At 56.1% G+C, this 57,671-nt stretch carries 50 protein-coding genes and 1 pseudogene (2 of these 51 cut by a window edge); 30 read left to right on the top strand and 21 right to left on the bottom strand.

Features of this window, described 5'->3' with window-relative positions:
• The 5 genes from USH94_RS01565 to USH94_RS01585 form a co-directional block, all read right to left on the bottom strand.
• On the bottom strand, positions 1–1,518 hold the 5' portion of the coding sequence (locus USH94_RS01565; protein ID WP_111965304.1) for a cyclic di-GMP phosphodiesterase. 39 nt of this gene lie to the left of the window's left edge; 1,518 of the gene's 1,557 nt are visible here — the first part of the coding sequence; the start codon lies at positions 1,516–1,518; its stop codon lies off the left edge, out of view.
• Positions 1,519–1,645: 127 nt separating this feature from the next.
• Positions 1,646–2,215 (bottom strand): bifunctional murein DD-endopeptidase/murein LD-carboxypeptidase, encoded by a 570-nt coding sequence (gene mepS / locus USH94_RS01570; RefSeq protein ID WP_008500946.1) that lies wholly within the window; start codon positions 2,213–2,215, stop codon positions 1,646–1,648.
• A 415-nt stretch (positions 2,216–2,630) separates the two neighbouring features.
• On the bottom strand, positions 2,631–3,344 hold the full coding sequence (locus USH94_RS01575; protein WP_181574040.1) for a phosphatase PAP2 family protein: 714 nt from the start codon (positions 3,342–3,344) through the stop codon (positions 2,631–2,633).
• A 33-nt stretch (positions 3,345–3,377) separates the two neighbouring features.
• The gene (locus USH94_RS01580) at positions 3,378–4,364 is read right to left on the bottom strand and encodes a CobW family GTP-binding protein (RefSeq protein ID WP_111965306.1); all 987 of its coding nucleotides are present in this window, start codon (positions 4,362–4,364) and stop codon (positions 3,378–3,380) included.
• A gap of 124 nt (positions 4,365–4,488) precedes the next feature.
• A complete protein-coding gene (locus tag USH94_RS01585; protein ID WP_111965307.1) occupies positions 4,489–5,955 on the bottom strand; it encodes a mannitol dehydrogenase family protein in 1,467 nt (488 codons plus the stop codon).
• Positions 5,956–6,160: 205 nt separating this feature from the next.
• Here USH94_RS01585 and uxuA point away from each other — a divergent pair, with 205 nt between their 5' ends.
• The gene (gene uxuA / locus USH94_RS01590) at positions 6,161–7,351 is read left to right on the top strand and encodes a mannonate dehydratase (RefSeq protein WP_111965308.1); all 1,191 of its coding nucleotides are present in this window, start codon (positions 6,161–6,163) and stop codon (positions 7,349–7,351) included.
• Between the two features lie 117 nt (positions 7,352–7,468).
• Here the strand turns inward: uxuA and yeiP are convergent, their stop codons facing one another.
• Complete coding sequence (yeiP, locus tag USH94_RS01595) at positions 7,469–8,041, bottom strand: elongation factor P-like protein YeiP (protein ID WP_008500940.1); 573 nt, start codon at positions 8,039–8,041, stop codon at positions 7,469–7,471.
• Positions 8,042–8,204: 163 nt separating this feature from the next.
• On the opposite strand from yeiP, the gene USH94_RS01600 reads away from it, so the two are divergent.
• Entirely contained in the window at positions 8,205–8,459 is a 255-nt protein-coding gene (locus tag USH94_RS01600) for a YkgJ family cysteine cluster protein (RefSeq protein ID WP_111965309.1), read from the top strand.
• On the opposite strand, the gene setB is transcribed toward USH94_RS01600, so the two are convergent.
• Positions 8,456–9,637 carry a sugar efflux transporter SetB gene (setB, locus tag USH94_RS01605; protein ID WP_111965310.1) on the bottom strand — a complete coding sequence of 394 codons (1,182 nt, stop codon included), beginning with the start codon at positions 9,635–9,637 and terminating at the stop codon, positions 8,456–8,458. The two genes, USH94_RS01600 and setB, sit on opposite strands and share 4 nt — an antisense overlap.
• A 361-nt stretch (positions 9,638–9,998) precedes the next feature.
• On the opposite strand from setB, the gene fruB reads away from it, so the two are divergent.
• The 3 genes from fruB to fruA are packed head-to-tail and all read left to right on the top strand — an operon-like array spanning position 9,999 to position 13,769.
• Positions 9,999–11,129, top strand: a complete 1,131-nt coding sequence (gene fruB / locus USH94_RS01610; protein WP_111965334.1) for a fused PTS fructose transporter subunit IIA/HPr protein — start codon at positions 9,999–10,001, stop codon at positions 11,127–11,129.
• Positions 11,129–12,067 carry a 1-phosphofructokinase gene (gene fruK / locus USH94_RS01615; RefSeq protein ID WP_008500936.1) on the top strand — a complete coding sequence of 313 codons (939 nt, stop codon included), beginning with the start codon at positions 11,129–11,131 and terminating at the stop codon, positions 12,065–12,067. Before fruB ends, fruK begins: the two co-directional genes overlap by 1 nt.
• 16 nt (positions 12,068–12,083) lie before the next feature.
• Complete coding sequence (gene fruA / locus USH94_RS01620) at positions 12,084–13,769, top strand: PTS fructose transporter subunit IIBC (protein ID WP_111965311.1); 1,686 nt, start codon at positions 12,084–12,086, stop codon at positions 13,767–13,769.
• 44 nt (positions 13,770–13,813) lie between these two features.
• On the opposite strand, the gene nfo is transcribed toward fruA, so the two are convergent.
• The gene (gene nfo, locus USH94_RS01625; RefSeq protein WP_111965312.1) at positions 13,814–14,671 is read right to left on the bottom strand and encodes a deoxyribonuclease IV; all 858 of its coding nucleotides are present in this window, start codon (positions 14,669–14,671) and stop codon (positions 13,814–13,816) included.
• Between the two features lie 64 nt (positions 14,672–14,735).
• The gene (locus tag USH94_RS01630; protein ID WP_111965313.1) at positions 14,736–15,782 is read right to left on the bottom strand and encodes a YeiH family protein; all 1,047 of its coding nucleotides are present in this window, start codon (positions 15,780–15,782) and stop codon (positions 14,736–14,738) included.
• A 97-nt stretch (positions 15,783–15,879) separates the two neighbouring features.
• Between USH94_RS01630 and yieE the strand changes: the two genes are divergently transcribed.
• The 3 genes from yieE (at position 15,880) to cirA (ending at position 20,580) form a co-directional block, all read left to right on the top strand.
• On the top strand, positions 15,880–16,746 hold the full coding sequence (gene yieE / locus USH94_RS01635; RefSeq protein ID WP_047346566.1) for a DNA-binding transcriptional regulator YeiE: 867 nt from the start codon (positions 15,880–15,882) through the stop codon (positions 16,744–16,746).
• Positions 16,747–16,915: 169 nt separating this feature from the next.
• Entirely contained in the window at positions 16,916–18,385 is a 1,470-nt protein-coding gene (locus USH94_RS01640) for an amino acid permease (RefSeq protein ID WP_111965314.1), read from the top strand.
• A gap of 224 nt (positions 18,386–18,609) precedes the next feature.
• The gene (cirA, locus tag USH94_RS01645; protein ID WP_111965315.1) at positions 18,610–20,580 is read left to right on the top strand and encodes a catecholate siderophore receptor CirA; all 1,971 of its coding nucleotides are present in this window, start codon (positions 18,610–18,612) and stop codon (positions 20,578–20,580) included.
• Positions 20,581–20,679: 99 nt separating this feature from the next.
• On the opposite strand, the gene fghA is transcribed toward cirA, so the two are convergent.
• Positions 20,680–21,507, bottom strand: a complete 828-nt coding sequence (gene fghA / locus USH94_RS01650) for an S-formylglutathione hydrolase (protein WP_111965316.1) — start codon at positions 21,505–21,507, stop codon at positions 20,680–20,682.
• Positions 21,508–21,645: 138 nt separating this feature from the next.
• On the opposite strand from fghA, the gene USH94_RS01655 reads away from it, so the two are divergent.
• From USH94_RS01655 to mglC, 7 genes are all read left to right on the top strand, one after another.
• A complete protein-coding gene (locus tag USH94_RS01655; RefSeq protein WP_111965317.1) occupies positions 21,646–22,794 on the top strand; it encodes a YbfB/YjiJ family MFS transporter in 1,149 nt (382 codons plus the stop codon).
• 102 nt (positions 22,795–22,896) lie between these two features.
• Positions 22,897–23,565 carry a GTP cyclohydrolase I FolE gene (folE, locus tag USH94_RS01660; protein WP_023312471.1) on the top strand — a complete coding sequence of 223 codons (669 nt, stop codon included), beginning with the start codon at positions 22,897–22,899 and terminating at the stop codon, positions 23,563–23,565.
• 19 nt (positions 23,566–23,584) lie between these two features.
• A complete protein-coding gene (gene yeiB, locus USH94_RS01665; protein ID WP_111965318.1) occupies positions 23,585–24,742 on the top strand; it encodes a DUF418 domain-containing protein YeiB in 1,158 nt (385 codons plus the stop codon).
• A gap of 155 nt (positions 24,743–24,897) precedes the next feature.
• The gene (gene galS, locus USH94_RS01670; RefSeq protein WP_111965319.1) at positions 24,898–25,920 is read left to right on the top strand and encodes an HTH-type transcriptional regulator GalS; all 1,023 of its coding nucleotides are present in this window, start codon (positions 24,898–24,900) and stop codon (positions 25,918–25,920) included.
• Positions 25,921–26,214: 294 nt separating this feature from the next.
• Positions 26,215–27,213 (top strand): galactose/glucose ABC transporter substrate-binding protein MglB, encoded by a 999-nt coding sequence (mglB, locus tag USH94_RS01675; protein ID WP_008500923.1) that lies wholly within the window; start codon positions 26,215–26,217, stop codon positions 27,211–27,213.
• A gap of 79 nt (positions 27,214–27,292) precedes the next feature.
• Complete coding sequence (gene mglA / locus USH94_RS01680; RefSeq protein ID WP_047174129.1) at positions 27,293–28,813, top strand: galactose/methyl galactoside ABC transporter ATP-binding protein MglA; 1,521 nt, start codon at positions 27,293–27,295, stop codon at positions 28,811–28,813.
• 15 nt (positions 28,814–28,828) lie between these two features.
• Positions 28,829–29,839 carry a galactose/methyl galactoside ABC transporter permease MglC gene (mglC, locus tag USH94_RS01685; RefSeq protein ID WP_008500921.1) on the top strand — a complete coding sequence of 337 codons (1,011 nt, stop codon included), beginning with the start codon at positions 28,829–28,831 and terminating at the stop codon, positions 29,837–29,839.
• A gap of 50 nt (positions 29,840–29,889) precedes the next feature.
• On the opposite strand, the gene USH94_RS01690 is transcribed toward mglC, so the two are convergent.
• The 6 genes from USH94_RS01690 to USH94_RS01715 form a co-directional block, all read right to left on the bottom strand.
• Positions 29,890–31,278: a glutamine synthetase family protein gene (locus tag USH94_RS01690; RefSeq protein WP_111965320.1), complete on the bottom strand. Its 1,389-nt coding sequence runs from the start codon at positions 31,276–31,278 to the stop codon at positions 29,890–29,892.
• Between the two features lie 124 nt (positions 31,279–31,402).
• Entirely contained in the window at positions 31,403–32,119 is a 717-nt protein-coding gene (gene sanA / locus USH94_RS01695) for an outer membrane permeability protein SanA (protein ID WP_008500918.1), read from the bottom strand.
• 126 nt (positions 32,120–32,245) lie between these two features.
• Positions 32,246–33,130 carry a cytidine deaminase gene (cdd, locus tag USH94_RS01700; protein ID WP_111965321.1) on the bottom strand — a complete coding sequence of 295 codons (885 nt, stop codon included), beginning with the start codon at positions 33,128–33,130 and terminating at the stop codon, positions 32,246–32,248.
• Positions 33,131–33,259: 129 nt separating this feature from the next.
• Positions 33,260–33,955: a CidB/LrgB family autolysis modulator gene (locus USH94_RS01705; protein WP_111965322.1), complete on the bottom strand. Its 696-nt coding sequence runs from the start codon at positions 33,953–33,955 to the stop codon at positions 33,260–33,262.
• Complete coding sequence (locus USH94_RS01710) at positions 33,952–34,347, bottom strand: CidA/LrgA family protein (protein WP_111965323.1); 396 nt, start codon at positions 34,345–34,347, stop codon at positions 33,952–33,954. The genes USH94_RS01705 and USH94_RS01710 overlap by 4 nt, the downstream gene beginning before the upstream one ends.
• Before the next feature lie 189 nt (positions 34,348–34,536).
• A complete protein-coding gene (locus tag USH94_RS01715) occupies positions 34,537–35,241 on the bottom strand; it encodes a type 1 glutamine amidotransferase (protein WP_111965324.1) in 705 nt (234 codons plus the stop codon).
• A 59-nt stretch (positions 35,242–35,300) separates the two neighbouring features.
• Between USH94_RS01715 and USH94_RS01720 the strand changes: the two genes are divergently transcribed.
• The 8 genes and pseudogenes from USH94_RS01720 to USH94_RS01755 all read left to right on the top strand — a co-directional run bounded on the left by USH94_RS01720 (position 35,301) and on the right by USH94_RS01755 (position 45,678).
• Positions 35,301–36,098, top strand: coding sequence for an AraC family transcriptional regulator (locus tag USH94_RS01720; protein ID WP_111965325.1), 798 nt, complete (start codon positions 35,301–35,303; stop codon positions 36,096–36,098).
• Positions 36,099–36,139: 41 nt separating this feature from the next.
• Complete coding sequence (gene dusC / locus USH94_RS01725) at positions 36,140–37,072, top strand: tRNA dihydrouridine(16) synthase DusC (RefSeq protein WP_111965326.1); 933 nt, start codon at positions 36,140–36,142, stop codon at positions 37,070–37,072.
• 359 nt (positions 37,073–37,431) lie between these two features.
• Positions 37,432–38,721, top strand: coding sequence for a carbohydrate porin (locus USH94_RS01730; protein WP_414146653.1), 1,290 nt, complete (start codon positions 37,432–37,434; stop codon positions 38,719–38,721).
• Between the two features lie 166 nt (positions 38,722–38,887).
• Complete coding sequence (gene licT / locus USH94_RS01735; RefSeq protein ID WP_111965328.1) at positions 38,888–39,721, top strand: BglG family transcription antiterminator LicT; 834 nt, start codon at positions 38,888–38,890, stop codon at positions 39,719–39,721.
• Between the two features lie 24 nt (positions 39,722–39,745).
• A pseudogene (gene bglF, locus USH94_RS01740) lies at positions 39,746–41,711 on the top strand (PTS beta-glucoside transporter subunit IIABC).
• 12 nt (positions 41,712–41,723) lie between these two features.
• Complete coding sequence (locus tag USH94_RS01745) at positions 41,724–43,118, top strand: glycoside hydrolase family 1 protein (RefSeq protein ID WP_111965330.1); 1,395 nt, start codon at positions 41,724–41,726, stop codon at positions 43,116–43,118.
• 326 nt (positions 43,119–43,444) lie between these two features.
• A complete protein-coding gene (mdtQ, locus tag USH94_RS01750; protein ID WP_111965973.1) occupies positions 43,445–44,863 on the top strand; it encodes a multidrug resistance outer membrane protein MdtQ in 1,419 nt (472 codons plus the stop codon).
• A gap of 50 nt (positions 44,864–44,913) precedes the next feature.
• Positions 44,914–45,678, top strand: coding sequence for an SDR family oxidoreductase (locus tag USH94_RS01755; RefSeq protein WP_111965974.1), 765 nt, complete (start codon positions 44,914–44,916; stop codon positions 45,676–45,678).
• A 522-nt stretch (positions 45,679–46,200) separates the two neighbouring features.
• Here USH94_RS01755 and USH94_RS01760 read toward each other — a convergent pair.
• Positions 46,201–46,773 carry a DedA family protein gene (locus USH94_RS01760; protein ID WP_111965976.1) on the bottom strand — a complete coding sequence of 191 codons (573 nt, stop codon included), beginning with the start codon at positions 46,771–46,773 and terminating at the stop codon, positions 46,201–46,203.
• A gap of 157 nt (positions 46,774–46,930) precedes the next feature.
• Between USH94_RS01760 and USH94_RS01765 the strand changes: the two genes are divergently transcribed.
• Positions 46,931–47,518 carry a Yip1 family protein gene (locus USH94_RS01765; RefSeq protein ID WP_023312454.1) on the top strand — a complete coding sequence of 196 codons (588 nt, stop codon included), beginning with the start codon at positions 46,931–46,933 and terminating at the stop codon, positions 47,516–47,518.
• Between the two features lie 167 nt (positions 47,519–47,685).
• On the top strand, positions 47,686–48,609 hold the full coding sequence (gene pbpG, locus USH94_RS01770) for a D-alanyl-D-alanine endopeptidase (protein ID WP_111965977.1): 924 nt from the start codon (positions 47,686–47,688) through the stop codon (positions 48,607–48,609).
• 96 nt (positions 48,610–48,705) lie between these two features.
• Here pbpG and USH94_RS01775 read toward each other — a convergent pair whose 3' ends face one another.
• Both USH94_RS01775 and dld read right to left on the bottom strand, forming a co-directional pair.
• Complete coding sequence (locus tag USH94_RS01775) at positions 48,706–49,260, bottom strand: GNAT family N-acetyltransferase (RefSeq protein WP_111965978.1); 555 nt, start codon at positions 49,258–49,260, stop codon at positions 48,706–48,708.
• Positions 49,261–49,372: 112 nt separating this feature from the next.
• Positions 49,373–51,121, bottom strand: a complete 1,749-nt coding sequence (gene dld, locus USH94_RS01780; RefSeq protein ID WP_111965979.1) for a D-lactate dehydrogenase — start codon at positions 51,119–51,121, stop codon at positions 49,373–49,375.
• Positions 51,122–51,310: 189 nt separating this feature from the next.
• Here dld and bglX point away from each other — a divergent pair, with 189 nt between their 5' ends.
• The 5 genes from bglX (at position 51,311) to USH94_RS01805 (ending at position 57,498) form a co-directional block, all read left to right on the top strand.
• Positions 51,311–53,608 (top strand): beta-glucosidase BglX, encoded by a 2,298-nt coding sequence (bglX, locus tag USH94_RS01785; protein ID WP_111965980.1) that lies wholly within the window; start codon positions 51,311–51,313, stop codon positions 53,606–53,608.
• A 138-nt stretch (positions 53,609–53,746) separates the two neighbouring features.
• Complete coding sequence (locus tag USH94_RS01790; RefSeq protein WP_111965981.1) at positions 53,747–54,664, top strand: ABC transporter substrate-binding protein; 918 nt, start codon at positions 53,747–53,749, stop codon at positions 54,662–54,664.
• Between the two features lie 12 nt (positions 54,665–54,676).
• The gene (locus USH94_RS01795; RefSeq protein ID WP_111965982.1) at positions 54,677–55,834 is read left to right on the top strand and encodes an ABC transporter permease; all 1,158 of its coding nucleotides are present in this window, start codon (positions 54,677–54,679) and stop codon (positions 55,832–55,834) included.
• Positions 55,827–56,777, top strand: a complete 951-nt coding sequence (locus tag USH94_RS01800; protein ID WP_111965983.1) for an ABC transporter ATP-binding protein — start codon at positions 55,827–55,829, stop codon at positions 56,775–56,777. The genes USH94_RS01795 and USH94_RS01800 overlap by 8 nt, the downstream gene beginning before the upstream one ends.
• Complete coding sequence (locus USH94_RS01805) at positions 56,761–57,498, top strand: ABC transporter permease (RefSeq protein WP_111965984.1); 738 nt, start codon at positions 56,761–56,763, stop codon at positions 57,496–57,498. The genes USH94_RS01800 and USH94_RS01805 overlap by 17 nt, the downstream gene beginning before the upstream one ends.
• On the opposite strand, the gene USH94_RS01810 is transcribed toward USH94_RS01805, so the two are convergent.
• Together USH94_RS01810 and mlrA are read right to left on the bottom strand one after the other, a co-directional pair.
• Positions 57,473–57,586 carry a protein YohO gene (locus tag USH94_RS01810; RefSeq protein WP_008500895.1) on the bottom strand — a complete coding sequence of 38 codons (114 nt, stop codon included), beginning with the start codon at positions 57,584–57,586 and terminating at the stop codon, positions 57,473–57,475. The two genes, USH94_RS01805 and USH94_RS01810, sit on opposite strands and share 26 nt — an antisense overlap.
• Positions 57,587–57,655: 69 nt before the next feature.
• Positions 57,656–57,671, bottom strand: partial view of an HTH-type transcriptional regulator MlrA gene (gene mlrA, locus USH94_RS01815; protein WP_111965985.1) — the end only. Its footprint extends 725 nt past the window's final position; the window shows 16 of its 741 coding nt (coding positions 726–741); its start codon lies off the right edge, out of view — the gene reads right to left on this strand; it ends in the stop codon at positions 57,656–57,658.

The raw sequence follows: 57,671 nt of genomic DNA on the forward strand, positions 1-57,671 counted from the left end.
GAACTGCGCCAGCGGCATCGGGCGGCTAATCCAGTATCCCTGCAGGAAATTAACGCCGTGTTCGCGCAGCCAGGCGGCCTGTTCCGGTGTCTCTACCCCTTCGGCGACGGTCGACATATTCAGTCGTCTTGCCAGCGTCAGAACGGCATCCAGCACCGGCGACGTTACCGTCTCAGTCCCTATCGCATTAACAAATCCGCGGTCTATCTTGAGGTAGTCCATGGTGAAATGCTCAAGGTAAATCAGCGCGCTGTGGCCGGTACCAAAATCATCAATGGCGATTTCAAACCCTTCGTTATGCAGCCATTCGAAGAGGCTGTTGGCTTCCCGATGGTTAAGCATATCGCGCTCGGTAATTTCCAGCACGATCTGGAAGTAATCTGGCGGCAGTAACGCTTTGAAGGTGCGCATATCGTCCTTGAAGCTTTCCGCATGCAGATGCCCCGGCGCGATGTTGATGCCCACCTTTGCGCCCGGAGGTAACAGCGTTTGTAACACGGGAGCATCGTGAATGATAAGGTCAAAAAGATGCAGCGTCAGCGGGACAATGAGCTTCTGCGCTTCGGCAAAATTGATAAACGCGTCGGGCGGAATTTCCCCCATTGTCGGGTGTTTCCAGCGCATCAGTACTTCCAGCCCGGTCATCTGGAGCGATTTAGCATCGACGACGGGCTGATAGACTACATAAAACTGGCCGCGCTTAATCGCGCTCAAAATCTCTTTACCCGGGTTGAGGCGAATGCTGAGGATATAGTAGTTGAGCGAGCCGGCACAAATGCCGCATACCAGCCCGAAGAACAGGGCGTAAAGAATTTCATCGCTGGTCCAGGCGTCCGCATACAGATTTATGGTCAGGGGAACGTCTTTCAGCGTTGCGGTACGGGCCGGCGTTTCATGAAGATCGTGCGCGTTGACCAGCATGCTGGACCGCGTTGACAGCGCATGATCGCCAATGATGATGGCGATGCCGGCAAATTCGTCCTGGCGAGCCGTGTAGAGCAGGTAAGGCGTCAGGTTGAGATTCACTGAGGTAAATACGCCGCCGTCCTTCACTAGCGGGTTACGGTACCAGATGGCAATGGCGGGCTTGTTGGGCAACATCGGAGTGCCGGGAAGCAACGCCATATCAATCTGTTTGTCGATGTGCAGCTCAGGTATCAGCTCCTCCATCGGGGAATTCATCGGACCCGTAGCAGAAGAGCAGAACGCCATTTTGTCTCTGACCAGCAGGAATGCGCGAACGTTAACGCTAAAGGCAGCGCGCGAGGTGAGTTCCTGATTTACGTCGTGGCAATTGTTTAACGTGAGCGGCTGGAGCACATCGATAGAATTTTTTAACTCATCGAAATAGCTCTCCATATAGATGCTCACATCGTGGATCAGGGTGTCGAATTTGACTTCCCGCTTGTGGTAGCTCCAGAAAAATTGCAACGAACCCAGGAGCAGGGCGGCGATCAGGCCTGTGATGATGCTGAGGATCAGTATCTTGCGATTGCTGGAGAAATAGCGGGTGAACATAGACGTCGTAATTCCTGAAATGCCGCTGGATGTATTCAGTGTAACGGGCAAAAAAAAACACTGCCGAAGCAGTGCTTTTTTTCATCATATCGCCAGCCAAGGGATAACCAACGATACGATAGTCATATTAACTGCGGGTCAGTACGCGGCGTGCTTCGTTGTAGCGCTTTTTCCAGTACGGTTCATTCATGCTGGAAATGGTGACACCGCTGCTGGTTGAGGCATGTACGAACTGGTCATTACCAATGTAGATGCCAACATGTCGACCTGTAGAACCGGCACGGAACAGGACTAGATCACCGGTGCGCAGTTTGGTACGTGAAATCGACTTGCCCATCTCCTGCTGTTCATAGGTTGAACGCGGAAGATCTAACCCAAATTGCTCGCGGAATGTACGCTGTACAAAACCGGAACAATCAATACCTGTTTTTGTGCTGCCGCCAAGACGATAGCGCACGCCTTTCCAGTCAGCATACTGGTCCATAATGCGGGACTTCACGTCCAGATTACGTACCATATTTTCAAATTCATCCTGAGAGGCTTGCAGTGACGAGGAATCTTCCATTCCCACAACACGCGTCTCAGGATGCATATTCTTTGCGGTGTTCGATGTACTACATGCAGACAACAGTACCGCGACTGCTATCGCCGGGATCCCCCGTAAGATATATCTCAGAAACGGTTGAGATTTGACCATTTTGTTTATTTTCCCTTGAAGTCCTTAACGACAAATATCGTTATAAAAATGCCAAACGTGACGAGACTAATTATCTGTTCACATTGAGACAATTCTTTCTGGTCACATTTGTGGTACAGCGCACAAAATTATTCGCCAGCGAAATAATTATCTCTATGGGGCAAAACGAGTTCGAGATTAACCGATTGCCTGGGGTATTGCGAGAAAAAAAAGCCTTTTTTTTATAAGAAAATGTGATACAGAAAGTAAAAATCCGTAATTGCTTAAAATGCGGACAGATCCGAAGCTTTATCGCGCAATTGCTTCATTTTTATCATGAATGTGATGACAAGAATATGACGCTGGGAAAAGATCGTGGCGGAAAGGCTATCGGGGATCATGTCGATCCCTGATAGCTCACGTTAATTTAGGTTAGTTATTTGTTTAATTGTTGTTGCGCTCTGCCGGGAAGATAGCGATCGAACAGCGCTATTATCCTGTCGCTCAGTGGGGTCATCAAACACCACGGCAGCGCAATCAGCGCAACGGAGAGCGAACCGACGGCAATATCGGTGAACCAGTGAGCGCCAATCATTACGCGCGGGAAGGCAAAAACCACAAAAATAATCAGGGCTATGGCAAACGCTTTTCTGCCGAAATAGCGAAGCATAATTGCGGAAAAAATAAGCAGCATCATGCCGTGATCGCCAGGGAAACTGTCCTTCGACGCATCTTTTGTTGGAATATGCAGCAGCTCACTGACGCGATAAATATCGGTGAAAAAGAGCGTTGGGCTGGAACGCTTAACCGGAATAATCGCGGTGGCCAGCTGGTTAATGACGACAGCAAACAGCAGCATCACCAGACCGATAATCAGAATACGCCGACGCCCGGCTTTGTCCTTTTTCAGCCAGAAAGAGAGCATCAGGCAGCCCATCGCCAGCAGCGAGAAGCCGTCGAAGGCGCGGTTGTTGGTAATTGCCACCAGCCACAGGAACGCGTTGCTCTTCACCAGCTCCTGATTGAAGAAGTGAAAAATGGCAGAATCCAGCGGGAACCAGAAACCATGATCTGCCGGGATATACCAGGAGAAGAAAAGCGCCAGACCGGCGACATTAAGCAGTAATATCAGGGGAAAACGAGTTGTCATAACGTTATGCATAGAGTGAAAACTGGGGCAACGTTAGCCGCCCGAACTTAAACGAATCCTCAACAGACTGGACTGGAGGGCATTCCAGTCGGCGTTAACCGCACTAATTAACTCTATACGGCTGTCAGGCGGCGCCACGTTTTGCGTTTCAATAAAGAAATCGTCGCCCTGGCGGTTGATCCGCACCAGTCCGTCCGGGGTGCGCATGATCCCTTTCACGCGATCGACGGGCGCAAGACGGGCCCACTCCAGGATCCCGATGGTGTCAAAAACGGTTTCAGCATCAAAAATCCATCCGCAGGCCTGATATCCCTGGCCGCTATTCAGATTACGACGCCAGCGCTGGTGTTCCGGCAGACTCAGAGCTGCCAGACCCTGCTTAACCGGATGACTGTGCGAATGCTCCGCGCTGGCGGGCAGCGCGGTGAGGTTCAGACGTGGAAGGTCAAGCAGGGCGCTATTAATATTCCCCTGGGTAGTTTCCACCCGTGTGCGATTGCCGCCAAAATGTTGCCACCACGCATCCAGCGCGGCCTGGCTTTCAGCCGTGGCGCGATCTGCTTTATTCGCAACAATAACGTCAGCGGAGGCGAGCTGATCGCGGAAGTTCTCATTGGCCACCGCCCTGTCATCCAGAAGCTGACGCGGATCGAGCAGGCACAGGGTGGCGCGCAAATCGATCCAAGGCTCGTAAACCGGGGCGGTCAGTAAATCAAGGATTTGCTTAGGGTGACCCAGCCCGGTAGGTTCAATCAGCAGGCGGTCAGGTTTGCCCTGACGCAGCAGGGTATTGAGGCCGACCTGCATAGGCAGGCCATTGACGCAGCACATGCATCCGCCGGGGATCTCTTTAATCATCGCGCCGCTGGATGACAGCAACGCGCCGTCAATGCCCACCTCGCCAAATTCATTGACCAGCACGGCCCACTTCTCGGCCGGATCTTTATTCGCCAGCAGGTGGAGAATTGAGGTGGTTTTACCGCTGCCGAGAAAACCGGTGATGAGGTTGGTTTTGGTCACGTGCGCTCCAGATCAGAATTGTGATGCTATAACACTATTCTCTCTATCCTGGCGAAAAACGTGACCTGTGAGAAGGGGAAGGGCGAACGGAGGCCTCATCCGTTCGCGTTAAGCGCAATAATCGTTAAATATTTAACGTTTCGATAACAGCCTGACGTGCGCCGTTGCGGATAATGCGCTGGTATGCCTGGCGGACAGTCTCCACAAAGACGCTGTTTTGTGCGAGATCGTGACCAAAGACCTCACTCAGCCCCAGCAGCGCGTTAACGCGGTCGGCGTCGCTGCTGGCGTTGACGATGGCGCGGATTTTATCGCTGAGGGGATCGCGAACGTCAATCGCATTGCCACGGTCGTCGATACCGCTGACGTAGCGTATCCAGCCGGCCACGCCCAGAGCCATCAGCGGCCACGGCGTATTTCGCTCAAGATGAACGCGGATCCCGTCAAGCATTCTCTGGGGCAGCTTCTGGCTACCGTCCATCGCGATTTGCCAGGTCCGATGCTGGAGGGCCGGGTTGGCAAAGCGTTCAATTAGGCTATCGGCGTAGGCGGTGAGGTCGACATCCTTAATCCGTAACGTGGGGGCCTGCTCGTTCAGCATCAGCCGACGGGCGGCTTCACGGAACGCCGCGTCCTCCATGCATTCATTAATATGCGCGTAGCCGGCAAGATACCCGAGATACGCCAGGAAAGAGTGGCTGCCGTTGAGCATGCGTAATTTCATCTGCTCCCACGGCAGAACATCCTGCACCATCTGGACACCCGCCACTTCCCACTCGGGACGGCCTGCGACAAAATTATCTTCCACCACCCACTGAATAAACGGTTCGCAGCTGATGGCGCACGGATCTTCAACGCCGAGCGCGTCGGTGATTTCCGCAAGCGATGCTTCCGTCGCGGCGGGAACAATTCTGTCAACCATCGTTCCCGGGAAGCTCACGTGGCTATCAATCCATTCAGACAGCGCCGCGGAACGCTTTTGCGCCATGCCCAGCACCGCGTTTTTGACCACGTGCCCGTTATCCGGGATGTTGTCGCAGGAGAGCACGGTAAACGCAGGCAAACCGCGCTCGCGGCGGCGGTGGAGCGCTTCGACCAGGATCCCTGGGGCAGAATGTGGCTCTGAGGGGTTTTCAAGGTCGTGGACGATCCGGGGGTTATTCAGATCGAGTTTTCCGGTCGCGGGATCGATGCAATAGCCTTTTTCCGTGATGGTGAGCGATACAATCGCGACCTGAGGCTCGCAAAATTTCTCAATAATGGCGGGCAGGGAGTCCAGCTTTGCGTTCAGGCACTCATGGACGGCGCCGACGATAATCGCCTCATTTCCTTCAGCCCCTTTCTCCAGCACGGTGAACAGATGCTCCTGCGCGCGCAGCTGGCTCATCAGCACGTCGCCGCTGAACAGGCTAATCTCACAAATCCCCCAGTCGCCGCCTTTTTCATTCAGCACCCTATTTGTTAACAAAGCCTGGTGCGCACGGTGAAACGCGCCAAAGCCAAAGTGAACGATGCGGGAGCGTAATGACTGGCGATCGTAGCGAGGTTGCTGAACCCCGGCAGGAAGGACGGTAGAGGCAATTGTCTTCATGAGATACACACCTGATTAACCATTAATTAACAATGCCAGTGTAAAGTTATATGACAGCAAATAAAATTGGTGAGCCGTAAATATCCCCGTTATGTGAGTTTGATCAATCAATGTGTGGCGGTGTATTGACCCTTCACAGCAAACATGTATGGTAGTCGTCATTGCAGTAACGCATATTGGTATAACAACTTAAGAGGGTGAGGCAATGGAACAAACCTGGCGTTGGTACGGGCCGAACGATCCGGTTTCTCTTGATGATGTGCGTCAGGCTGGCGCAACGGGTGTCGTCACGGCGCTGCATCATATTCCTAACGGTCAGGTCTGGCCGGTAGAGGAAATACAGACGCGTCAGGCGCTGCTGGCGGAGAAGGGATTAACCTGGTCTGTGGTGGAAAGCATTCCTGTTCATGAAGATATCAAAACCCATTCCGGGGAGTATCAGACCTGGATTGCTAACTATCAGCAGAGCATTCGTAACCTCGCGGCCTGCGGTATTGATACGGTTTGCTATAACTTTATGCCCATCCTCGACTGGACGCGAACCGACCTCGAATATCAGATGCCGGACGGTTCAAAAGCGCTGCGTTTCGATCAGATTGCCTTTGCAGCGTTCGAGCTGCACATCCTGAAACGGCCTGGCGCCGAAGCGGATTACACCGCGGAAGAGCAGGAGCAGGCACTCGAATGGTTCAATGCAGCCAGCGACGCGGACATCGAAAAGCTGACCCGTAATATTATTGCGGGCCTGCCGGGTGCCGAAGAGGGGTATACGCTGGATCAGTTCCGCTCCCGCCTGGCGGAATACGGCAATATTGATAAGCACCAGCTGCGTGAAAACATGGCGTATTTCCTGCGCGCAATCGTGCCGGTTGCGGAAGAGGTAGGGGTTCGCCTGGCCGTGCACCCGGACGATCCACCGCGTCCAATCCTCGGCCTGCCGCGCATTGTTTCCACAATTGAAGATATGCAGTGGCTGAAAGAGACGGTCGACAGCATCTATAACGGCTTCACCATGTGTACCGGCTCCTACGGCGTGCGGGCAGATAACGATCTGGTGCGGATGATTGAAACCTTCGGCGACCGCATTCATTTTACGCATCTGCGCGCGACCTGCCGTGAAGAGAACCCAAAAACCTTCCACGAGGCGGCTCACCTGGGCGGCGATGTGAATATGGTGGCGGTGGTAGACGCCATTCTGGCCGAAGAGGCGCGTCGCAAGCAGATTGGCGATGTGCGTCCTATTCCGTTCCGTCCAGACCACGGCCATCAGATGCTGGACGATCTGCGTAAGAAAACCAACCCAGGCTATTCTGCGATTGGCCGTCTTAAAGGGATGGCGGAAGTGCGCGGCGTTGAGCTGGCGCTGAAGATGACGAAGTATCCGGAATTGCTTTAAGACCCGTTGCCCGGTGGCGCTACGCTTACCGGGCCTACAAAAAAACCGGCCTGAGAGCCGGTTTTTGTGTTTTTGTTGGTCGGATAAGGCGAAGCCGCCACCCGACAAACGCCGCAATCAGTCGGCGCGACCCATATAGCGTTTTTCTTCGATATGGATGCGGATCTTCTCCCCAGCGGAGAGGTATTCCGGCACCTGCACCACCAGGCCGGTCGTCAGGGTAGCCGGTTTGTTGCGGGCACTGGCGGATGCGCCTTTGATGCCTGGTGCCGTTTCAACGATTTCCAGATCGACGGTCTGAGGCAGTTCCAGCGCCAGCAGCACGCCATCCCAGGTCAGAACCTGCATGTCAGGCATACCGCCTTCAGGAATGAACAGCAGCTCTTCTTCAATCTGATCTTTGGTGAAGATGTACGGGGTGTAATCTTCTTTGTCCATGAACACGTATTCGTTGCCATCGATGTAGGAGAAATCAACATAGCGACGGGTCAGGGTCACGGTATCGACAATATCGTCACCTTTGAAGCGTTCTTCCACTTTGAGGCCGGTACGCACATCGGCGAAACGCATTTTGTACAGCGTTGCTGCACCACGGGCGCTTGGTGCCTGGATGTCGATATCTTTCACAATCAGCAGTTTGCCGTTGTAATTCAGCACCATACCTTTCTTAATTTCGTTCGCTCTTGGCATTGCAGTAATCCTGTTTACGGGAGGTAAAAAATATCGCGCCAAATTACTCGCGCGCGGCCTTTCAGGCAAGAGGAATTCGTGGCTTTTGCTATCAATACGCAAAAGGTGTTACTGTGCGCGCGATGCCCGACTGCGCGGGCGATCGTCAGCGAAGAGAGCATTTATGGATTGCCGTCCCGATTGTGGCGCGTGCTGCACTGCACCGTCCATTTCAAGCCCCATTCCTGGAATGCCCGAGGGCAAGCCTGCCAATACCCGCTGCGTTCAGCTCTCTGAAAATAATCTTTGCAAGATCTTTGGCTCACCGTTGCGCCCGAAAGTTTGCTCCGGGCTTCAGCCCACGGCCGAAATGTGCGGCAGCACGCGCGAGCAGGCGATGACGTACCTTCTTGAGCTTGAGGCGCTCACCGCACCTTAAACGTCTTTAATCCTCGCCAGACAGCCAATCGTCAGCGTACACATCACCAGCGCAATCCAGAACACCGTGTGATAGTCCCAGATTTCGGCCACAACACCGGCCATTGAGCCCGCGATAATCCACCCCACGCGGGTGGTATTAGTATAAAGGGTGGTGGCAGAGCCTGCCTGGCCCGGCATCAAATCCTGGAAATAGAGCATGCCTATCCCCGCGAGAATGCCAATATAGATGGCGTTCAGCAGCTGTAAAGCCAGCAATAGCCCCGGCGTATGTACCGTCAGCATGCCGACATAGAACAGCAGACCGGCGATGGCGGCAATGCGCATTAAAAAACGCTTTCCGAAGCGCTTTGCGTAATAGCCCGCAATGAGCATCGTCGGGATCTCAAGCCCGGCCGCGGTGCCCATCATGATTCCCGCCAGCTTCTCCGACAGGTGCAGTTCATCAATAATAAACAGCGGCATATTGATGATATACAGGCTGTTGGTGCCCCACATCAGCGTGCAGACAACAAACAGGAGCAGGGCATCGCGGCGGTTGCGGCGCGGTGCTTCCAGCACGCCCGTTGTCACTTTCGGCTCTTTGCGCATGGACGGCAGGAAGAACCACACCAGCGCGCCGCATACCACAAACGCGACAGCGGCACTCAGGTACATCACCGTAAAGCCAAAACCCATCGCCAGCGCGTAGGCCAGCGGCGGGCCAATCACCCATGCCAGCGACACCTGAGCACGCAGGACAGAGCTGAACATCACCGCTTCACGTCCGGTATGGTCCGCGTGTTCACGAGCAAGGGCGAACAGCTGGGGGTTCGCCGTTGAGCCAAAGCTGCTCAGGAATACCCCGACGAAGAGCAGAATGAAATAGTTGCGGTTCCAGGCAAACAGAACGCAGGCCATGACCCCCAGCAGGCAGCAGAAAACGATCAGGCTTTTACGATCGCCTTTTCTGTCGGAGCGTCCCGCCAGAAACTGGCTGACCAGGATGCCGATGATGGCGCTTCCGGTAAAAAAGAAGCCCACCATCGCCGGACGGACGTGAACCTCGTTTGTCAGAAATAGGCTCAATGTCGGCGTCTGTAACGCACCGGCAATGCCCGTGAAGAAGGCAACAATCAGGAACGCCGCTGAGGTCAAATCAAAGGGCTTAGGCGAGACGGCAGCAGGGGTATTATGCATGTTTTATAATTAGCGAGTAGCAGAGAGGGGCGGAGTGTACGCCTGCAGCTAAAAAATAAACAGTGGGTACGGTCAATAACGACACGAAAAATCAAAATGGCATTTCAACTTACACCTTCCCCGGCTGAACTTAGCTGAAACTGACTTGCTGAACTTCAGCAATATTCAGCTAAACGAAGAAGAAATGTGCTGTATCTCTAAATTCTGACATCAGAAAGACGAGTTTACTTGCAAGGCATTGCAGAAAGCGCAAGACTTTTTGAAACGTTTCAGCGCTATCTTGTTTAAACAAACGGAGCAGGCTAGCGCATTTTTTCTCATTAAAGCTGAAACGATTCAATTTCAGCAGGAGTGGAGAACCATGTTCCAGTTATCTGTTCAGGATATCCACCCGGGCGCTCAGGCCGGGGATAAAGAAGAGGCTATTCGCCAGGTTGCCGCTGCGCTTGTGCAGGCGGGTAACGTCGCGGACGGCTATGTCAACGGCATGCTGGCCCGCGAGCAGCAGACCTCAACCTTCCTCGGCAATGGCATTGCCATTCCGCACGGCACAACCGACACCCGCGATCAGGTGTTGAAAACCGGCGTTAAGGTTTATCAGTTCCCGCAGGGCGTGCTTTGGGGCGACGGTCAGGTGGCCTATGTGGCTATCGGTATCGCGGCCAGCAGCGATGAACACTTAGGTCTGCTGCGTCAGCTGACGCATGTCCTGAGTGATGACGCGGTGGCTGAACAGCTTAAGTCCGCCACCACAGCGGAAGAGCTGCGTGCCTTGCTGATGGGCGAAAAACAGAGCGAAGCGCTGAAACTGGATAATGAAACGCTGACGCTGGACGTGGTTGCTTCCGATCTGGTGACGCTGCAGGCGCTGAACGCCGGTCGTCTGAAAGAAGCCGGCGCGGCGGATGCCACCTTTGTGACGCGCGTGATTAACGATAAGCCGTTGAATCTGGGTCAGGGTATCTGGCTGAACGACAGTGCTGAAGGCAACCTGCGCAGCGCTATCGCCGTGAGCCGCGCGGCCAATGCATTTGACGTAGAAGGCGAACGCGCGGCCATGCTGGTGACCGTAGCGATGGCTGATGAACAGCCGGTTTCCGTGCTGAAGCGTCTGGGCGACCTGTTGCTGAACAACAAAGCTGAAAAACTGCTGAACGCTGATGCCTCCACCGTGCTGGCACTGCTGACCAGTGATGATGTGCTGACGGATGACGTGCAAACTGCGGAGTTCGTGGTGCGTAACGAACACGGCCTGCATGCCCGTCCGGGTACCATGCTGGTGAATACCATTAAACAATTCGAGAGTGAGATCACCGTGGCGAATCTTGACGGCACGGGCAAACCGGCCAACGGCCGTAGTCTGATGAAAGTTGTCGCGCTGGGCGTGAAAAAAGGTCACCGTCTGCGTTTCACCGCGCAGGGTGCTGATGCTGAACAGGCGCTGAAAGCGATTGGCGACGCCATCGCGGCGGGTCTGGGGGAGGGCGCATAATGAGCAGACGTGTTGCGACTATTACGCTGAACCCGGCTTATGACCTGGTAGGATTTTGCCCGGAAATTGAGCGCGGCGAAGTCAACCTCGTGCGTACCACTGGCCTGCATGCTGCGGGCAAAGGGATTAACGTCGCGAAAGTGCTCAAGGATCTCGGTATCGACGTCACCGTGGGTGGATTCCTCGGGAAAGATAACCAGGATGGTTTCCAGCAGCTGTTCAGCGAGCTGGGCATTGCCAACCGTTTTCAGGTTGTTCAGGGCCGTACCCGTATCAACGTTAAGCTGACTGAGAAAGACGGTGAAGTGACCGATCTGAACTTCTCTGGCTTCGAAGTGACGCCGTCAGACTGGGAGCGTTTTGTTAACGATTCTCTGACCTGGCTGGGTCAGTTTGACATGGTCTGCGTCAGCGGCAGCCTGCCGTCCGGCGTGAGCCCGGAAGCGTTTACCGACTGGATGACGCGCCTGCGCAGCCAGTGTCCGTGCATTATTTTTGACAGCAGCCGCGACGCGCTGGTCGCGGGTCTCAAAGCCTCTCCGTGGCTGGTGAAGCCGAATCGCCGCGAGCTGGAAATCTGGGCGGGCCGTAAGCTGCCAGAACTAAAAGATGTGATTGACGCTGCCCATGCGCTGCGCGAGCAAGGTATCGCTCACGTGGTTATCTCGCTTGGTGCAGAAGGCGCGTTGTGGGTTAACGCGTCTGGCGAATGGATCGCCAAACCGCCGTCAATGGAAGTTGTGAGTACCGTTGGCGCAGGGGATTCAATGGTTGGCGGCCTGATTTACGGCCTGCTGATGCGTGAATCCAGTGAACATACTTTACGTCTTGCCACTGCCGTTGCTGCCCTGGCCGTAAGCCAGAGCAATGTCGGTATTACCGATCGTACCCAGTTAGCCGCGATGATGGCGCGCGTTGACTTAAAACCTTTTAACTAACAGCAGGAGAGGAATAATGAAAACGCTGCTGATCATTGACTCCGGTCTCGGACAGGCTCGCGCCTATATGGCGAAGACCTTGCTGGGAGCGGCGGCGAACAAAGCACATCTCGAGATGACTGATAACCCGGGCGATGCCGAACTGGCCATTGTCCTGGGCGATAAAATCCCGGCTGACAGTGCGCTGAACGGCAAAAAAGTGTGGCTGGGCGATATAAATCGCGCGGTGGCTCATCCGGAACTGTTCCTGAGCGAAGCGAAAGGTCACGCGTCTGTTTACAGCGCGCCCGTCGCGACGGCACCGGCTGCGGCCACGGGCCCGAAACGCATTGTTGCGGTGACGGCCTGTCCGACGGGCGTGGCTCACACCTTTATGGCAGCTGAAGCCATTGAAACCGAAGCGAAAAAACGCGGCTGGTGGGTTAAAGTTGAAACGCGCGGCTCCGTCGGTGCCGGCAACGCTATCACCCCTGAAGAAGTGGCTGAGGCCGATCTGGTGATTGTGGCGGCGGATATCGAAGTGGACCTGGCGAAATTTGCCGGTAAGCCAATGTACCGCACGTCTACCGGCCTGGCGCTGAAAAAGACTGCGCAGGAGTTTGATAAAGCGCTGGTGGAAGCGAAGCCGTATCAGACAACTGGCGCGCGCCAGACCGCGACGGAAGGTAAGAAAGAGTCCGCAGGCGCCTATCGTCACCTGCTGACCGGCGTGTCTTACATGCTGCCGATGGTGGTTGCGGGTGGTCTGTGTATCGCGCTCTCGTTCGCATTTGGTATTACCGCGTTTAAAGAGCAAGGCACGCTGGCCGCTGCGTTAATGCAGATTGGTGGCGGTTCCGCATTCGCACTGATGGTACCCGTCCTGGCAGGCTTTATTGCTTTCTCCATCGCCGATCGTCCTGGCCTCACGCCGGGTCTTATCGGCGGTATGCTGGCCGTAAGCACCGGTTCCGGCTTTATCGGCGGTATTATCGCGGGCTTCCTGGCCGGTTACGTCGCGAAGCTCATCAGCTCGAAGCTCAAGCTGCCGCAGAGTATGGAAGCGCTGAAGCCGATCCTGATCATTCCGCTGATTTCCAGCCTGGTGGTCGGTCTGGCGATGATTTACCTGATTGGTAAGCCGGTTGCAGGCATCCTGGCGGGTCTGACCCACTGGCTGCAAACCATGGGTACCGCGAACGCGGTTCTGCTGGGGGCAATTCTCGGCGGCATGATGTGTACCGACATGGGTGGTCCGGTAAACAAAGCGGCATACGCCTTTGGTGTTGGCCTGCTGAGTACCCAGACCTACGCGCCAATGGCAGCGATCATGGCGGCAGGTATGGTTCCACCTCTGGCGCTCGGCCTGGCGACGATTATTGCCCGTCGTAAGTTCGATAAAGCGCAGCAGGAAGGCGGTAAAGCCGCGCTGGTGCTGGGTCTGTGCTTCATCACCGAAGGCGCGATTCCGTTCGCGGCCCGTGATCCAATGCGTGTACTGCCGTGCTGTATCGCGGGTGGTGCAGTGACCGGGGCGATCTCCATGGCGATTGGCGCGAAGCTGATGGCACCACACGGCGGTCTGTTTGTTCTGCTGATCCCTGGCGCCATCACGCCGGTACTGGGCTACCTGCTGGCCATCGTCGCCGGTACGCTGGTGGCGGGTCTCTCTTACGCGGTGCTGAAACGTCCGGAAGCGGAAGTTGTGGCAAAAGCAGCGTAAGCGATAAATAATAAAGCCGGGTCGCATTATGCACCCGGCTTTTTTTATGCCGCCTGTTCAGCAGTTTGCTGAGCCTTCAGCCAGGCAATCTCTTCTGCCCAGATATCCGGATTAATGGTTTCAAGCACCATCGGAATACCGTCGAAGCGGGCGTCCTGCATGATAAAGCGAAACGCATCGTGGCCAATGTTGCCTTCGCCCAGGCTGTGGTGGCGGTCAACGCGGCTGCCAAAGGCGCTTTTCGCATCGTTTAAGTGCATTCCGCGCAGGTACTTAAAGCCAACAATGCGCTCGAACTTATCAAACGTGTTTTTCGTTGCCTCGGTGGTGCGCAGGTCATAGCCGGCGGCAAACGCGTGGCAGGTATCAATGCACACGCCAACGCGGGATTTATCCTCTACGCCGTCGATAATCGCCGCCAGATGTTCGAACTTAAAGCCGAGGTTGCTGCCCTGGCCGGCGGTATTCTCAATCACCGCGGTGACGCCTTTGGTCTTGTCCAGCGTGATGTTGATGGATTCGGCAATGCGCGCGAGGCAGGCATCTTCATCGATCTGCATCAGATGGCTGCCAGGATGGAAGTTCAGCAGCGTCAGCCCAAGCTGCTCACAGCGCTGAACTTCATCAAGAAACGCCTCGCGGGATTTTTCCAGCGCCTCTTCAACCGGGTGCCCGAGATTAATGAGATAGCTGTCGTGGGGAAGGATCTGGCCTGGCCCGTAGTGGTACTTCTCACAGGCAGCTTTGAAATCGTCAATCACCTCGGCGGTGAGCGGGGCGGCGCGCCACTGGCGCTGATTTTTGGTGAACAGGGCGAAAGCGGTCGCCTCAATTTCGGCGGCACGAATGGCGGCATTCGCAAGGCCACCTGCAGCGCTGACGTGCGCTCCAACATATTTCATAAAGGGACTCCTGTTAACCCGAAATGCCTATGATAGCGGGTTAACAGGAGAAGGATGTAGTGGTTTATGCCATCAGGCTATGGACCGCGAGGTTAATCGCGCCGCCGCCGACAATCAGCCAGATGAAGAGTACCAGCGCCATCAGCAGCGGTTTCGCACCGGCTTTTTTCAGCGCGCTGACGTGTGTGGTCACCCCCAGGGCCGCCATGGCCATCGCCAGCAGTACGGTATCCAGCGTCACCAGCATATCCACTACCGATTTGGGCAGCAGGTGGAAGGAGTTAAAGATAGCGACCACGATAAACAGGATCGCAAACCATGGAATGGTGATTTTACTTTTCTGATTACTGTCCGCCGGTGCCAGCTGTTTAACCCGTGCTGCAAGGAAAATCAGGAACGGCGCCAGCATCATCACGCGCAGCATTTTGGCAATCACCGCCGCGTTTTCGGCTTCAGGGTTAATAGCATGTCCTGCCGCCACCACCTGTGCCACTTCGTGCATGGTCGAACCAATATAGATGCCGTAGGTTTCCGGGCTAAACCAGTGGGCAACCAGCGGATACATGGCCGGGTAGAGGAAAATCGCCAGCGTACCGAAGATCACCACCGTCGCTACCGCCACCGTCACCTTGCTGGCTTCGGCTTTAACGACGGGTTCCGTTGCCAGCACCGCCGCGGCCCCACAGATACTGCTCCCGGCACCGATCAGCCAGCTGGTTTGCCTGTCCAGGCCAAACACTTTCTGACCGATAAAGCAGGCCAGTAAAAAGGTGCTGGTCAGGGTCAGGACGTCTATGGCGATCCCGCTCACGCCCACATCCGCAATTTGCGAGAAGGTGAGACGGAAGCCGTAAAGAATGATCCCAAGACGCAGCAGGTGCTGTTTGGCAAAAATCACGCCGCCGTCGCAGGATTTCCAGATATGCGGGTAAACGGTATTACCCACGACCATGCCCAGCAGAATGGCCAGCGTCAGCGCGCTGAAACCTGCGCCTGCGATGGCCGGGATGCTGCCACCCCATAGCGCGACGGCGGTTACTGTGGCGCTGAGCGCTAGACCCGGCACGAAGTGCCACACTGTACGATGATGTTGTAAGGTGATTTCTGACATAACCTTCTCCTTTGTCTGGCTAAAGGTTACGGCGCCCTGGCTTAAAAATAAAATTGATTATATACTTATAATCAATCTATATAAGTGGTAAGCAACCATGCACATTACTCTGCGTCAGCTGGAAGTATTTGCCGAGGTGCTGAAAAGCGGCTCGACGACCCAGGCGTCACAAATGCTGGCGCTCTCGCAGTCTGCGGTCAGCGCGGCGTTGACCGATCTTGAAGGACAGCTGGGCGTTCAGCTTTTTGACAGGGTAGGGAAGCGTCTGGTGGTCAACGAGCACGGTCGTCTTCTTTATCCACGCGCGCTGGCGCTGCTGGAGCAGGCTATCGAAATCGAGCAGCTGTTCCGCGAAGATAACGGTGCGATCCGCGTCTACGCCAGCAGCACCATCGGGAACTACATCCTGCCGGAAGTGATTGCCCGCTACCGCCGGGATTTCCCGACCCTGCCGCTGGAAATGAGCGTGGGGAACAGCCAGGACGTCATCAACGCGGTGATCGACTTCCGGGTGGATATCGGCCTCATCGAAGGACCCTGCCATAACGTCGATATTATTGCCGAGCCCTGGCTGGAAGATGAGCTGGTGGTGTTTGCCTCCCCGGCCTCGTCTTTACTACAGGGAGAGGTGACGCTGGAACGCCTGGCGCAGGCGCAGTGGATCCTGCGCGAGCAGGGCTCCGGCACGCGTGAAATTGTCGATTATCTGCTGCTTTCTCATTTGCCGCATTTCCAGTTAGGGATGGAGCTGGGGAACTCAGAGGCCATCAAGCACGCGGTGCGCCACGGGCTCGGCATAAGCTGTCTTTCCCGGCGCGTTATTGCCGAACAGCTGGAAACCGGATCGCTGGTTGAAATCCCCATCCCGCTCCCGAAACTGGTGCGCACGCTGTGGTGCATTCATCATCGTCAGAAACACCTTTCCAGCTCGCTGCAGCGTTTTCTGCGCTATTGCGAGATGTGAAATCGCCCATTACCTGGCCCTCTCCCCAAAGAGGAGAGGGAAAAATTATGCTTTACTTATAATCCTGGCCCAGTCATGAAGCTCTCTTATAACTGAGTATTTCTGCCGGAAGGAACGCGGATCGTCTGCTACAATCGCGCCTCATTTATTAAATGGACAGCATTTTCATATGGTTTCAGAAATTAAAACCACAGAAGCGCCCACGCTACGTCGTGAACTTAAGGCGCGTCACCTGACGATGATCGCCATTGGCGGCTCAATCGGTACAGGTCTTTTCGTTGCCTCTGGCGCAACGATTTCGGCAGCAGGCCCGGGTGGGGCACTTTTCTCTTATATCCTGATTGGCCTGATGGTGTACTTCCTGATGACCAGTCTTGGCGAACTGGCCGCGTACATGCCGGTATCCGGTTCGTTCTCGACCTACGGTCAAAAATACGTTGAAGAAGGCTTTGGCTTCGCGCTGGGCTGGAACTACTGGTACAACTGGGCGGTCACTATCGCCGTTGACCTCGTTGCCGCACAGCTGGTGATGAACTGGTGGTTCCCGGATACGCCGGGCTGGATCTGGAGCGCCCTGTTCCTGGCCGTTATTTTCCTGCTGAACTACATCTCCGTGCGCGGTTTCGGCGAAGCGGAATACTGGTTCTCTTTGATCAAAGTGGCAACCGTCATCATCTTTATCGTCGTCGGTGTGGCGATGATCGTTGGTATTTTCAAAGGCGCAGAACCTGCGGGCTGGAGTAACTGGACGATAGGCGATGCGCCGTTTGCCGGTGGGCTGTCGGCAATGATTGGCGTGGCAATGATTGTCGGCTTCTCCTTCCAGGGGACCGAGCTGATTGGCATCGCGGCCGGTGAGTCAGAAAACCCGGAGAAGAATATTCCGCGCGCGGTTCGTCAGGTCTTCTGGCGTATCCTGCTGTTCTATGTGTTCGCGATCCTGATTATCAGCCTGATCATTCCGTACACCGATCCAAGCCTGCTGCGTAATGACGTTAAAGACATTAGCGTCAGTCCGTTCACGCTGGTCTTCCAGCACGCCGGTCTGCTTTCAGCTGCGGCAGTGATGAATGCCGTTATCCTGACCGCTGTGCTTTCAGCCGGTAACTCCGGGATGTACGCGTCCACCCGTATGCTCTATACGCTGGCATGCGACGGTAAAGCGCCGCGTATTTTCGCGAAACTTTCCCGTGGCGGCGTACCGCGTAACGCGCTGTATGCCACAACGGTCATTGCCGGTCTGTGCTTCCTGACCTCTATGTTTGGCAACCAGACGGTGTACCTGTGGCTGCTTAACACCTCCGGGATGACGGGCTTTATTGCCTGGCTGGGGATTGCCATTAGCCATTACCGTTTCCGCCGTGGCTACGTCAAACAGGGTTATGACGTTAACCAACTGCCGTATCGCTCAGGGTTCTTCCCGCTAGGGCCTATTTTCGCCTTCATTCTGTGCCTGATCATTACCCTGGGACAGAACTATGAAGCGTTCCTGGCGGACACCATTGACTGGGGCGCCGTCACGGCGACCTACATTGGTATTCCGCTGTTCCTCGTTATCTGGTTTGGCTACAAGCTGACGAAAGGAACAAAATTCGTTCGCTACAGTGAAATGGAATTCCCGGAACGATTTAAACAATAACCGCACTTCCTCTCTTTTAACCCGCTCATTCGAGCGGGTTTTTTTATTCCCGTATCCTGAAACAAAGATATATTTCTTAACAATTTAATTGATAATAATTATCGTTTGCTTTATCGTTATCAAAAATAAGCGTGTCACCGACCCACCGCAGATGTGGGCGGCAGGGAAGACGCTGTGAGCAATGATGATTTGATTTAGTTGTATTTACCTCATGGAGATATGGAATGTTTAGGTTGAATCCCTTCGTCAGGGGAGGACTTTGTGCGTCCGCAATGTCCCTGGCCCTGCCTGTTATCGCAGCGGAATCCGGCGACACAATGGTTGTCACGGCCTCCGCGACCGAGCAAAACCTGAAAGACGCACCGGCAAGCATCAGCGTGATTACCCAGGAAGATTTGCAGCGCAAACCCGTTCAGAACCTGAAAGATGTGTTACGGGAGGTGCCGGGCGTTCAGCTCACGAGCGAAGGGGACAACCGTAAAGGGGTAAGTATCCGTGGACTGGACAGCAGCTACACGCTGATCCTGATCGACGGCAAGCGCGTCAATTCCCGTAACGCGGTGTTCCGCCATAATGATTTCGACCTCAACTGGGTGCCGGTTGACGCCATCGAACGAATCGAAGTGGTGCGCGGACCGATGTCTTCTCTGTACGGTTCCGATGCGCTGGGCGGCGTGGTGAATATTATCACCAAAAAAATCGGCCAGAAATGGACGGGCACCCTGAGCGCCGATTCCACAATTCAGGAACATCGCGACCGTGGCGACACGTATAACGGTCAGTTCTATACCAGCGGTCCGCTGGTGGACGGTCTGCTGGGGCTGAAAGCCTACGGTAGCCTCGCGAAGCGTGAGAAAGACGGTCAACAGAAGTCCTCTACCACGGCGAGCGGTGAAACGCCGCGCATTGAAGGCTTTACCAGCCGCGATGCGAATGTGGAGTTCGCCTGGACGCCGTCTGAAAATCATGACTTTACGGCGGGCTACGGTTTCGATCGTCAGGATCGTGACTCGGATTCACTCGACAAAAACCGCCTTGAGCGACAGAACTACTCGCTTAGCCACAACGGCCGTTGGGGCGTCGGCAATAGCGAGCTGAAGGTTTACGGCGAAAAGGTGGATAACAAAAACCCGGGCAACAGCAATCCGATCACGTCCGAAAGCAACGCGGTGGACGGGAAATACGTGCTGCCGCTGGGCGAAATCAACCAGCTACTGACCTTCGGCGGCGAATGGCGTCACGATAAGCTGAAGGATCCGGTCAACCTGACGGGCGGTTCGAGCAGCAGTACGTCGACAAGCCAGTATGCCCTGTTCCTGGAAGATGAGTGGCGTCTCTTTGAACCTCTGGCACTGACCACCGGCATCCGTATGGACGACCATGATACCTACGGCGACCACTGGAGCCCGCGCGCCTATCTGGTCTACAACGCGACCGATACCGTAACGGTGAAAGGGGGCTGGGCTACCGCGTTTAAAGCGCCGTCTCTGCTGCAGCTGAGCCCAGACTGGGTTACCGGCTCGTGCCGCGGTGCCTGTGAGATTGTTGGTAACCCGGACCTGAAGCCGGAAACCAGCGAGAGCTTTGAATTCGGTCTGTACTACAGTGGAGAAGAGGGCTGGTTAGAGGGCGTGCAGGCCAGCGTCACCACCTTCCAGAATAATGTGGATGACCGTATCAGCATCAGCCGTACGGCCAATGCGAAACAGGCCCAGGGCTACACTAACTACGTTGGCCTGAATGCTGACGGTGAACCGATTTTCCGGTATTACAACGTTAACAAGGCGCGCATCCGCGGGGTGGAAACAGAGGTTAAGTTCCCGGTTGCTGAAGACTGGAAGGTGACGCTGAACTACACCTACAACGACGGTCGTGATATCAGCAACGGCGGCAACAAGCCGCTGTCCGATCTGCCGTTCCACACCGCCAACGGGACCGTTGACTGGAAGGCAACGCAGGACTGGTCGTTCTATGTTCAGGGTAACTACACCGGTGAGAAACGCGCACTGACCAGCAGCGCTCCAACGCCGGGTGGCTATGTCATCTGGAATACCGGCGCCGCGTGGCAGGCGACGAAAAGCGTGAAGCTGCGTGCGGGCGTGCAGAACCTGCTGGACAAAGATCTGAGCCGCGACGATTACAGCTACACGGAAGATGGCCGTCGCTACTTTGTCGGCGTGGATTATAAGTTCTGATGTAGCCTGGATGCCCGGTGGCGCCTCGCTTACCGGGCCTACAAAATCCACGAATGTAGGCCGGGTAAGGCGAGGCCGCCACCCGGCAATCGGCTGCACTTAGCCGAATAAATGCTCCGCATGGAAGCGGAGATGATCCTCAATAAAGGACGCGATAAAATAATAGCTGTGGTCGTATCCCGGCTGGATGCGCAGCGTCAGCGGCCAGTCTTTCTGGCGTGCCGCTTCTGCCAGCACCGCAGGCTGCAGCTGTCCGGCGAGGAACTGATCCGCATCACCCTGATCGATAAGCATCGGGATCGCATTTGCTGAGCTGCTGGCCAGCATCAGCGCACTGCTATCCCATTCCAGCCATTTCGCTTCATCTTCACCCAGATAGTTCGTGAAGGCTTTCTGCCCCCACGGCACCTGCGTTGGGTTCACAATTGGCGCAAACGCCGACGCGCTGACGTATTTTCCCGGATTTTTCAGCGCCATGATGAGCGCCCCGTGTCCGCCCATGGAGTGGCCGCTGATCGCGCAGCGCTCGCCAACCGCAAACTGCGACTGCACCAGCGCAGGAAGTTCATCGCGAATGTAATCATACATGCGGTAATGGCGCGCCCAGGGCTGCTCGGTCGCATTGACATAAAACCCGGCGCCTTTGCCCAGATCGTATCCCGCATCGTCGGCCACATCATCGCCGCGCGGGCTGGTGTCAGGCATCACCAGTGCAATACCCAGCTCGGCAGCAATACGCTGCGCCCCCGCTTTGGTGGTGAAGTTTTCGTCATTGCAGGTGAGGCCTGAAAGCCAGAACAGAACCGGCGGATTTTCCGTCGGCGGCAGGAAAATGCTGAACGTCATCGCACAGTTCAGGACGGTGGAGTCATGCCGCCAGCGCTGCTGTCGACCTTCAAAACAACGGTGCTCTTCGAGCAGTTCCATGCAGGGCTCCTTAATGAGAATGCGTATTCATAAAAACCATAATACAGCCTTTTCATTGACCTGTGAGCAACTTTCACTTTCGCCTGACGGCCAGATGCTGCATCATAAATTTACTTTTCTTTAACAATTGGAGCGGTCATGGCGCTGCGTATTGCGCTCAGTGGGTTTGTCGTTCTGGTGGTGGCGATGGGGATAGGGCGCTTTGCCTTTACGCCTCAGGTGCCGCTGATGATTGCTGCCGGGCAGCTTACGCTGACCAGCGCGGGTCTGGTCGCGGCGATGAACTATCTGGGCTATCTGGTGGGCGCATGGGATGCCATGCGCGCGCACCGCTTTGTGGAAACGCGCCTCTGGCTTGGCATCACCGGCGCGGTGGCGCTGACGCTGCTCTCCGCGGCGGCGGATAACGCCGTCGTACACGGCCTGCTGCGTTTTGTGATTGGCTGCATGAGCGGCTGGTCGATGGTACTGATTGCCGCCTGGACTAACGAACGGCTTGGGCAGTTGGGTAAACCGGGCCTGAGCGCTGCCGTATTTGCCGGACCGGGGGCGGGCATTGCCCTGAGCGGGCTGCTCGCGGTCTATATCCAGGCGAAGTCCCTGTCGGCCGGGGCGGCATGGCAAATCTACGGCGTGCTGGCGCTGGTGCTGATTGCGCTGGTGGCGCGCTACCTGCCGCGTTCCGGTCAGCTCCATCGACCGGGCACCGCACCAGAGCCGCTGGTGCTGACGGCGGATTTAAAACGCCTGGTCTGGAGCTACAGTCTGGCTGGCTTTGGCTATATCCTCCCCGCGACCTTCCTTTCGCAAATGGCGGCGTTGCGTTTTCCCGGCAGCCTGTTTGCGCTGTTCGTCTGGCCGATTTTTGGTATCGCCGCCGTGGTGGGGATAGCGCTCAGTATTCTTTTACGCCATACCTCGACGGCTAACCGCAGGCTGGCTATAGTCCTGTGGTTACAGGGGGCGGGCGTGCTGGCGGCCTGGCTGCTGCCGGGGATTGGCGGGTTGCTGACGGGTGGGATGCTGGTGGGCGGCGGCTTTTTGTGTGCCGTGCAGCTCTCTCTTTTATACGGCCGCGAGCTGGCACCAAACCACACGCGCTATATGGCAGGCCTGCTCACCACCGGGTATGCAATTGGTCAGTTGATTGGGCCGGTCACCTCGGCGTTATCAACCTGGCTTACCCACCGGCTGGAGCCGGCGCTGGGGCTGGCGGGCATGGCGCTGTTCGTTGGAGGAGCCCTGGTCTGGAATCGTCACGCTGAAAGGCAACAGCAATTGCAATAATTATCGTCGTGAATACTGGATTATGTGCGTCGCCTCACGCACAATGAGCGCATACTTTTGCCACAACGAGGGCAAAAGACGCCACACCTGCAGGAGAACAAAATGTCATCACTCAGTAAAGAAGCTGCCCTGGTCCACGAAGCCCTGGTTGCGCGCGGTCTTGAAACGCCACTGCGTCCGCCCGTACAGGATTTGGACAATGAAACCCGCAAGCGTCTGATTGCCGGTCATATGACCGAAATCATGGAGCTGCTGAATCTCGATCTGAGTGACGACAGTCTGATGGAGACGCCGCACCGCATCGCGAAAATGTACGTCGACGAAATTTTCTCCGGCCTGGATTACGCCAACTTCCCGAAAATCACCGTCATTGAAAACAAGATGAAAGTGGATGAGATGGTGACGGTGCGTGATATCACGCTGACCAGCACCTGCGAACACCATTTCGTGACCATCGACGGTAAAGCGACCGTGGCGTATATCCCCAAAGATACGGTGATTGGCCTGTCGAAGATCAACCGCATCGTGCAGTTCTTTGCCCAGCGTCCGCAGGTGCAGGAGCGTCTGACGCAGCAGATCCTGACTGCGCTGCAAACGCTGCTGGGCACCAATAACGTGGCCGTCTCTATCGACGCGGTTCACTACTGCGTGAAGGCGCGCGGCGTGCGTGATGCGACCAGTGCAACGACCACCACCTCGCTGGGCGGCCTGTTTAAGTCAAGCCAGAATACCCGCCAGGAGTTCCTGCGCGCCGTACGTCATCACAATTAAGTCTTACAGGGCAGGGACCATGGAGCGAAACGTCACGCTCGATTTTGTTCGCGGCGTCGCCATTCTCGGTATCCTGCTGCTTAATATCGCCGCCTTCGGTTTGCCGAAGGCGGCTTATCTCAATCCTGCGTGGTATGGCGACATCACGCGCAGTGATGCCTGGACGTGGGCGATCCTCGATCTCTTTGCGCAGGTTAAATTCCTCACGCTCTTTGCCCTGCTGTTTGGCGCAGGCCTGCAGCTTCTCCTCAAACGCGGTACGCGCTGGATCCAGTCGCGCCTGACGCTGCTGGTTCTCCTCGGCTTTATCCACGGCCTGTTCTTCTGGGACGGCGATATTCTTCTCGAGTATGGGTTAGTCGGGCTCATCTGCTGGCGCCTCATTCGCGATGCGCACAGCGTAAAAAGCCTGTTTAACACCGGCGTGATGCTGTATGTGATGGGGCTTGGCGTCCTGCTATTGCTGGGGATGATCTCCGGCGAGGCGACAAACCGTTCATGGATCCCGGATGCCGCTAACCTGCAGTACGAACAGTTCTGGAAGCTGAAAGGTGGTACGGAAGCGATAAGCAACCGCGCGGATATGCTGGGGGACAACCTCCTTGCGCTGGGCGCGCAATACGGCTGGCAGCTGGCGGGCATGATGCTGATGGGCGCGTCATTGATGCGCACCGGGTGGCTGAAAGGAGAATTCAGCCTGCGTCACTATCGTCGTACCGGCGCCGGTCTGGTGCTGCTCGGCGTGCTGATTAACCTCCCGGCGGTGATTGCGCAGTGGCATATCCACTGGGATTACCGCTGGTGCGCGTTCCTGCTCCAGGTGCCGCGTGAACTGAGCGCGCCGTTCCAGACTATCGGCTACGCGGCGCTGATCTATGGCTTCTGGCCAACGCTTTCCCGCCTGTGGATTGTCAGCGCTATCGCCTGCGTGGGCCGAATGGCGTTGAGCAATTACCTCCTGCAAACGCTCATATGCACCACGCTTTTCTATCGCTTTGGCCTGTTTATGAAATTCGACCGCCTTACGTTGCTGGCGTTTGTTATTCCGGTCTGGGTGGTAAACCTGGCGTTTTCTGTTCTCTGGCTACGCTATTTCCGCCAGGGACCGCTGGAGTGGGTGTGGCGTCAGTTAACCGCATATGCTTCAGGGGTATCATTGAAAAACACATCCAGATAACGATCTGGATCACAATCATTAACAAAACGGATGTAAGCGTTTTCATGACTGTGAGCTTCTTCACGTAGTCCCCTTTCTCTCGCTGCCAAAATAGCCACCTTGCTAAACACAGGGGGTGTCTGTGAGTTGCTGCAATCCTTTGAAGGATGGTGAATATGATCACCATTCGTGACGTCGCCCGTCAGGCGGGCGTTTCTGTGGCTACCGTCTCACGCGTGCTGAACAATAGCGCGCTGGTCAGCCCTGAAACCCGAGAAACCGTAATGAAAGCCGTGACCCAGCTCGGGTACCGGCCAAATGCCAATGCCCAGGCGCTTGCGACGCAGGTCAGCGACACCATCGGCGTGGTGGTGATGGATGTCTCGGATGCCTTTTTCGGCGCGCTGGTGAAAGCGGTCGACATGGTGGCACAGCAGCATCAGAAATATGTCCTGATCGGTAATAGCTATCATGAGGCGGAAAAAGAGCGTCATGCCATTGAAGTGCTGATCCGTCAGCGCTGTAACGCCCTGATTGTCCATTCTAAAGCCTTGAGCGATGAAGAGCTAACCGGATTGATGGAGCAGATCCCGGGCATGGTGCTGATCAACCGCATTGTCCCCGGCTATGCCCACCGCTGCGTCGGGCTGGATAACGTCAGCGGAGCCATGATGGCCACGAAAATGCTCATCAACAACGGGCATCAGCGGATCGGTTATCTGGCCTCCAGCCATCAGATTGAAGATGACGAACTGCGGCACGAAGGCTGGCAAAACGCCCTGAAAGAGCACGGCATTTTACCATCCGAGAGCTGGGTGGGGACCGGCACGCCGGACATGCAGGGCGGTGAGGCGGCAATGGTGGAGCTACTGGGCCGCAACCTGCAGCTGTCTGCGGTGTTTGCCTATAACGACAGCATGGCGGCTGGCGCCCTGACGGCACTGAAGGATAACGGCATTGCGGTGCCACAGCATTTATCACTCATTGGTTTTGATGATATCCCGATTGCCCGTTACACCGACCCGCAGCTGACAACGGTGCGCTACCCCATTGCCTCTATGGCGAAACTGGCAACTGAGCTGGCATTACAGGGAGCGGCAGGGCTGCTGGATCCGGGCGCAACGCACTGTTTCATGCCGACTTTAGTACGTCGCCACTCCGTCGCGGCCCGGCAAATTGTGGTTCCGATCACTAACTGATTAGATCAGGTGATGTAACCGTTTTCAATCTGTGAGTAAATTCACAGTATCTTAACAAGGCGCTGACTATGATGTCAGCGTTTTAGGGGCTGAAACGCTATGTAACAGTGATTATTCACTTTCACTATAGCCAATGTGCCGCAAACAACGAATAAAACGCATTTCTGGAGCGTTACCGAACACGGAAGAGAGAAATTTTATAAGTGAACTTCGGCTGTCAGTAACGTTTTATTAACACCTGCCCGCCGATCGTTATTCACAAGAACTACCCTGCATAAAAAAACCGGAGATACCATGAATAAGAAGGTGTTGACCCTGTCTGCTGTAATGGCAAGCATGCTTTTTGGTGCAGCAGCGCACGCTGCGGATACCCGTATTGGTGTGACCATCTATAAATACGACGACAACTTCATGTCTGTTGTGCGTAAAGCGATTGAGAAAGATGCGAAAGCAGCGCCAGACGTTCAGCTGCTGATGAACGACTCCCAGAATGACCAGTCCAAACAGAACGACCAGATCGACGTTCTGCTGGCGAAAGGCGTGAAAGCCCTGGCCATCAACCTGGTTGACCCGGCTGCAGCAGGCACGGTCATTGAAAAAGCGCGCGGTCAGAATGTGCCGATCGTCTTCTTCAACAAAGAACCTTCCCGTAAGGCGCTGGATAGCTACGACAAAGCGTATTACGTCGGTACTGACTCCAAAGAGTCCGGTATTATTCAGGGCGATTTGATCGCGAAACACTGGGCGGCGAACCCGAACTGGGACCTGAATAAAGACGGTCAGATTCAGTTCGTGCTGCTGAAAGGCGAGCCAGGCCACCCGGATGCTGAAGCGCGTACTACCTACGTTATCAAAGAGCTTAACGACAAAGGCCTTAAAACCCAGCAGCTGGCGTTAGATACCGCGATGTGGGATACCGCTCAGGCGAAAGATAAGATGGACGCGTGGCTTTCCGGCCCTAATGCCAACAAAATCGAAGTCGTTATCGCCAACAACGATGCGATGGCAATGGGTGCGGTAGAAGCGCTGAAAGCACACAACAAATCCTCAATCCCGGTATTCGGCGTGGATGCACTGCCAGAAGCGCTGGCGCTGGTTAAATCCGGTGCGATGGCCGGTACCGTGCTGAACGATGCCAACAACCAGGCGAAAGCCACCTTCGATCTGGCGAAAAACCTCGCCGATGGCAAAGGCGCGGCAGATGGCACCAACTGGAAAATTGACAACAAAATTGTTCGCGTACCTTACGTGGGCGTAGACCAGTCCAACCTGGCTGAGTTTATCGGTAAATAAGTTAGCGGTACTGTCTCCACTGGGCGCAATTCGTTGCGCCCTTTTATAACGCGATATGCGAGGCCAACAAGGTATAATTATGGTCAGCACAACAACTCAGTCATCCGGTGAATACCTGTTGGAAATGAGCGGTATCAACAAGTCATTTCCCGGCGTTAAGGCACTCGATAATGTTAATTTAAAAGTTCGTCCTCACTCTATTCATGCCTTAATGGGGGAGAACGGTGCGGGTAAATCAACATTATTAAAATGTCTTTTTGGGATCTATCAAAAAGATTCTGGCAGCATTCTTTTTCAGGGGAAAGAGATCGATTTCCATTCAGCGAAAGAAGCACTGGAAAACGGTATCTCGATGGTTCACCAGGAATTAAACCTGGTGCTGCAGCGTTCAGTTATGGATAACATGTGGTTGGGACGTTATCCAACCAAAGGTGTCTTTGTCGATCAGGACAAAATGTATCGCGACACCAAAGCGATTTTCGACGAGCTGGATATTGATATCGATCCGCGCGCCCGCGTGGGAACATTATCCGTCTCCCAGATGCAGATGATCGAAATCGCCAAAGCGTTCTCCTATGATGCAAAAATTGTCATCATGGACGAACCGACATCGTCATTAACGGAAAAAGAGGTTAACCACCTTTTTACCATTATTCGTAAGCTAAAAGATCGCGGCTGCGGCATTGTGTACATCTCCCACAAAATGGAAGAGATCTTCCAGCTGTGCGATGAGATCACCATCCTGCGCGACGGTCAGTGGATTGCCACGCAGCCGCTGGAAGGGCTGGACATGGACAAGATCATCGCCATGATGGTCGGCCGTTCCCTGAACCAGCGCTTCCCTGACAAAGAAAACAAGCCGGGTGAAGTGATTCTGGAAGTGCGCAACCTGACCTCGTTACGTCAGCCGTCTATCCGCGATGTCTCCTTCGACCTGCATAAAGGTGAAATCCTGGGGATTGCCGGCCTGGTCGGGGCAAAACGTACCGATATCGTCGAAACCCTGTTTGGTATCCGTGAGAAGGCTCAAGGCACCATTACGCTGCACGGTAAGAAAATTAACAACCACAACGCCAACGAAGCTATTAATAATGGTTTCGCGCTGGTGACGGAAGAGCGTCGTTCGACCGGTATTTATGCTTATCTGGATATTAACTTTAACTCGTTAATTTCTAACATTCGCAATTACAAAAACAAAGTCGGGCTGCTGGATAACTCCCGCATGAAAAGCGATACCCAATGGGTGATTGACTCCATGCGCGTGAAAACGCCAGGCCATCGCACCCAAATTGGTTCGCTGTCTGGCGGTAACCAGCAGAAAGTGATTATTGGCCGTTGGTTATTAACCCAGCCAGAAATTCTGATGCTGGATGAACCTACCCGCGGTATTGACGTCGGCGCGAAGTTTGAAATTTATCAGCTGATTGCCGAGCTGGCGAAAAAGAATAAAGGGATCATTATTATTTCTTCCGAAATGCCGGAATTGTTAGGGATCACGGATCGTATTCTGGTTATGAGCAATGGTCTCGTCGCCGGTATTGTTGACACCAAAACGACAACGCAAAACGAAATTTTGCGTCTTGCGTCTTTGCACCTTTAAGATCAGGGGCTCCTCATGAGTGCGTTAAATAAAAAAAGTTTTCTCACTTACCTGAAAGAAGGCGGTATTTACGTTGTTCTTTTAGTACTGCTGGCTATCATCATTTTCCAGGACCCTACGTTCTTAAGCCTGCTGAACCTGAGTAACATTCTGACCCAGTCCTCCGTGCGTATTATCATTGCGCTGGGCGTGGCGGGCCTGATCGTGACCCAGGGGACGGACCTTTCTGCCGGTCGCCAGGTGGGTCTGGCGGCGGTTATCGCGGCAACTCTGCTGCAGTCGATGGAAAACGCTAACAAGGTCTTCCCGGAAATGGCCACCATGCCGATTTTCGTGGTGATCCTGATTGTCTGCGCCATCGGTGCGGTGATTGGTCTGATCAACGGAATTATCATCGCCTACCTGAACGTGACGCCGTTTATCACCACCCTGGGTACGATGATCATCGTTTACGGTATCAACTCCCTGTATTACGACTTCGTCGGCGCTTCGCCAATCTCGGGCTTTGACAGCGGCTTCTCGACCTTTACGCAAGGGTTTATTGCGCTGGGCAGCTTCCGCCTGTCGTACATCACCTTCTATGCGCTGATTGCGGTGGCCTTCGTCTGGATCCTGTGGAACAAAACGCGCTTTGGCAAAAACATCTTCGCCATCGGCGGTAACCCGGAAGCGGCGAAAGTCTCCGGTGTTAACGTAGCCCTGAACCTGCTCATCATCTATGCCCTGTCCGGCGTGTTCTACGCCTTCGGCGGGATGCTGGAAGCGGGCCGTATCGGCTCTGCTACCAACAACCTCGGCTTCATGTACGAGCTGGATGCGATCGCAGCCTGCGTGGTGGGCGGCGTCTCCTTCAGCGGCGGTGTGGGTACAGTACTGGGCGTGGTGACCGGTGTGATCATTTTCACCGTAATCAACTACGGGTTGACCTATATCGGCGTGAACCCGTACTGGCAGTACATCATCAAAGGCGCCATCATTATCTTCGCGGTTGCGCTGGATTCACTGAAGTACGCGCGTAAGAAGTAATTCCTCCTTGCGTTATCCAGCCCGCTCATCGAGCGGGCTTTTTTTATGCCCTATGCCAGATGTGACTCCTCTCGGGTCACAATGCGCTCAAACCAGTCGAGTTCAGAGAGCTTGCAGGCGACCCACTGTTCGGAAAAGGCATCGCCCAGGCTGTCGGTGAGATACTGACAGCGGGCAAAGGCCTCAATCGCCTCCTGCTGGAACAGCGGCAGTTCCGGTTGGTCGTGCTGCGGTTCAGGGAGATCCCCCTCGTCGATATGTTCCAGCCCGTACAGCATGCCTGTCAGGATAGTGGCCGCCACCAGATACGGATTCGCATCGGCCCCGGCCAGCCGGTACTCGATACGACGGTTACTCTCATCCGAGCAGGGAATACGCAGGGCGGCGGAGCGGGTGTTATAGCCCCAGGAGTTAAAGACGGGTTCCGTCAGGCTTTTACGCAGGCGACGAAACGCGTTGACGCCTGGCGCAAGAATGGCGACGGAGGCGGGCATCAGCGCCAGCTGGCCCGCGACGCACAAACGTATCATGCTGTTAAGCGCGTTCACCGGGGAAGCAAAGACGTTTTCGCCGTGACGATTGTTCAGGCTGAAATGGAAGTGCAAACCGCTGCCGGCAAGCTGGCTGAAAGGCTTAGCCATAAAGTTGGCCTGCAGACCGTGCTTTTCAGCAACGTAACGGGTCAGGCGACGAAGCGCCAGCACGTTATCGCAGACCTCAACGACGCGATGGCTGTGCTTCAGGTTTAATTCGTACTGTCCGGACTCGGCTTCCGCCACGACCCCTGACAGCGGGATGCGCTGCAGGTGGGCCAGCTGTTCCAGCTCGTCAAACAGCGCCGCATGCGCCGACGAGGTATCCATGTGAAAACAGCCCTGATTTTGCGGATCGCGTTCGCCCTGTCCCGTCAGATAGAACTCGATTTCCGGGGCAATGACCGGGAAAAGGCCGTGCTGGTGGAAGCGGGCCACGACGTTCTGCAGTATCGCGCGCGGCTCAAGCGGGCAGGGGTTACCGTCGCTGTCCTTCATCGTCAGCAGGATCTGCGCCGTGTGCTCTGGATCCTGCGGACAGGGGCGCAAAGAGCCGGCGACCGGGACGCACAGCCGGTCGGGTTCATCATAAAGCGGGGCGGCGATTTTTCCCTTCTGGTCCATTGAGTAGACGGAAAGCGGAAAATAACAGCCTTTTTCCAGATTCAGCATGCTCTCTACCGAGAGGCGCTTGCCGCGCACCGTGCCGTTGATATCGTTCAGATAAACGTCAACATGTTTCGTTTGCGGGTAACGTTCCAGATAATCGGCCACTTCCACGGCAACGTTGTGCTGCAGGGCGTCTATTTTTTCATCCAGCCAGAGACCAGAAGTAAGTGCGCCAGGGAGTGATAAACCGGGAAAGTTAAAGTACGGGCGGAGACTTTTGAGGAAAAACGCATTCATTATCGAGTTCATAGTCATTCTTCAATGAAGCCGTAGCGGCAGTGAACTCAGCTTAAAAGAGCAGACGTAAAGGGGAGATAAAAAGCGTCAGGCCGGCCGTAAAGAAAGTATAAAGGCGGTCCCGTTATTTCTCTTTTTTTTGCATATCGAGCAGCTGCTCGGGCGTGACGGCCGGATAACCCTGCGCGTCTTCCGGCACTTCGTGCATCGCCGGAATCGGCACCAGAGGGCCTAAAAAGCGCGGTTCGCGTTTGAAGATATACAGATCGGCCAGGGCACCAAAGCGGGCGCCGAACTCGCGCACGCGCACGCTCAGCATATCTTTTGGCGACGGCACCGCGTAGCACTGCGCCTGAATGCCCATATGCAGGGCGATAAACAGCGCGCGCTCGCAGTGGAAGCGCTGGGTGATGATGATGAAGTCGTTGGTGTCGAAGACTTTGCGCGTGCGCACGATGGAGTCCAGGGTGCGGAACCCGGCGTAGTCGAGCACGATATCGGCCGGATCCACGCCCGCAGCAATCAGGTCCTTACGCATCGTCACCGGTTCATTGTAGCTTTGCAGGGCGTTATCGCCGCTCAGCAGCAGGTAGTTCACCTTGCCGCTGTTGTAGGCGTTCAGCGCGCCCTGAATGCGGTAACGGTAATACTGATTGATTACGCCGGTGCGGTAATACTTGGCGGTGCCAAGCACCACGCCAACCTGACGATAGGGCAGGTCCTGCAGGTCATCAAAGATGTAGGGGGCGGTTTTCCAGCTCATCCAGCGGTCGAGACCCAGCACGATCAACAGCAGTATGCCGACCAGGACAGACAGGCTGTAAAAAACGCGCTTTAACATGCAGATGGCTCGTTCGTGGATGAAATTTAACTCAGGCTACTTTACCCGCCTGGTTAGCGCAAGAAACAGCGATTCAACTGAGGGGTTTTTCAGCAAACGGGCGGGCATTTTTGCCCGCCGGAAGGATTACGCCAGCAGTACGCGGTCGATCATCGTGCAGCCCAGCGCTTTGAGCGTTGCGGCGGTGGCATCCCACTGGATCAGTGGCGCATCGGCAATCTCAGCCAGAATGGCGCGCTGAATGTCCGGATAATCATAGCCGTTCAGGCTCAGCAGGTTAAGCGCGCCCTGCAGCGGTGGCAGGGTTGGGTTAAACGCGGCGTTTTCCGCATAGCTGCCGGTGAAGATTCGGCCATCACGGCACTGCAACGCTACGCCGCTCGGGGACTTGCTGTATGGCGTGTGACTTTTATTCGCCGCGCGAATCGCTGCCTGACTCAGGTCATCGCCGGACAGGGCGTAACCGTGGTCCTGATCGTCCATCAGCAGCGTTTTGATCTCCAGATCTTTCGGACCAAATGCGTCAGGCAGATAATCGCCCAGCGTGTGCGGCGCGCGGCCCGGCAGATTGATGCGCAGCTGCAGCCCGCTGTTCAGCTCGTTCATAAACTGACGGCAGTGGCCGCACGGAGTGTAGTTAACGGTAATGGCGCTCAGCGCTTTTTCACCGCGCAGCCAGGCGTGGCTGATGGCGCTCTGCTCGGCGTGAACCGTTTGCTGCATGGTCGCGCCCAGGAACTCCATGTTGCCGCCGAAGTACCAGGTACCGCTGACGCCGCGCGCAATGGCCCCGACGTTGAAGTGGGAGAGATCGGCCCGCGCGCAGGCGGCAGCCAGGGGTAGCAGTGCGAAAGCCAGCGCGTCTTCGTCCAGTCCCGTTGCCTGTTTCAGCATCGTGACCTGCTCCGCGGTCAGCAGGGCGGGGAAGTGTGCATCTGCCAGAACGGGAGCCAGGGCTGACTGCAAATTCTCTGCAAGCTGGGCGAAAGCAGCTTGAAAACGTGGGTGCATGGCGTTTGCCTCATAAAGGTTAATGGATCGGTAGTTTACGGAGCCGCCAGGGCTTTATATGTGATCTACTTCTCATTATGTATGCAACTTATGAAAGCAAAATGAAATTTGCGCGACGCATCGCAAATTTTAGCCCATCACCGCCAGAATCAGCGGGAAAATGAACGGGGCCAGCAGGGAGGTGATAATTCCGCAGATCACCAGCGCCAGCGAGCTAAACGCCCCTTCTTGATAATCCAGCTCCGCGCAGCGGGCAGTGCCCAGGGCGTGGGAAGCTGTCCCCATCGACAGACCTCGTGCCGCTTTAGTATGAATGCGCATACCGTTCAGCAGGCTGTGGCCAAACACCGCGCCGAGAATACCGACGAAAATAACGCACATCGCGCTAATTGCTGGAATACCGCCGAGGCTACCCCCAACCGCCATCGCGATAGGCGTGGTCACAGATTTAGGCAGAATAGAGGCGGCAATCTGCGGCGAGGCCCCCATCAACAGCGCCACCGACGTACCGGTGATCATCGCCACCAGGCTGCCGACAAAGCAGATGGTAATGATGGATTTCCAGCGGGCGCGGATCTGGTGTAGCTGCTCATATAAAGGAAAGGCGAGCGCCACAACGGCGGGCTGCAGCAGGTCGTTTAAAATTTTGCTGCCGGCAAAGTAGCGTTCGTAAGGAATGCCGGTGAGCAGCAGGAACGGAATAATCACCACCATTGCCACCAGCAGCGGGTTCAGCAACGGCATTTTGAAACGCGCGGCAAGCTTACGTGCGGCGAAGAATACTGCGAGGGTGAGCGGCAGCGACCACCAGATATTGGCCATCATTTTTTTGTTTTCTCCCCAATCACGTTACGTTCGCCATGCACCAGATGCGAACTCCAGCTCACGACCAGGAAAACCACCAGCGTACTCACCGCGCAGGAGACAACAATCGGGCCGAACTGGGCCTTTAGCAAATCAAAATACTGCATGACCCCGACGCCGATAGGCACGAAAAGCAGCGCCATATAGCGAATGAGGACGAAGCAGCCGGGATTGACCCACTTTGCAGGCAGGATTTGCAGCGCCAGCAAAACAAAGAGGATCAGCATGCCGATAATGCTGCCGGGAATGGTGATGGGCAGCAGCGACGCGATGAAAATCCCGGCATACAGGCAGGCGTAAATCAGGACGAATGCGCGCAGATATTGCCAGATAATGTTCAATGTTTTGCTCATGGTGATAGTCCTTGCTGAAACGCATTCATCATACAATTAAACCTAAAAATGTGCCACGGATCACATCATGAATTTTGAGCATACCAGACATTCCGGAATGGAACGTCCGGTATCATCTTACTGGTGCAGGCAAAGTTTAGAGGAAAGGAATTGCACTGGCGAAGTAACGCGCCAGAGAAGGCATCAGCGTCAGGCGGTCAGTTTATCGAGAAAAGAAAACAGCACCTGGTTCATTTCGCGATAATCATGCGAGCGGAGTTTTTCCGCCGTTTCGACAAAACGGAATTCACCCGCGCGGCGGAGGTCACTCTGCGAATGCTCAATCAGCAACTCTACCACCTCCGGCGTCAGCTCCATATGGCACTGGAAACCGTAAACCCGTTCGCTGTATTGCACGATCTGACGGGGGCAGCCCTCGCTGTAAGCGAGCACCTTAGCCTGTGGCGTCAACCCAGGCATATCGTTATGCCAGTGACCGACGTTCAATTCGTGGCCAAAATCCGCAAACAGCGGGTTCGCCTTGCCTGCATCGGTGAGCCTGATGGGGAATTTGCCGATCTCTTTTTCCGGGCTATGACAAAACGCAGCCCCCAGCGCTTCGCCGATAAGCTGCGAGCCAAGACAAACGCCTATCACCGTTTTACCTGCCTCTATCGCGCGGCTGATGAGTGCCTTCTCCGCCTGTGCATCGAACCAGGGGCATTCCTCAGGCGTGGTAGCGGGGGACTGCGGGCCTCCCATGATGATAAGCAGATCCGTGCGCCCCAGCTTCTCGGGTAAAGGATCGCCCTGATAAACTCTGGTGTAGCTCAGAGTATGGCCGCGGCTTTTACCCCAGATTTCATAGGCGCCCGGCGCTTCGAAATGTTCATGAATGATAAAATGAATGTGCATTGCGTCTCTCTCCGGTTACGTGTACAAGCAGCATCATAAGTGGAAGGGAGGAATGTGAAATGCCAACCGTTATCGATAAAACGCCAATTCATGACGATGACATCGGATGGTCCAGAGGGGCTATTAGCTATACGCGCGGCGAAGTGGATCCGCCTCACCAGCATTCACAGGGACAGCTTTTGTTTGCCATCAAAGGGGTGATGCTGGTCGAAACCGGCAATAAGCGTTGGGTCATACCGCCGCAGCGCGCGCTGTGGATCCCTCCCTTTCAGGAACACACCTACAGCGTGTTATCCGCAACGGAGCTGCGCGCGGTCTGGTTTAGCCCCACGCTGATATCGCAATGCGGATCTTTTAAACGGAAAGAAGAGGTTCACGTCATTATGGCGACAGCGTTGTTCAAAGAGCTGATAGCCGGGCTGTTCAGCGCGGAATACCGGCCAGCCACTCAGCGCAGCATGGCCGTTTTGCTGCTCGATATTCTCAGTGAAGCTCAGCAAATCTCGGCCGAATTACCGATGCCCGTGGATGAGCGCTTACATCGCGTTGCCTGTGACATCATTGCCAGCAATCTCTGGGATGTTTCTATGGAAAGGCTGGCGGAACAGGCCGCTATGTCTGAACGCACATTCTCACGCGCGTTTATCAAAGATACCGGCTTTAGCTTCCGGGCCTGGCGACAGCGCGCAAGGATCTGTGCCTCGCTGGACCTGCTCGCCAACGGATACCCGGTTAAGCAGGTGGCCTGGATGCTGGGGTTTTCAGGGCAGGCGGCATTTGCGGCGGCGTTTCGCGCCGTTGTCGGGGCAACTCCGGCTGACTTTCTCCCTGAACAGAAGCGCTTCCCAGCGATATAGAGAGCGGCTACTATAGCGCGTCTTTTTTCACAGGTACTGCTATGCGTGTTTTACTGGCCCCAATGGAAGGCGTGCTCGACTCCCTCGTGCGCGAGCTTCTGACCGAGGTGAACGACTACGATCTCTGCGTGACGGAATTTCTGCGCGTGGTCGATATGCTGTTGCCGGTAAAATCCTTCTACCGTCTATGCCCCGAGCTGCACAACCAGAGCCGGACATCTTCCGGCACGCTGGTGCGTATTCAACTGCTCGGCCAGTACCCCGAATGGCTGGCGGAAAACGCCGCCCGCGCGGTTGAGCTGGGCTCTTACGGTGTGGATCTCAACTGCGGCTGCCCGTCGAAGCTGGTTAACGGCAGCGGTGGCGGAGCGACCTTGTTGAAAGATCCTGAGCTGATTTACCGCGGCGCGAAAGCCATGCGTGAGGCAGTGCCCGCGCATTTGCCGGTGACGGTTAAGGTGCGCCTGGGATGGGACAGCGACGCGCGGCAGTTTGAAATCGCCGATGCGGTGCAGCAGGCCGGAGCCACCGAGCTGGTGGTGCATGGCCGCACCAAAGAAGACGGCTACAAAGCCGAGCGCATAAACTGGCATGCGATCGGCGAGATCCGCAAACGCCTCTCTATTCCGGTGATCGCTAACGGCGAAATCTGGGACTACGAGAGCGCGCAGGCCTGTCTGCAGGCCACCGGCTGCGATGCGGTAATGACCGGTCGCGGCGCCCTGAACGTCCCTAACCTCAGCCGGGTGGTGAAATATAACGAACCGCGAATGCCGTGGGCAGACGTCGTCACGCTGCTGCAAAAATACAGCCGTCTGGAAAAACAGGGCGATACCGGTTTGTATCACGTCGCGCGTATTAAACAGTGGCTGAGTTATTTACGCAAAGAGTACGATGAAGCGCTGGGGTTATTTCAGGAGATTCGGACATTACAGACTTCGGCTGATATTGCCCGGGTAATTCAGTCGAAATAATAAGCGTTAAATTGCTCACACTTTTTTAAATCAGAAAAAAGTTCAGGTTTTCAACGTGGCGCGACGGTGTTAAGGTGCCACTGTTTTCAAAGCAGGATTGTTACTGGTTAACAGGCAAAACCTAAGCGTTTCACAGCATTTTCGCTGTGGAGCGCTTAGGTTTTTTTTTTGCCTGTCGTTTACGCAGGAGAGACATTTGGCTTAGCGCTTTTTAATGATTTTAAAAACTGAATTATCGACAGGAAATAGAAAAATTTCCTGCGGCCGGTTACGCACTCAATACTCAATCACAGGTTGTTATCATGGCATATAAAAATAAACTCTATGCGTTCGCCTTATTGGCGATATCCCCGCTGTCGATGGCGCAAGACTGGAACGGTACGGTACTAGGTTTTGAGGCTCCACCGGCGCCGCTTCTCGGCAATATGCTCGGTGTGCGTAAAATTCTCAACGATAACGGCTTTACGTACAATCTCGGCTATTTGAATGAGTTCGGCTGGAACGGCGGCGGTGGCTATAACCACGACTCCCACGTGGCCTATATTGACCAGTTCGCGCTGACCTTCAACCAGGACCTGGAGCGCTGGACCGGTATCCCGGACGCGCGTATCGAGGGAAACATCGTTAACCGCAACCACAATGACGATCTCACCACCAAACGCGTGCAGGATCCGCGCGTCAACTTCAACGATCTGACCCAAGAGAGCTGGGGCGGGCAGTCGATTACCCGTCTGGGCTGGCTGACCTTTGCCCGCAGCTTTGACGACCGGCGTCTGACCTGGCGCATAGGGATGATGAACAAGGTACAGACCTTCGATCAAATTATCCCCTGTGATTTCCAGCTGCTGTCCCAGTGCGGCGGAAAGTCCGCCAACTCGCTGACCTGGAACAACTGGAACGTGCACACCTGGGGCACCACGCTTGCCTATAAACTCACGCCGACGCTGACCTTAAAAGGCGGCGTGATGGAGCAGAATCCGCAGGCCGCCAGCCGCAGCCATGCGTGGAGCTGGTCGACGAAGGGCAGCAAAGGGATCTTACTGCCGGTTGAAATCGAAGCGCGTCCGCTGATTAACGGCCTGCCGGGCGCGTACAACCTGGGCGTGGTATTTACCAACGCGCCGCAAACCGATCTCTATCGCGGCAAATCGGGTGGGGCGGGGGCGACGGACCCGGACGGATTCGATACGCACAGCCGGACCTGGTTTATGTACGCCGGACTGAACCAGCAGCTAACGCAGCATCAGGACGATCCGAATCGCGGGTTGAGCACCTCGTTCAGCATGAGCCTTGCGGAGCAGAGCAGTAACTACATGCACCAGGTATACGCCGCCTCGCTGCGCTACCGCGGGCTGTTTGATGCGCGACCGGAAGACTGGATTGGCTTTGGCTTAACCTGGATTGATATGAGCAGCCAGTACGCCCGCAACCAGCGTTATCTGAACAGCCTGAGCGGCGTTAGCGATTACAACAATCCTGCATATCACCCGGTGCCGGGCCATTCCCTGAACGGTGAGTTTTACTACCGTTTTCGTCCGGCGTCATGGCTAGAACTACAGCCGGGCATTCAGTACTGGTACCATCCCGGCGGGGTCAGCCGCACCCAGGATGCCTGGGTCACCGAGCTGAAAACGGTGGTGACCTTCTGATATCACCGTAGCAAGTTCGATCCGCGTCACGTTTCTGACGCGTGACGCATTGAGGCTACGAATGAAACTGATAGAGTGCCAGAACTGGATTGTTACTGCTTATGCAGGCAAAACCTGATTTTCTGGCATCTGCCGGAGGTCAGGTTTTTTTGTTTCTGGGGTTCCGATGAAAATCGCCAAGATACTCAATAATAACGTGGTGGTTGTTCAGGATGAGCGCGGGCGCGAACAGGTGGTGATGGGCCGTGGGCTGGCCTTTCAGAAGCGCGTCGGTGAAGCGCTGGATACCGCGTTGGTTGAAAAGGTGTTTGCGTTACAAAGCGATGAACTGGTGCGTCGGCTTGGGGAGCTGCTGAGTCAAATTCCGCTGGAGGTGATGACCACCTGCGACCGCATCATCGGGCTGGCGGCGCAGCGGCTGGGCAAGCTGCAGGAGAGCTTGTATATCACCCTCACCGATCACTGCTTCTTTGCTATTGAGCGGCAGAAGAACGGGCTGGCCATCAAAAACGTGCTGCTGTGGGATATTAAACGGCTGTATCCGAAGGAGTTCGAGTTAGGGCAGGAGGCGCGGGCCATTATCGCCAGACGCCTGAACGTCGAACTGGAGGAGGATGAGGCCGGTTTTATCGCGCTGCATCTGGTCACCGCGCAGCTGAACAGCGAAATGCCGGAGGTGATGCACGTGACGCGGGTGATGCAGGAGATCCTCCAGCTGGTGAAGTATCAGCTGCAGCTTGAGTATGACGAAGAGTCGCTCAGCTATCAGCGTTTTGTCACCCACCTGAAGTTTTTTGCCCAGCGGATGCTCACCCGCACCGTGGTGGAAGATGACGATGTCTCGCTGCATACGGCAGTAAAAGACAACTACGCGAAAGCGTGGAAATGCGCCGAGAAAATCGCCCAGCACCTGAACAAAAGCTATCAGCGTGAGCTGACGACCGAAGAAATTATGTTCCTCGCCATTCATATCGAGCGGGTGAGAAAAGAGGGGCGTTAAGCCTCAAAACAGGATTGTTACTGCATCACGCAGGCAAAACCTGAGCGCGGCCTTCGTCAGAAGGCCGTTCTCGGGTTTTTTTATTTTTGTACTCAGTCAACAGGTGCCTGCGGGCATCGGATGTAAGGAAATCGAGATGGAATACCAGGCTTTAGCGAAGGATATTCTCGGCCACGTTGGCGGAAAAGAGAACATCGTCAGTCTTGTGCACTGCGCGACCCGGCTTCGCTTCAAACTTAAAGATAATCAACGCGCCGATGCGGAAGGGCTCAAGAAAAACCCGGGCGTGATCATGGTAGTCGAAAGCGGCGGCCAGTTTCAGGTGGTGATTGGCAACCACGTTCACGACGTCTGGCAGGCGGTGCGCAATGAAGCAGGCCTTACCGACGACGCGCCCGTCGCGGAAGAGAAGGGCGAAAAGGGGAACCTGCTGGGCCGCCTGATTGACATCGTCTCCGGGATCTTCACCCCGTTTATCGGCATTCTGGCCGCGTCCGGTATTCTGAAAGGGCTGCTGGCGCTGGCCGTGGTATGCGGCTGGCTCACGACCGGGAGCGGCACGTATAAAATCTGGTTTGCCGCCAGCGACGCACTGTTCTTCTTCTTCCCGATGGTGCTGGGCTATACCGCCGGGAAAAAATTCGGCGGCAACCCGTTTATTACCATGGTGATCGGTGGGGCGCTCACCCATCCGGTAATGATTGCGGCGTTTAACGCCAGCCAGCAGCCGGGCGCGGTGTCGGACGCCTTTTTGGGCATCCCTGTCACCTGGTTCAACTATAGCTCGTCGGTGATCCCGATTATTCTCGCCGCGTGGGTGAGCTGCTGGCTTGAAAAACAAAGCACCAGGCTGCTGCCTTCCTCGATGAAAAACTTCTTCGCGCCGCTGATCTGTCTGGGTGTGACCGTGCCGCTGACTTTCCTCGTTATCGGGCCGCTGGCGACCTGGCTGAGCCAGCTGCTGGCGAACGGCTATCAGAGTATTTACGTTCTGGCGCCGTGGCTGGCGGGTGCGGCGATGGGCGCGCTATGGCAGGTCTGCGTTATTTTTGGCCTGCACTGGGGGCTGGTGCCGCTGATGATTAACAACCTGGCGGTGCTGGGGCATGACTCCATGCTGCCCATGCTCTTGCCCGCGGTGTTTGGTCAGGTGGGGGCGGCGCTGGGCATTTTCCTGCGCACCCGCGATGCGCGTCAGAAAATGCTGGCCGGTTCATCCGTGACGGCAGGTATTTTCGGTATCACCGAACCCGCAGTGTATGGCGTAAACCTGCCGCTGCGCCGTCCGTTTATTTTCGGCTGCGTGGCGGGGGCTATCGGCGGGGCGATTGTCGGCTTTAGTGACACCCACGTTTACTCTTTCGGCTTCGCCAATATCTTTACTGTCGCCCAGATGATCCCACCGGGCGGCGTGGACGCCACGCTGTGGGGCGGCATTATCGGTACGGTGGTGGCGCTGGTATTGAGCTGCGGCCTGACGCTGGTCGCCGGTATGCCAGGAAACACCGCGCCAGAAGGGGTGGTCACCGCGGGCGAAAACGATGTGCTGGCACCGATGACCGGTACCGTTCTTGCGCTCGACCAGGTGCCGGATACCACCTTTGCCAGCGGCCTGCTGGGCAGCGGTGCCGCGATTATTCCCTCCGATAACAAAGTGGTTGCCCCGTTTGCCGGCGTTGTGGCCTCGCTGTTCCAGACCAAACACGCAATTGGGCTGCTTAGCAACAGCGGGATTGAAGTGTTGATCCACGTGGGTATCGACACCGTGAAGCTCGACGGCAGGCCGTTTACCGCCCATGTAAAGGTCGGTGACAAGGTGCAGCCCGGCGATCTGCTGCTGGAGTTTGACCGACAGGCGATTATCGATGCCGGATACGACCTGGCGACCCCGATTATTATCAGTAACAGCGATGAGTATCGCGACGTGGTGACCGTGGCGGCAACGTCCGTCAGTGCCGGTGCGCCGTTACTCAGCGTAAGCCATCAATAACAGGAGAACGTGATGAATACTTTCCCGGACGATTTTTTATGGGGCGGCGCGGTTGCCGCGAATCAGGTAGAGGGCGCGTATCTGGAAGAGGGAAAAGGGCTGTCCACCTCAGACGTTCAGCCGCGCGGTGTCTTTGGCCCGGTGGTTGAGCGCGTGGCGGGTGACAGCGGCATCAAGGATGTTGCCATCGACTTCTATCATCGCTATCCGGAAGACATCAAACTGTTCGCTGAGATGGGCTTTAGCTGCCTGCGCGTCTCCATTGCCTGGACCCGCATTTTTCCGAACGGCGATGAGCAGCAGCCTAACGAGGCGGGGCTGGCGTTTTACGACCGGCTGTTTGACGAGCTTGCTGCGCACAACATTACCCCGCTGGTGACGCTGTCGCATTACGAAATGCCGTGGGGGCTGGTGAAGCAGTACGGCGGGTGGGGCAGCCGCCAGACTATCGGCTTCTTTGAACGCTATGCCCGTACCGTGTTCGTGCGCTACAAAGAGAAGGTGAAGCTCTGGCTGACCTTCAACGAGATCAATATGTCTCTGCACGCGCCGATGACCGGCGTGGGCCTGCCGGAAACCAGCAGCAAAGGTGAAGTGTATCAGGCAATCCACCATCAGCTGGTTGCCAGCGCGCTGGCGGTGAAGGCCTGCCACGAGATCATTCCTGATGCCAGAATTGGCAACATGCTGCTGGGCGGCCTGATGTATCCGCTGACCTGCAAGCCGGAAGATGTTCTGAAGACGCTGCAGGAAAACCGCACCTGGCAGTTCTTTGGCGACGTGCAGTGCCGCGGCGCCTACCCGGGGTATATGCAGCGCTTCTTCCGCGACAGCGGTATTCAGCTTGAGGTCACGGACGCCGACCGCGAGGCGCTGAAATCGACCGTCGATTTTATTTCCTTCAGCTACTACATGACGGGCTGCGTTACAGCGGATGAAGCTCTCAACCAGCAGGCGCGTGGCAACATCCTGAGCATGGTGCCAAACCCGCATCTGGCCAGTTCCGAATGGGGCTGGCAGATTGACCCCATCGGCCTGCGTACCCTGTTAAACGTGCTCTGGGATCGCTATCAGAAGCCGCTGTTTATCGTGGAAAATGGCCTCGGGGCGAAGGATAAACCGGATGCGGACGGTGTGGTGCAGGATGACTATCGCATCAGCTACCTTAACGACCATCTGGTACAGGTGCGTGAGGCAATTGATGACGGCGTTGAGGTGATGGGATATACCAGCTGGGGGCCAATCGATCTGGTGAGCGCGTCTAAAGCTGAACTCTCTAAGCGCTACGGCTTTATTTACGTCGATCGCGATGACAGCGGAAAAGGCACGCTGGCGCGCAGCCGCAAAAAGAGCTTCTACTGGTATAAAGAGGTTATTGCTACGAAAGGGGCTTCGCTGAAAGCCTGATATCATGGACGTTGCCCGGCGATGCGCCGGGCAACGGAATCAGAAAATCATCTTGAATACACCGGTAACCACTAACAGACCTATCAGAAATATAATCAAAATAACCCACAGTAATATTTTCATTCCCTTCTCCCGCTCATGTATGTCCTGAATAAGTGTAGCAGCGTATTTATGGTTGGCATGAATGTATTAAATTTAATCATTATTTTTAGGAATAAATTTCCGTGTATTAAGATGTATGACAATTTGCGGATTGCCACGCGTTACTAAAAAAATGAATGACACTGAGCGTAACGTGCGCCTTTATTTTTTGAGTTTATGGCGTCATGAAACGTTCTCTTATTTTTTCTCTGAGTGCTCCCTTCGTTTTTATTCTTGCAGCCTGTGCGCCTGAACATGCCACAGTATCCCCCATTAAAACGCAAACCGCTGCGGCGTCGGTGAATACGCAGCTTCGTCATACCGACTGGCCGAAAAATGAGTGGTGGAAAGAGTATAACAATCAGGAACTTAACGGCCTTATTGCTAAAGCATTGAGCGATGCGCCTGATATGCAGATTGCCCGTCAGCGCATTACGCTTGCCGAAGCCCAGGCCAAAGCCGTAATGGCAGCCGACGGTCCGCAGATTAATTTTTCCGCCGATGCGGAACGTCAGAAAATGTCCGCCGAAGGGCTGATGGGGCCGTTTGCCTTTACCGACCCGGCTGCAGGCACCACCGGGCCGTGGTATACCAACGGCACCTTTGGCCTGACCGCAGGCTGGGATCTCGATCTGTGGGGAAAAAATCGCGCCCGGGTCGAGGCCCGGATTGGCAAAGTGAATGCGCAAAAAGCGGAGCTGGAACAGACGCGTCAGCTGCTGGCCAGCAGCGTGGCGCGGCTCTACTGGGAGTGGCAAACGCAGGCCGCCGTGGGGGAGGTTCTCGCCCAGATCAAACATGAGCAGGATAATATTATCGGTGCCGATCGCGAGCTGTATCAACACGGCATCACCTCCTCCGTGGAGGGCGTCGAAACGGATATCAACGCCAACAAAACCGAAGCGCAGCTGGCAGAAGTCAACGGGAAGATGAAAGCCGTTGAGGCGCGCCTGGTCGCGCTGACGAACGCCTCTTCCGTGACGCTGACGCGGCACGCCTTGCCGACGGTGGAAGCCTCGTTACCGTCGACGCTCGGCTATGAACTGCTGGCACGTCGTCCGGATCTTCAGGAGGCGCACTGGTATATCGAAGCCTCTATGAGCGAAGTGGAGGCTGCCCGAGCGGCTTTCTACCCTGACGTGAACCTGATGGCATTCTTACAGCAGGATGCCCTGCACCTGAGCGATCTGTTGCGCTCTTCCTCGCAGCAGATGGGCATGACCGCCGGGCTGACGCTGCCGATTTTCGACAGCGGCAGGCTGAACGCCAGCCTGGATATCGCTCAGGCGCAGAATAATCTCTCGGTGGCGAACTACAACAAAGCGGTGGTCGAAGCCGTCAATCAGGTGGCACGCACGGCCAGTGAAGTCGAAACGCTGACGGCGAAGAACAGCCACCAGCAGCAGGTTGAAAAAGATGCGGCACGCGTTGTGGCGCTTGCCCAGGCGCGTTTCAGCGCGGGGATCGTTGCGGGCTCTCGGGTCAGTGAAGCCAGAATACCGGCCCTCAAAGAACACCTCGAAGGATTACTGTTAAAGGGGCAGTATGTCGACGCCACGCTGCAGCTGACCTCGGCGCTGGGCGGTGGCTATCATCATGGCTAAAAAAGGTCATTATCTATACTTACCTCTTTGCAGTTTTTCAGGAGGTGAGTATGACCAGAGTAGCGATTGTGACCGCATCGGATTCCGGGATCGGTAAAACCACGGCGCTGATGCTTGCAGAGCGCGGGTTTGATATTGGCGTCACCTGGCATTCGGATGAAAAAGGGGCGCTGGAAACCTGCCGAGAAGTTGAAGCGCAGGGGCAGCGCGCAGAGGCTATCCATCTTGACTTAAGCACACTGCCGGAAGGCGCAGAGGCTATTGAAACGCTGATTGCGCGTTTTGGCCGGCTGGACGTGCTGGTCAATAATGCGGGTGCGATGACCAAAGCGCCGTTCCTTGAAATGCCGTTTGACGACTGGCGGAATATTTTCACCGTCGACGTGGACGGCGCGTTTCTCTGTTCACAAATTGCCGCCCGGCAGATGGTGAAGCAGGGGGAAGGGGGGCGAATTGTGAACATTACCTCGGTGCATGAGCACACGCCGCTGCCGGAGGCGAGCGCCTACACGGCGGCAAAACATGCGCTCGGCGGGTTAACCAAATCCATGGCGATGGAGCTGGTTAAGCACAATATTCTGGTGAATGCCGTCGCGCCGGGTGCCATTGCCACGCCGATGAATGACATGGACGACGGCGAAGTGAAGGAAGGCTCAATGCCGGAAATACCGCTGGCAAGGCCGGGCCACACTAAAGAGATTGCCAGCCTGGTGGCGTGGCTTTGCGACAGCGACGCCAGCTATACCACAGGGCAATCGTTTATCGTCGACGGGGGCTTTATGTTGGCGAACCCGCAGTTTAAGCCGGAGGGGTAGTAACCTTTCTCCCTCTCCCTCTCCCTCTCCCTCTCCCTTGAGAGAGAGGGCTGGGGTGAGGGGGAACATACGGCTGTAGTGGTCATTCCGTTCACTTCATGTTCCTTGCTACTCTGTAACAGCATGACCTGTGAACGTGCCAGGGCGGCTCAATCGCCGCCGCCCTGGCGACCCGGGCTCCCGGCGGTAAATCGCCGCTTCGCGGATTGCTCGCCCCATCCCTGGGGCTCACCCTTTCCGGGCCAGCGCAGGCGCTGTCCAAAATTGCTCCCGGCAATTTTGTCCTCAGCTTATTCCTTCAGGCTATCGGGTCGGGCATGAGCCTGCATCCCTGCAGGCCACGCCCTCTCGGCGCATCCCTGCGCCTCGCCCCGGCCTTACGGAAACGCTTCGGCGATTTACAGCCGGACCAGGGCGTCGCTGTAAGTGATTAATTTTGCGAAGCAACGTTCATCGCTTCAGGTAAAAAAATACTGGGGATTCCTCAGCCCTGTGGGGTAGGGTGAGGGCATCAGGCCGCACTCACTCCTCATCCCGCGTCTTTTCCCGGTGCTTCAGCCACAGTCGAACCCCAACCACCGCCACAACCACAAGAATCAACCACGCCCAGTGCTTCAGGTGCTGGTCGAGATTATGCAGCCATGGCGCAATCACTTCGCCCCCTGCGTAACCGAGCGTTGTAAAGATCAGCGCCCAGGCAACCGCGCCCACAATATTGAGTGGCAGAAAAATTTTTGGCGGCAGATGACTGGCACCAATCAGTATCGGCCCGATAATGCGAAAGCCATACATAAAGCGCGTGCCAATGACGAACAGATAGGGATGACGTTGAATGAGCCGCTGAGCGCGGCGGATTTTCTTTTGATGCTTTGCGAAGCGTTTAAGCAGCGTTGGCCCAAAGCGCAGTCCCAGAAAGTAGAGCAGCTGATCGCCAATCATTCCACCCAGCGCGACCGCGGCAACGACCAGCGGGAACTTCAGTAATCCCTGATGTGCGGCGACGCCCCCTAACAGCGTGATGGTTTCACCTTCTGCTACGCTGCCGATGACCAGCGCGGCATATCCATATTGTTCAATGAGTGCGTTAATATCCATTACGTAAATGTTATCTCCCTCAGCGTACCTCGTTTAATCATATACCCCATGAATCAACAGCGGGGAAATCAACGGAAATTTCCCACTGTACATAAAATAATCTAAAGCCTGCATTATACTTAAGGTATCGCTGACGGGCCGACAACAAGGGGGCGCTATGAACCATGTCTGGGGACTTTTCTCCCATCCCGATCGTGAAATGCATGTCATTAAAAGTGAGAACGAAACGGTCTCGCATCATTACACGCACCATGTGCTGCTGATGGCTGCGGTGCCGGTAATATGCGCCTTTATCGGAACAACACAAATCGGCTGGAACTTCGGTGACGGCACCGTAGTTCAGCTTTCCTGGTTTACCGGGCTTTATCTGGCCATCGTTTTTTATGGCCTGATGCTGGCGGGTGTGGCGGTTATGGGGCGCGTCATACACTGGATGGCGCGTAACTATCCGCAGCGTCCATCGCTGGCGCACTGTATGGTCTTTGCCGGATATGTCGCGACCCCGCTGTTCTTAAGCGGTATTGTTGCGCTCTATCCACTGGTCTGGCTGTGCGCGCTGATCGGTACCATTGCCCTCTTTTACACCGGGTATCTGCTGTATCTGGGGGTTCCAACCTTCCTGAATATCAATAAAGAAGAAGGCCTGAGTTTTTCCAGTTCAACACTCGCCATTGGGGTGCTGGTGCTGGAGGCGCTACTGGCGCTGACGGTTATTCTTTGGGGTTACGGATACCGTCTCTTCTGAGTTCACTGCATTGCTGGCGTAAATGCCAGCAATGCAGCATCTGTTCACGATTATCCACTGGCGACAACGCCCGGTGACCGCTATGATGCCGAAGCCAGCCTGTGTTTATCCGTTGATACAGGCGGTGTACGTCATGACGTGCGTGAATAATTATCAGAAGTCTCACCATGCAGAAATTCCGAGTCTCTTTACTTAGCCTGGCGCTGCTGCTGGGCGCGTCCGCTGCCGTGCCGGCCGTCGCCAAAACGCCCGCGGTGAGCGCCGCCGCTGCTCAACCGCAAATTGCGTCCGGCAGCGCGATGATTGTCGATCTCAACACCAATAAGGTGATCTACGCCAGCCATCCGGACCTGGTGCGCCCGATCGCCTCAATTACCAAATTAATGACCGCGATGGTGGTGCTTGATGCACATCTGCCGCTGGACGAAAAATTGAAGGTGGATATCAGCCACACGCCGGAGATGAAGGGGATCTACTCTCGCGTGCGTCTGAACAGTGAAATCAGCCGTAAAAATATGCTGCTGCTGGCGCTGATGTCGTCTGAAAACCGGGCGGCGGCGAGCCTGGCGCACCACTATCCGGGCGGCTACGACGCCTTTATCCGCGCGATGAACGCGAAAGCCAAAGCGCTGGGGATGAACAATACGCACTACGTTGAACCGACGGGGCTGTCGATCAACAACGTCTCCACGGCGCGCGATCTGACGAAACTGCTGATTGCCAGCAAACAGTATCCGCTGATTGGTCAGCTCAGTACCACCCGTGAAGAGATGGCGACCTTTGCGAACCCGGCCTATACGCTGCCGTTCCGCAATACTAACCATCTGGTTTATCGGGATAACTGGAATATTCAGCTAACGAAAACCGGCTTTACCAACGCGGCAGGGCACTGTCTGGTGATGCGCACCGTGTTTAACGGTAAGCCGGTGGCGCTGGTGGTGATGGATGCCTTCGGCAAATATACCCACTTCGCGGACGCGAGCCGCCTGCGCACCTGGATTGAAACCGGAAAAGTGCAGCCTGTACCGGCCGCGGCATTGACGTATAAAAAGCAGAAAGCCGAGCAGATGGCGACGGCGCAGAACGATTAGGTAAAAGCAAAACGGTAACGCATGTTACCGTTTTTTATGTTTTCTCCCTCTCCCTGTGGGAGAGGGCCGGGGTGAGGGCATCAGACCGCACTGCGTTTATTCCGGCAGCGTCCAGTCACCATCGTTGAGCGGGCGCTGCATAATCACCGTATCCCGCCAGTCGCCTTTCTTATACCCCACGCTGCGCAGCTGACCGACAATCTCGAAGCCGTGCTTTTTATGCAGCCGCAACGAGCCGGCATTATTATTGCCATCTCCCACCACGGCAATCATCTGCCGCCACGGCCCTTGCTCGCAGCGTTCAATCAACGCATCCATCAGTGCCGAGCCAAAACCGCGCCCGGTGATGCTGGCATCAACGTAAATCGACTCTTCCAGGGTATAGCGGTAGGCGTGTCGCGGACGGTAAGGCGTCGCGTAGCAGTAGCCCACCACGATGCCGCGATACAGCGCGATAAGCCACGGTAAACCGTTCTCAGCCACGCTTTTCATGCGATGTCGCATTTCGTCGATGGTGGGGGGGACTTCTTCAAACGACGCGCGCCCGTGAAGCACATGCCATGCATAGATCGCGGCAATAGCATGCACATCATCGGGAAGGGCGTCGCGCACTTCCAGTTCGGTCTCGGATAAAACATCAACAGCCGACATGATGTGCCTGCTCCTCGTTATAGAAAGCCGGAGAAACGTTTCTCCGGCGATAAGCAGTTACTCTATTACGATTAAGGAGCGCTTAACAATCTCTCAAATTTGGCTGTAGGAATTAATCAGACGTTTGCGTTATGCGCTGCTCCGCGTCTGCGCTCTCTTTCCAGTATTTCTTCCGCGTTGTTTTACCAATGCCGGGATTCATGCTGTTTGTAGGGTCATTCTCGCGATAAAACTGCTTAAGTGCGTCAGGGGCTTCATAAAGATGTCCGACGTTATGTTCCGCAGGATATTGTGCGCCGCGTTCACGCAGAAGGGCGAGCATCTGCTCCTTCAGTTCGTGTGCGTCGACCCCTTTTTTGACAATGTAATCCTGATGGAAGACATAACACATAAAATGGCCGTAATAGAGCTTGTGCACCAGCTTGCTGTCGATTTCCGGCGGGAGATGCTCGAACCAGTCGGTGTCGTTACGCCGCAGGGCGATATCCAGCGCCAGAATATCTTCCACTTCTTCGGAATGCACCGCCTGATAACGGATGGCTGCGCCTGCGGCGGCAAAACGGTGCAGGAAGGCTTTGCTGCCCTCTTCAGGCGTACAGGCAAAGAAATCCCCTTCGGCGGTTTTGAAGTATTCGGTCAGCCAGGACTGCGCTTCGGCAATCCCGTCCCCGGCCATTTTCAGCAGCAGGTGATGTTCGTACTTGTCGCGCCAGATTTTCATTCTCTCCGGTAAATGCGCCGGGAAAACGTTGCCCAGCTTCTGCATAAAGCGGTCGGTGAAGTGGGGTTTAAACAGCGACACTTTCTCCAGCATCGCATCGGTGCGGCCCTTCATGGTGAAGAAGAACGGCATTTTGTCGGTGCCGAGCTTGTCGATCATCAGGAAGGTATCTTTGCCGTAACGTTCGGCGATGTCGTAAATGTCCCGGTGCATGTACTCGCCCGCCACCGGAAGATTGCTGAATTCGCCCAGAATATGACGGCGGATTTCCGTCAGAACCTCAGGCTGATTGGTACCGATGTAAAATACCTGCTGCTTTTTCTCTGCCGGGAAGGTATCCAGACGCACAGCAAAAACGGCAAGCTTCCCGGCGCACCCGGAGGATTCAAACAGGCGGTCCGGGTCGGCGTTGTAGCGCGCCGGCGTATCGGCGTCGATATCCCGGACGCGGGTCACGTAGTCGTGATCGTGCGCATGACGACCGTCGTGCTGCACGTCTTCGTCCTTCACGCGATCGTCGTCAAGCTTGCTGAGGATCTGTTCTGGCGTCACGCCGAGATCGATTCCCAGATGGTTCACCAGCGTCAGCTTGCCGTTTTCGTCAATACGGGCAAACAGCGACATCTCGGTATACGCCGGGCCGCGCTGCACCAGCGAGCCGCCGGAGTTATTGCAGATCCCGCCGACCACCGAGGCGCCAATGCAGGAGGAGCCAATCACCGAGTGCGGTTCGCGGCCCAGCGGCTTAAGCGCTTTTTCGAGGGAGTAAAGCGTGGTGCCGGGGAACGCGAGCACCTGCTCGCCCTTGTCCAGCAGGTGCAGCTTGTCGAGACGCAGGGTACTGATAATCACGATGTCACGATCGTAATCGTTGCCGTTCGGCGTGGAGCCTTCGGTCAGGCCGGTGTTGGCCGCCTGCATTAAAATAATCTTGTCGGCCGCGACGCAGGCGCTCAGCACGCGCCACAGTTCCAGCAGCGTGCCGGGGAAAACCACCGCCAGCGCCTCGCCCTGACCGGAGCGGAAGCCCTTGCGGTAGCGGGCGGTTTTAGCCGGGTCGGTAAGCAGGTGAGAGGAGCCAACCAGGCGCGACAGTTCGTTAATAAATGCTTTGTTATCGTCAGTTCGAACAGAAGACATCTTCCACTCCTTGTGGTGGGGCAAATTTCTCGCTGTAAAGCATAGCGCGATTAACTGTTAAGCGGTCGAGTATTCACGAGAAAAATCAGAGAATAACCCTGCAACGTTCAGAGGGTTTGTGGCACACTGCGCTTTTCGCACGGTATGGCCGAGATCGTCCGGCGGTTATTGATGAGAGAGTAAAACGACATGAAATGGCTATGTTCTGTAGGTGTCGCCGTCAGCCTGGCGCTGCAACCTGCGCTGGCAGAGGATTTGTTTGGCAATCACCCGCTCACGCCTGAAGCGCGGGATGCGTTTGTCACGGAATTGCTCAAGAAAATGACGGTCGATGAGAAAATCGGCCAGCTGCGTCTGATCAGCGTCGGCCCGGATAACCCGAAAGAGGCCATCCGCGAGATGATCAAAGACGGGCAGGTAGGGGCCATCTTTAATACCGTCACCCGCCAGGATATCCGCAAGATGCAGGACCAGGTGATGGATCTCAGCCGCCTGAAGATTCCGCTGTTCTTTGCCTATGACGTTGTGCACGGCCAGCGTACCGTCTTCCCGATTAGCCTTGGCTTAGCGTCTTCCTTTAACCTCGACGCGGTGAAAACCGTCGGGCGCGTGTCGGCGTATGAAGCGGCGGACGACGGCCTGAACATGACCTGGGCGCCCATGGTGGACGTCTCGCGCGATCCGCGCTGGGGCCGCGGCTCGGAAGGCTTTGGTGAAGATACGTACTTAACCTCCACGATGGGTAAAACCATGGTGGAAGCGATGCAGGGTAAAAGCCCGGCGGACCGCTACTCGGTGATGACCAGCGTCAAACACTTTGCGGCCTATGGCGCGGTTGAAGGCGGTAAAGAGTACAACACCGTCGACATGAGCCCGCAGCGCCTGTTCAACGACTACATGCCGCCGTACAAGGCAGGGCTGGATGCGGGCAGCGGCGCGGTGATGGTGGCGCTGAACTCGCTGAACGGCACGCCTGCGACCTCTGATTCCTGGCTGCTGAAAGACGTGCTGCGCGACCAGTGGGGCTTTAAGGGCATCACCGTTTCCGACCACGGCGCGATTAAAGAGCTGATCAAACACGGCACCGCCTCCGATCCGGAAGACGCGGTGCGCGTCGCGCTCAAGTCCGGCATCAACATGAGCATGAGCGACGAGTACTACAGCAAATACCTGCCTGGGCTTGTGAAGAGCGGCAAGGTAACGATGGCGGAGCTGGACGATGCGGCGCGCCACGTGCTGAACGTGAAATACGACATGGGGCTGTTTAACGATCCGTACAGCCACCTGGGCCCGAAAGACTCTGACCCGGCAGATACCAACGCTGAAAGCCGCCTGCATCGCAAAGAAGCGCGTGACGTGGCGCGCGAAAGCCTGGTGCTGCTGAAAAACCGCCTCGACACGTTGCCGTTGAAAAAATCCGGCACCATTGCCGTTGTGGGGCCGCTGGCCGACAGCAAGCGCGACGTGATGGGCAGCTGGTCTGCCGCGGGCGTGGCTGACCAGTCCGTGACCGTGCTGACCGGTATCAAGAGTGCCGTCGGTGAAAACGCCAAAGTGGTCTATGCCAAAGGGGCGAACGTTACCAACGATAAAGACATCGTGACCTTCCTCAACCAGTACGAGGAAGCGGTGAAGGTCGATCCGCGCACGCCGAAGGAGATGATTGACGAGGCGGTGAACGCCGCTAAGCAGTCTGACGTCGTGGTCGCGGTCGTGGGGGAAGCGCAGGGTATGGCGCACGAAGCCTCCAGCCGTACCGATATCACGATTCCACAGAGCCAGCGCGATCTGATCGCGGCCCTGAAAGCGACCGGCAAGCCGCTGGTGCTGGTGCTGATGAACGGTCGCCCGCTGGCGCTGGTGAAAGAAGACCAGCAGGCTGACGCCATTCTGGAAACGTGGTTCGCCGGTACCGAAGGCGGTAACGCCATCGCCGACGTGCTGTTTGGTGATTACAACCCGTCGGGCAAGCTGCCGATGTCCTTCCCGCGCTCCGTCGGGCAGATCCCGTTTTACTACAGCCACCTGAACACCGGTCGTCCGTACAATGCTGACAAGCCGAACAAGTACACGTCTCGTTACTTCGACGAAGCTAACGGCCCGCTGTATCCGTTTGGTTACGGCCTGAGCTACACCACCTTTAAGGTCTCTGACGTGAAAATGTCGGCGCCGACCCTGAAGCGTGACGGCAACGTTACCGCCAGCGTCGAGGTAACCAACACCGGCAAGCGCGAAGGGGCTACGGTGATTCAGATGTACGTTCAGGATGTTACCGCGTCGATGAGCCGTCCGGTGAAGCAGCTGCGCGGCTTCGAGAAGGTCAACCTCAAGCCTGGGGAAACCAAAACCATCAGCTTCCCGATCGACGTGGATGCGCTGAAGTTCTGGAACCAGCAGATGAAATATGATGCGGAACCGGGCAAATTTAACGTCTTTATCGGCGTGGACTCCGCCCGCGTGAATAAAGGCGAGTTCGAGCTGCTGTAACCTTTCCCTCCCCCCGTCCTGCGGGGGAGGCGTCTTACCTTATGCTAAAAAGGCATTTTGACGGTTAATTCCGCCGTTTTAAGCTACGCTTTTCTCTCAAGCCTCTGAAAAAGGCAGCAAAAAAATGAGGATAGCGGAATGACGATTGCAAAGGGGATGTTGGGATCTGCGGTGTTACTGGCGGCGCTGAGCCTGCCGTTACAGGCGGCGGAGCCGGTAAAAGTGGGCTCAAAGATCGATACCGAAGGCGCGCTGCTCGGTAATATTATTTTGCAGGTACTGGAAAGTCACGGCGTGAAAACGGTCAATAAAGTCCAGCTCGGCACCACGCCCGTCGTGCGCGGCGCGATTACATCCGGCGAGCTGGATATCTACCCGGAATACACCGGCAACGGCGCATTCTTCTTCAAAGATGAAAACGATCCGGCATGGAAAAACGCCAAAGCCGGGTATGAGAAAGTCAAAAAACTCGACGCGGAACAGAACAAACTGGTCTGGCTGACCCCGGCACCGGCCAACAACACCTGGACTATCGCCGTGCGCAAGGACGTGGCGGAGAAAGGGAAGCTGACTTCTCTGGCGGATCTCAGCCGCTACCTGAAAGAGAAGGGCGACTTTAAGCTGGCTGCGTCCGCGGAGTTTATCGAGCGTCCTGACGCGCTTCCGGCGTTCGAAAAAGCCTACGACTTCAAGCTCGACCAGGCTCAGCTGCTCTCGCTGGCGGGCGGGGATACGGCGGTAACCATCAAAGCGGCGGCGCAGCAAACCTCCGGCGTTAACGCGGCAATGGCCTACGGCACCGACGGCCCGGTGGCGGCGCTCGGCCTGCGAACCCTGACCGATCCTAAAGGCGTACAGCCGATTTACGCTCCGACCCCGGTGGTGCGTGAGGCGGTACTGAAAGCCTATCCGGAGATTGCCGAATGGCTCAAACCGGTTTTCGAAAAGCTTGATGAAAAAACGCTGCAGCAGCTGAATGCCAGCATTGCCGTCGAGGGGCTGGATGCCAAAAAAGTGGCCGCCGACTTCCTGAAACAACAAGGGCTTGTGAAGTAACGGGAAAGGGCTGTGCCAATAAAATGTCATAACCGCGTCCTGCTGCTGCTGGCCTGCGTGGCCATCACGGCGGTCGCGTTACCGTTTGTCAACGTTGCCCCAAACCGCCTGATGTCGGGGGAGGGCAAAGCGCTCTGGCAGGTCTGGTCGTTTACGCCGGGGTGGCTGGCGGCGGCGCTGGGCGCGTGGATGATCCTGTCGCTCTGGCAGGGACGCCCGGCGCAGTGGCTGACGCTGCTCCTCTCTGAAGGGCTCTTCATCGTGCTGTTCTGGAGCGCCGGACTGGCGGCGACGCATATGGCATCGGCGGAAAGTCCGCTGGCGAGAACCACTATCGGCAGCGGCCTGTGGCTGTGGCTGGCGCTGTGTCTGCTGGCCTGCAGCGATGCCATTCGTCGACTCATCGCCAGCGCGGTCTGGCGCTGGGTGCTCAATGCGCAGATATGGTGTATTCCATTGTTCCTGCTGTTCAGCGGTGAGCTGAACAACCTCTCGCTGCTAAAAGAGTACGCCAACCGTCAGGAGGTGTTTGATGATGCCCTCGCGCAGCACCTGACGATCCTCTTCGGTACGCTCGTTCCGGCGCTTCTGGTTGGGATCCCCCTTGGCATGTGGTGCTATCGCCATCCTTCACGCCAGGGGGGGGTTTTTGCCGTGCTCAACGTTATCCAGACCATTCCATCCGTTGCGCTGTTTGGCCTGCTGATTGCCCCGCTGGCGGGGCTGGTGAAGTCATTCCCGGTGCTCGGAACGCTCGGTGTCGCCGGGACGGGGTTAACGCCCGCGCTTATCGCGCTGGTGCTGTATGCGCTGCTTCCGCTGGTGCGCGGCGTGGTCGCGGGCTTAGGTCAGGTCGCACCTGACGTGCTGGAAAGCGCCCATGCGATGGGAATGAGCGCGCGGCAGTGTTTCTGGAAGATTCAGCTCCCGCTGGCGCTGCCCCTGCTGCTGCGCAGCCTGCGTGTGGTGGCGGTTCAAACCGTCGGCATGGCGGTGATTGCGGCGCTGATTGGCGCGGGTGGCTTTGGCGCGCTGGTGTTCCAGGGGCTGCTGAGCAGCGCTCTGGATCTGGTGCTATTGGGCGTGGTGCCCACGATTGCGCTGGCGGTGGTCGTCGACGCATTGTTTGCCTTATGGCTCGCGCTGCTCGGGAGAAGAGCCAATGATTGAATTTCATGATGTCAGTAAAACCTTTGCCGGTCGCCCGGCGGCGAGCCATCTGAACCTGAACTTTGCCGAGGGGGCGTTCTCCGTGCTGATTGGCACCTCGGGCTCGGGAAAATCCACCACGCTGAAGATGATCAACCGTCTGGTTGAGCATGACAGCGGGCTGATTCGCTTTGCCGGAGAAGAGATCCGCAGCCTGCCGGTGCTGGAGCTGCGCCGTCGGATGGGCTATGCCATTCAGTCTATCGGCCTGTTTCCGCACTGGACGGTGGCGCAGAACATCGCCACCGTGCTGCAGCTGGAGAAGTGGTCGCGGGCGAAAATCGCTGACCGGGTGGATGAACTGATGTCCCTGCTGGGGTTAGAGCCTGCGCTGCGCGATCGCTATCCGCACCAGCTTTCCGGCGGGCAGCAGCAGCGCGTGGGCGTGGCGCGCGCGCTGGCGGCCAACCCGCAGGTACTGCTGATGGATGAACCCTTCGGCGCGCTGGATCCGGTCACGCGTGGGGCGCTGCAGGCGGAGATGACCCGCATTCACCGCATTCTCGGACGCACGATCGTTCTCGTGACGCACGATATTGATGAAGCCCTGCGTCTGGCCGACCATCTGGTGCTGATGGATCATGGCGAAGTGGTGCAGCAGGGCTCGCCGCTTGAGCTGTTAACCTGGCCGAAGAACGACTTTGTGCGCGAGTTTTTTGGCCGCAGCGAGTTGGGCGTCAGGCTGCTCTCCCTGCGGACGGTTAGCGACTATATGCGCCGGGAAGAGGTGCCGGTGAGCGGCGAACCGCTGCAGGCGCAGATGAGCCTGCGGGATGCCCTCTCCGCGTTTGTCGCGCGCCAGTGCGAGGTATTGCCCGTCTCGGACTCCGGCGGGACGCCGTGCGGAACCTTACATTTTCGCGATCTGCTGGCCGGGGAGGTGACGCGTGAAGGCACTGCGTGATCCGCTCCTCTGGCTGGTAGCGCTCTTTGTCGCCTTGCTGTTTCTGATGCCCCACAGCGCGGCGCTGTTTAACAGCCTTTTTCCCGGGCTGCCGCGGCCGGTGTATCAGCAGGAGAGCTTTATTAATCTCGCCCTGGCGCATCTCTGGCTGGTGGCACTCTCAAGCGCTATCGCGGTCGTGCTGGGCGTGGGGGCGGGCATCGCGGTCACGCGGCCTGCGGGCCGGGAGTTTCGCCCGCTGGTGGAGACGATTGCGGCCATTGGTCAGACGTTCCCCCCGGTGGCGGTGCTGGCGATAGCGGTTCCGGTGATGGGCTTTGGTCAGCAGCCGGCGATCATTGCGCTGATTCTATACGGCGTATTGCCGGTGCTGCAGGGCACGCTGGCGGGCCTCGCGGCGGTACCGGCGTCAGTGCTGAGCGTGGCAGAAGGGATGGGGATGAGTCGCGGCCAGCGGCTGCGCAAGGTTGAACTGCCGCTTGCGGCGCCGGTTATTATTGCCGGGATCCGCACGTCGGTCATCATTAACATCGGGACGGCGACCATTGCGTCGACGGTCGGTGCCAATACGCTGGGGACGCCGATCATTATCGGCTTAAGCGGGTTTAATACGGCTTATATTGTGCAGGGGGCGGTGCTGGTCGCGCTGGCGGCCATCGTCGTCGATCGCCTTTTTGAGCGGCTGACGCTGTACCTCAGCCGACACCGCCGCGAACAATAAACGAGTACCCTGCCAGCATCACGCCGCCGATACCGCTCACGGCCATCAGGACAAAAAGGGTAATAATGGCCAGTTTGGTTGCCTTCATCATGTGCTCCTGTTGTTAACGGAACAATTATACGGTGAAGCGCAGCTGTTAATGAACCATTAAATGCCGTTATGGCTCATCCGGC

It is taken from the genome of Enterobacter sp. 148H3 (genome assembly GCF_034107425.1).
GTDB lineage: Bacteria > Pseudomonadota > Gammaproteobacteria > Enterobacterales > Enterobacteriaceae > Enterobacter > Enterobacter vonholyi.

What these genes read in the sequence shown, in the direction of transcription:
- dusC (WP_111965326.1), top strand. Translation starts at nt 36,140, where the DNA reads ATGCGTGTTTTACTGGCCCCAATGGAAGGCGTGCTCGACTCCCTCGTG.
- USH94_RS01640 (WP_111965314.1), top strand. Translation starts at nt 16,916, where the DNA reads ATGGTTTCAGAAATTAAAACCACAGAAGCGCCCACGCTACGTCGTGAA.
- mglB (WP_008500923.1), top strand. Translation starts at nt 26,215, where the DNA reads ATGAATAAGAAGGTGTTGACCCTGTCTGCTGTAATGGCAAGCATGCTT.
- uxuA (WP_111965308.1), top strand. Translation starts at nt 6,161, where the DNA reads ATGGAACAAACCTGGCGTTGGTACGGGCCGAACGATCCGGTTTCTCTT.
- yeiP (WP_008500940.1), bottom strand. Translation starts at nt 8,041, where the DNA reads ATGCCAAGAGCGAACGAAATTAAGAAAGGTATGGTGCTGAATTACAAC.
- USH94_RS01730 (WP_414146653.1), top strand. Translation starts at nt 37,432, where the DNA reads ATGGCGCAAGACTGGAACGGTACGGTACTAGGTTTTGAGGCTCCACCG.
- USH94_RS01715 (WP_111965324.1), bottom strand. Translation starts at nt 35,241, where the DNA reads ATGCACATTCATTTTATCATTCATGAACATTTCGAAGCGCCGGGCGCC.
- USH94_RS01585 (WP_111965307.1), bottom strand. Translation starts at nt 5,955, where the DNA reads ATGAAGACAATTGCCTCTACCGTCCTTCCTGCCGGGGTTCAGCAACCT.
- pbpG (WP_111965977.1), top strand. Translation starts at nt 47,686, where the DNA reads ATGCAGAAATTCCGAGTCTCTTTACTTAGCCTGGCGCTGCTGCTGGGC.
- USH94_RS01760 (WP_111965976.1), bottom strand. Translation starts at nt 46,773, where the DNA reads ATGGATATTAACGCACTCATTGAACAATATGGATATGCCGCGCTGGTC.
- mdtQ (WP_111965973.1), top strand. Translation starts at nt 43,445, where the DNA reads ATGAAACGTTCTCTTATTTTTTCTCTGAGTGCTCCCTTCGTTTTTATT.
- cirA (WP_111965315.1), top strand. Translation starts at nt 18,610, where the DNA reads ATGTTTAGGTTGAATCCCTTCGTCAGGGGAGGACTTTGTGCGTCCGCA.
- USH94_RS01800 (WP_111965983.1), top strand. Translation starts at nt 55,827, where the DNA reads ATGATTGAATTTCATGATGTCAGTAAAACCTTTGCCGGTCGCCCGGCG.
- fruB (WP_111965334.1), top strand. Translation starts at nt 9,999, where the DNA reads ATGTTCCAGTTATCTGTTCAGGATATCCACCCGGGCGCTCAGGCCGGG.
- setB (WP_111965310.1), bottom strand. Translation starts at nt 9,637, where the DNA reads ATGCATAATACCCCTGCTGCCGTCTCGCCTAAGCCCTTTGATTTGACC.
- cdd (WP_111965321.1), bottom strand. Translation starts at nt 33,130, where the DNA reads ATGCACCCACGTTTTCAAGCTGCTTTCGCCCAGCTTGCAGAGAATTTG.
- sanA (WP_008500918.1), bottom strand. Translation starts at nt 32,119, where the DNA reads ATGTTAAAGCGCGTTTTTTACAGCCTGTCTGTCCTGGTCGGCATACTG.
- USH94_RS01720 (WP_111965325.1), top strand. Translation starts at nt 35,301, where the DNA reads ATGCCAACCGTTATCGATAAAACGCCAATTCATGACGATGACATCGGA.
- mepS (WP_008500946.1), bottom strand. Translation starts at nt 2,215, where the DNA reads ATGGTCAAATCTCAACCGTTTCTGAGATATATCTTACGGGGGATCCCG.
- USH94_RS01705 (WP_111965322.1), bottom strand. Translation starts at nt 33,955, where the DNA reads ATGATGGCCAATATCTGGTGGTCGCTGCCGCTCACCCTCGCAGTATTC.
- dld (WP_111965979.1), bottom strand. Translation starts at nt 51,121, where the DNA reads ATGTCTTCTGTTCGAACTGACGATAACAAAGCATTTATTAACGAACTG.
- galS (WP_111965319.1), top strand. Translation starts at nt 24,898, where the DNA reads ATGATCACCATTCGTGACGTCGCCCGTCAGGCGGGCGTTTCTGTGGCT.
- yieE (WP_047346566.1), top strand. Translation starts at nt 15,880, where the DNA reads ATGCACATTACTCTGCGTCAGCTGGAAGTATTTGCCGAGGTGCTGAAA.
- bglX (WP_111965980.1), top strand. Translation starts at nt 51,311, where the DNA reads ATGAAATGGCTATGTTCTGTAGGTGTCGCCGTCAGCCTGGCGCTGCAA.
- fruA (WP_111965311.1), top strand. Translation starts at nt 12,084, where the DNA reads ATGAAAACGCTGCTGATCATTGACTCCGGTCTCGGACAGGCTCGCGCC.
- mglC (WP_008500921.1), top strand. Translation starts at nt 28,829, where the DNA reads ATGAGTGCGTTAAATAAAAAAAGTTTTCTCACTTACCTGAAAGAAGGC.
- folE (WP_023312471.1), top strand. Translation starts at nt 22,897, where the DNA reads ATGTCATCACTCAGTAAAGAAGCTGCCCTGGTCCACGAAGCCCTGGTT.
- fghA (WP_111965316.1), bottom strand. Translation starts at nt 21,507, where the DNA reads ATGGAACTGCTCGAAGAGCACCGTTGTTTTGAAGGTCGACAGCAGCGC.
- nfo (WP_111965312.1), bottom strand. Translation starts at nt 14,671, where the DNA reads ATGAAATATGTTGGAGCGCACGTCAGCGCTGCAGGTGGCCTTGCGAAT.
- USH94_RS01600 (WP_111965309.1), top strand. Translation starts at nt 8,205, where the DNA reads ATGGATTGCCGTCCCGATTGTGGCGCGTGCTGCACTGCACCGTCCATT.
- yeiB (WP_111965318.1), top strand. Translation starts at nt 23,585, where the DNA reads ATGGAGCGAAACGTCACGCTCGATTTTGTTCGCGGCGTCGCCATTCTC.
- USH94_RS01745 (WP_111965330.1), top strand. Translation starts at nt 41,724, where the DNA reads ATGAATACTTTCCCGGACGATTTTTTATGGGGCGGCGCGGTTGCCGCG.
- USH94_RS01810 (WP_008500895.1), bottom strand. Translation starts at nt 57,586, where the DNA reads ATGAAGGCAACCAAACTGGCCATTATTACCCTTTTTGTCCTGATGGCC.
- USH94_RS01790 (WP_111965981.1), top strand. Translation starts at nt 53,747, where the DNA reads ATGACGATTGCAAAGGGGATGTTGGGATCTGCGGTGTTACTGGCGGCG.
- USH94_RS01630 (WP_111965313.1), bottom strand. Translation starts at nt 15,782, where the DNA reads ATGTCAGAAATCACCTTACAACATCATCGTACAGTGTGGCACTTCGTG.
- USH94_RS01765 (WP_023312454.1), top strand. Translation starts at nt 46,931, where the DNA reads ATGAACCATGTCTGGGGACTTTTCTCCCATCCCGATCGTGAAATGCAT.
- fruK (WP_008500936.1), top strand. Translation starts at nt 11,129, where the DNA reads ATGAGCAGACGTGTTGCGACTATTACGCTGAACCCGGCTTATGACCTG.
- licT (WP_111965328.1), top strand. Translation starts at nt 38,888, where the DNA reads ATGAAAATCGCCAAGATACTCAATAATAACGTGGTGGTTGTTCAGGAT.
- USH94_RS01655 (WP_111965317.1), top strand. Translation starts at nt 21,646, where the DNA reads ATGGCGCTGCGTATTGCGCTCAGTGGGTTTGTCGTTCTGGTGGTGGCG.
- USH94_RS01755 (WP_111965974.1), top strand. Translation starts at nt 44,914, where the DNA reads ATGACCAGAGTAGCGATTGTGACCGCATCGGATTCCGGGATCGGTAAA.
- USH94_RS01575 (WP_181574040.1), bottom strand. Translation starts at nt 3,344, where the DNA reads ATGACAACTCGTTTTCCCCTGATATTACTGCTTAATGTCGCCGGTCTG.
- USH94_RS01775 (WP_111965978.1), bottom strand. Translation starts at nt 49,260, where the DNA reads ATGTCGGCTGTTGATGTTTTATCCGAGACCGAACTGGAAGTGCGCGAC.
- mglA (WP_047174129.1), top strand. Translation starts at nt 27,293, where the DNA reads ATGGTCAGCACAACAACTCAGTCATCCGGTGAATACCTGTTGGAAATG.
- USH94_RS01690 (WP_111965320.1), bottom strand. Translation starts at nt 31,278, where the DNA reads ATGAATGCGTTTTTCCTCAAAAGTCTCCGCCCGTACTTTAACTTTCCC.
- USH94_RS01710 (WP_111965323.1), bottom strand. Translation starts at nt 34,347, where the DNA reads ATGAGCAAAACATTGAACATTATCTGGCAATATCTGCGCGCATTCGTC.